This window comes from Nocardiopsis sp. N85 (assembly GCF_028882275.1).
GTDB classification, from domain to species: Bacteria; Actinomycetota; Actinomycetes; order Streptosporangiales; family Streptosporangiaceae; genus Nocardiopsis; species Nocardiopsis lambiniae.
This window is the reverse complement of sequence record NZ_JARBUT010000003.1, coordinates 287,902-344,376: the sequence shown is the minus strand read 5'-3', so window position 1 is coordinate 344,376 and position 56,475 is coordinate 287,902. Positions and strand designations below refer to the sequence as shown.

Sequence of the window (56,475 nt, the reverse complement as noted above, 5' to 3'; positions counted from 1 at the left end):
ATTCGCCATCAAGCGGATGAAAGGGCATCTCCTTCACTTCGGGACCATCCGGGCGCATCACTCCTCATCCGCCCCGTCCTCCGGTGAACGGTGGGCGCCCGGCCTCCGCGCCCGGCCCGCGTGTCCGTCCCGGGTTCGGCTTCCGTGTCCGCCCCGCGTGTCCGCCCCGGGGTTCGGTTCCCGCACCCCGGGGCGCGGTCGGCCGTTCCGGGCGGGCCTCTCACCGACGCGCGCCCGTGCCGCCCGGCGCGGATCCGGGGGCACGGGCGTGATGAGCCGGCCGAGGGGAGGGGACCGCACACTCCCCCCGGCCCGTGATCACTCCCGGGGGTGGCGGACGTTGGGGACGATCGGGGTGTCCTTCGGTCGGACGCCGATCTTGGACCCCAGCCACACCAACGGGTCGTACTTGCGGTCGGCGACGCGCTCCTTCATGGGGATGAGCGCGTTGTCGGTGATGCGGATGCCCTCCGGGCACACCTCCGTGCAGCATTTGGTGATGTTGCAGTAGCCCAGCCCGAACTCGTCCTGGGCGATCGCACGCCGGTCGGCGGTGTCCTCCGGATGCATCTCCAGTTCGGCCACCCGCATCAGGAAGCGCGGACCCGAGAAGTGCTCCTTGTTCTCTTCGTGATCACGGATCACATGGCACACGTTGTTGCACAGGAAGCATTCGATGCACTTGCGGAACTCCTGCGACCGCTCCACATCGACCTGAGCCATGCGGAAGTCGCCCGGCGACGTCGCCGGGTCCGGTGTGAACGACGGGATCTCCCGTGCCTTGTCGTAGTTGAACGACACGTCGCACACCAGGTCCCGGATCACCGGGAACGTGCGCATCGGCGTCACCGTGACGACCTCGTCCTCGGCGAACACGCTCATCCGCGTCATGCACGACAAGCGGGGCACGCCGTTGATCTCCACCGAGCACGACCCGCACTTGCCCGCCTTGCAGTTCCACCGCACCGCCAGGTCCGGGGTCTGCGTGGCCTGGAGACGGTGCAGCACGTCCAGCACCACCTCGCCCTCGTTGACCTCGACCCGGTACTCGGTCAGGTCCCCCTCGTCCGCGCCGCGCCAGACCCGGAACACCCGCTCGCTCATGCCCGCTCCTCCTCGTCCGCGTCGGCCGCCGTCTCGGGCAGCTCCTCCTTGGTCAGGTACTTCGCCAACTCGTCGGGATCGAACAGCGCCAACAGCTCCGGGGGGATGTCGGGGACCGGCCGCCGGCCCACCGTCACACCGCCGGGGCCGTCGACCCGTACCTCCAGGTTGAGCCGACGCCACCGCGCCGACATCTCGGGGAAGTCGTTGCGGGTGTGCCCGCCGCGCGACTCCTCGCGCTCCAGCGCCGCCGCCGCGATGGCCCGGGACACCACGAGCATGTTGGGCAGGGACATCGCCAGGTGCCAGCCCGGGTTGTACACCCGGTCCCCGGGCGCGCTCAGCCCGGTGGACCGCTCCTCCAGACGGGACAGCCGCTCCAGCGCCTCCGTGAGTTCCGGACCTCGCCGGATGATCCCGACCAGGTCGTTCATGGTGTCCTGGAGATCGGAGTGGAGCGTGTACGGGTTCTCGCCGGTGCCCTGTTTGAGGGAGGCCAACGCGTGCTCGGCGGCCTCGCGAGCCTTCGGCTCCACGGCCTCGTAGGGAATCCGGCGGCCGCCCGTGCCCGCCGTGTACTCCGCCGCGCCCAGTCCGGCCCGGCGGCCGAACACCAACAGGTCCGACAGCGAGTTGCCGCCCAACCGGTTGGACCCGTGCATGCCGCCCGCCACCTCGCCGGCCGCGAACAGACCGGGCACGTCGGTGGCGGCGGTCTCGGCGTCCACCCGCACCCCGCCCATCACGTAGTGGCAGGTGGGACCCACCTCCATGGCCTCGGCGGTGATGTCGACGTCCGCCAGCTCCTTGAACTGGTGGTGCATCGAGGGCAGCCGTCGGCGGATCTCCTCGGCGGGCAACCGCGTCGACACGTCCAGGAACACACCGCCGTGCGGTGACCCCCGGCCGGCCTTGACCTCGCTGTTGATCGCCCGTGCCACCTCGTCGCGGGGGAGCAGCTCGGGGGGCCTGCGGTGGTGCGCCGGGTCGTCGTACCAGCCGTCGGCCTCCGCCTCGGTCTCCGCGTACTGGGCGCGGAACACGTCCGGCACGTAGTCGAACATGAACCGCTTCCCGTCGGCGTTGCGCAGCACTCCGCCGTCGCCGCGCACCGACTCGGTGACGAGGATGCCCCGCACCGACGGCGGCCAGACCATGCCGGTGGGGTGGAACTGCACGAACTCCATGTTGATGAGCGACGCCCCCGCCCGGAGCGCCAGCGCGTGGCCGTCGCCGGTGTACTCCCAGGAGTTGGAGGTGGTGCGGAACATCTTCCCGATACCGCCGGTGGCCAGTACGACCGCGGGCGCCTCGAACACCACGAAGCCGCCGTCCTCGCGGCGGTAGCCGAACGCCCCGGTCACCGCGCCCTCGTGCACGAGCAGTTCGGTGATCGCGGTCTCGGGGAAGACCCGCAGCCTCGCGTCGGGATCGCCGAGTTCGGCGGCGTCGGCCTGCTGGAGCGCCACGATCCGCTGCTGAAGGGTCCGGATCATCTCCAGCCCGGTCCGGTCGCCCACGTGTGCGAGCCGGGGATACTCGTGCCCGCCGAAGTTGCGCTGGCTGATCCGGCCGTCGGCGGTCCGGTCGAACAGCGCGCCCCAGTACTCCAGCTCCAGGATGCGCTCGGGGGCCTCGCGCGCGTGCAGCTCGGCCATGCGGGGATCGTTGAGGAATTTTCCGCCGCGCACGGTGTCACGGAAGTGCACCCGCCACTCGTCGGCGGGGTTGGCGTTGCCGAGCGCGGCCGCGGCGCCGCCCTCGGCCATCACCGTGTGCGCCTTGCCGAACAGCGACTTGGAGATGACGGCGGTGCGCATGCCCTGTTCGCGGGCGGCGATGGCGGCGCGCAGCCCGGCGCCGCCCGCCCCGATCACCACCACGTCATAGGTGTGCCGGGTGAAGTCGGGTGCTCTCGAAGGAGCCATCGTGTGCCTTTCCGGGTCGGCCTCGTGCCCAGAGGTCAGTTGAAGAAGCGCGGATCGGTGATGACACCGCTCGACACGAGCGCGATGTAGGCGTCGGTGGCGATGAGGGTGGCGATGCTGGCCCAGCCGAAGTGCATGTGCCGGTCGTTGAGCCGGGAGACGCCGGTCCACAGCCGATAGCGGACCGGGTGGCGACCGAAGGCGCGCAGACGGCCGCCCATGATGTGCCGGCAGGAATGGCAGCTGAGCGTGTAGCCCCACAGCATGAGCACGTTGAGGAGCATGATGACGTTGCCCAGACCGACGCCGAAGCCGCCGTTCGTGCCGTGGAGGAAGGGCACGAACATGTCCCACGTGTTGATCAGGGTGATGACGAAGGCGACGTAGAAGAAGTAGCGGTGCCCGTTCTGGGGGAGCATCAGCGGCCGGGTCTCACCGGTGTACGACCGGTGCGGCTCCCGGACGGCGCACGCGGTGGGCGCCTGCCAGATCGAGCGGTAGTAGGCCTTGCGGTAGTAGTAGCAGGTCAGCCGGAACAGCAGCAGGAACGGCAGGCTGAGCAGGGCGTAGGGGACCAGCGGTGGGAACTCCACCGGCAGCCGCCCGAGCAGGGCGGCGTCGGGCGCGCACTGGGCCGCCAGACACGGTGAGTAGAACGGGGTCAGGTAGTGGTGCTCCTGGACCCAGTAATGGTCCTGTTGGAAGACGCGCAGGGTCGCGTAGACGACGAAGGTGGCCAGGCCCAATGTGGTGAACAGGGGGCCGAGCCACCAACGGTCGGTGCGCAGGGTGCGCTCTGGGATGCGTATCCGGGCGCGTGCGGGGGGCGCGCCTTCGGGCGGGGTCACCGTCGTCTCCACCTCCTGTGGAGTGCCCGGACGGGGCGCGGGTGGCCGCGTCCCACCATGGCGTTCTCCTGAGTGCCGGCCGGCCGCTGTGGCCGGAAGGGAACCGCTCTGTCACGCCACGTTAGGTGGCTGTGATGACGGTCACATCTCAGGCTCCACGAAACCCCGGGGAAATGGATGTGAAATGCGCCACTCTTTTTCTATTTTTTGTGTGCTCGTGTGGTGAGAACAAAAAGAAAAGGAGGGTATGGGATGTTTGTGACTTCCGTTAAAGAAGTGACGGAAGTGGCGGGAGTCAATCCTCGTCCTTTTCGCGGCCACCCGCGTCCGGGTCGGAGATGAGCACTTCCAGGTCCGGCCCCAGCTCCTCCGCCGACATCCCCAGCAGGTACTCGTTGAGGTGCCGCCGGAAGGCGTCCGCCGAGTGGGAGGGGTCCACGTCCTTGCGGCGCGCCAGCGCCACCGTGCGCAGCAGCCGGGGCCGGGCCAACGGTGTCCCCCGCAGGCCCGGACGGTTCTTGAGCACCATGCTCGGCACCACCGCCAGGCCCAGGCCCGCCTCCACGAAGCGCAGCACGGCGTCCATCTCTCCGCCCTCCACCGCCAGCCGAGGCTCGAACCCCGCCGCCCGGCAGGCCCGCAGCGTCGCCTCGCGCACGTCGTACCCCCGCCGGAACATCACCAGCGGCCGGTCCCGCAGCTCGGTGATCCGGATCGACGCCCGCCCGTTGGGTGAGGGCCTCGACATCGGACTGGCCACCACCAGGTTCTCCCGCAGGATCGGGGTGGTCGAGAAGTCCGGGTCGCTGCTGTGCAGCGGCAGGATGATCAGGGCCAGGTCCAGCTCACCCCGCCCCAGGTCGCGGATGAGGTCGCGCGACCCGCTCTCCTCGACGTTCAGCTCGATCCCGGGGTGACGCGCGTGGAAGTCGGCGAGCACGTCCGCCAGCAGCCCGGCGCACAGCGAGGGGGTGGCCCCCAACCGGACCCGCCCCCGGCGGATCCCCGCCAATTCGGCCACCTCGCGCCGGGCCGTCTCCAGATCCGTCAGGATGCGCTGGGCCAGCGGTAACAGCGCCTCGCCGGCCGGCGTGAGTGTGATATTTCCCCGGGCACGACTGAATAACGGCGCGCCCAACTCCTTCTCAAGGCTCCGGATCTGTTTGCTCAAGCTCGGCTGGGCGACGCGTGAAAGCTCGGCTGCGCGGGTGAAATGGCGCGTACGGGCGACGGCGACGAAGTAGGCGAGCTGTTGAAACTGCATGAGTCATAGCCTACGGCTATGGAGACCAGAGTCCCGATGCCTTAGACGTCGGACTTAACTCGAATTTAAAGTGACAGGCTGTGGCGAACAGTACCTTGACCAAGAAGCGGTCTACGGCCTACGGGTCCACGGTGGCACTCAAATCAGCGATGGCTGTCACCGGTGCGATCCTCGTGCTGTATTTGATCGCGCACATGTACGGCAACCTGAAGGTCTTCTCGGGCCAGGCCGCGTTCGACGGCTATGCGCACGGTCTCCGCGAACTCGGATACCCGATCCTTCCGGAACAGGGTTTCCTGTGGATCGCGCGCATCGTTCTGCTGACGAGCGTCCTGATCCACATCTACGCGGTGGTGATCCTGTGGAGGCGTGCCGCGCGCGCCCGACAGAACCGCTACCAGGTGAAGAAGCGCGTCCAGCGCTCCTACGCCTCCTACACCATGCGGTACGGCGGCGTTCTCATCGCGCTCTTCGTCGTCTTCCACATCCTGCACCTGACCGTCAACGCCATCGCGCCCGGAGGCAAGTCCGACAGCCCCTACGAGCGGCTCGTGAACGGGTTCCAGCCCGAATTCTGGTACGTGACCCTGTTCTACGTCGCGGCCGTGATCGCCGTGGGCTTCCACCTGCGGCACGGCATCTGGAGTGCCATGGCCACGCTCGGCGTGAACAAGGCCTCCCGCCAGGGCAAGATCAACGCGGTGGCCGTGGCCCTCGCCCTGATCGTGACCATCGGCTTCCTGCTCCCGCCTCTGGCGGTCACCTTTGGACTGGTGAGTTAATTGTCTGACACCGACTACTTCGTCGTCGGAGAGCCGATCCGGGACGAGAAGGCCCCGGAGGGGCCGATCAACGAGCGCTGGGACAAGCGCCGTTTCTCGGCCAAGCTGGTCAACCCCGCGAACCGGCGCAAGCTCTCCGTGCTCATCGTCGGCACCGGCCTGGCCGGTGCCTCCGCGGCCGCGACCCTGGGCGAGGCCGGCTACAACGTCACCTCGTTCTGTTACCAGGACAGCCCGCGCCGCGCGCACTCCATCGCCGCGCAGGGCGGCATCAACGCCGCCAAGAACTACCGCAACGACGGCGACAGCATCTACCGGCTGTTCTACGACACCGTCAAGGGCGGCGACTTCCGCTCCCGCGAGTCGAACGTCTACCGTCTGGCCCAGACCAGCGTCGAGATCATCGACCAGTGCGTGGCCCAGGGCGTCCCGTTCGCCCGCGAGTACGGCGGCCTGCTCGACAACCGCTCCTTCGGCGGTGTGCAGGTCTCCCGTACCTTCTACGCCCGCGGCCAGACGGGCCAGCAGCTGCTCATCGGCGCCTACCAGGCGCTGGAGCGGCAGATCGCGGCCGGCACCGTCAAGATGAACACCCGCCACGAGATGCTCGAACTCATCGTGGTGGACGGCAAGGCCCGCGGCATCATCGCCCGCGACATGGTCACCGGTGAGATCGAGACGCACTTCGCCGACGCCGTCGTGCTGGCCTCCGGTGGCTACGGCAACGTGTTCTTCCTGTCGACGAACGCGATGGGCTGCAACGTCACCGCCACCTGGCGGGCGCACCGCAAGGGCGCGCTCTTCGCGAACCCCTGCTACACGCAGATCCACCCCACCTGCATCCCGGTCAGCGGCGACTACCAGTCCAAGCTGACCCTGATGAGCGAGTCGCTCCGCAACGACGGCCGCATCTGGGTGCCCAAGCAGCACGGCGACACCCGCGATCCCCGCCGGATCCCCGAGGACGAGCGCGACTACTACCTGGAGCGCATCTACCCGTCCTTCGGCAACCTGGTGCCGCGTGACATCGCCTCCCGCGCCGCCAAGAACGTCTGTGACGAGGGCCGTGGCGTCGGCCCCGGCGGCCTGGGCGTGTACCTGGACTTCGCCGACGCGATCCAGCGCATGGGGCGGTCCACCGTCGAGGCCAAGTACGGCAACCTGTTCGACATGTACCAGCGCATCACCGGCGAGAACCCGTACGAGGTTCCGATGCGCATCTACCCGGCCGTCCACTACACCATGGGCGGTCTGTGGGTCGACTACGACCTCCAGAGCACCATTCCGGGCCTGTTCGTGACCGGTGAGGCCAACTTCTCCGACCACGGCGCCAACCGCCTGGGCGCCAGCGCGCTGATGCAGGGTCTGGCCGACGGTTACTTCGTCCTGCCCAACACCATCAACGACTACCTGGCGAACGGCCCGTTCGAGAAGATCGACGAGTCGCACCCCGAGGCCGTCGCGGCCAAGGAGCAGGTCACCTCCCGGATCGACACGTTCCTGTCCCTCCAGGGCTCCCGCACCGTCGACTCCTTCCACAAGGAGCTCGGCAACATCATGTGGGAGTACTGCGGCATGGAGCGCAGCGAAGAGGGCCTCACCAAGGCCATCGAGCTCATCCGCAACCTGCGCGAGGAGTTCTGGCGCGACGTCAAGGTGCTCGGCGTCAACGACGAGCTGAACCAGGCCCTGGAGAAGGCCGGCCGCGTCGCCGACTTCCTGGAGCTGGGCGAACTCATGTGCATCGACGCCCTGCACCGCCGGGAGTCCTGCGGTGGCCACTTCCGCGCCGAGAGCCAGACCGAGGACGGTGAGGCGCTGCGTCACGACGACGAGTTCGCCTACGTCGCGGCCTGGGAGTTCGGTGGCGATGGCAACAAGCCCGTGCTCCGCAAGGAAGACCTGGAGTACGAGTACGTCGAGATGAAGCAGCGGAGCTACAAGTGAACATCACTCTGCGCGTATGGCGCCAGAAGGGCCGGGACGACCAGGGCCGGTTGGTCACCTACAAGCTCACGGACGTCTCCCCGGACATGTCCTTCCTGGAGATGCTCGACGTTCTCAACGAGAAGCTCACCCTGGAGAACGAGGACCCGGTCGCGTTCGACCACGACTGCCGTGAGGGCATCTGCGGTGCCTGTGGCGTCGTGATCGACGGGGAGGCCCACGGTCCGGAGGTCACCACCACCTGCCAGCTGCACATGCGCAGCTTCAAGGACGGCGACACCATCACCGTGGAGCCGTGGCGGGCCAAGGCGTTCCCGGTCCTCAAGGACCTGGTCGTCGACCGGGGCTCCTTCGACCGGATCATTCAGGCGGGCGGCTACATCAGCGCCCCGACGGGTACCGCGCCGGACGCCCACGCCAACCCGATCCCGAAGCCGGACGCCGACCGCGCGTTCGACGCCGCGACCTGCATCGGCTGCGGCGCCTGCGTGGCGGCCTGCCCGAACGCCTCCGGCATGCTGTTCACCGCCGCCAAGGTCACCCACCTCGGCATGCTCCCGCAGGGGCAGCCGGAGCGGGCCTCGCGCGTGGTCAACATGATCAACCAGCACGACGAAGAGGACTTCGGCGGCTGCACCAACATCGGTGAGTGCGCGGCGGTCTGCCCCAAGGGCATCCCGCTGGACACCATCTCGCAGCTCAACCGCGACCTGCTGGGTTCTCTCGCCAAGGGCGTCGGCTGACCCCTCCCACGAGGTACCGGGGTCGCGTCCCTTCGGGGCGCGGCCCCTTTCCCATGCCCGCCCCGGCGACCCGCGCGACCGCCCGGCGATCTCACCGGCGTCCACCACCGCGCCGTGGAGGGCCGGGTGGTGTCGGACACCGGACGGACCCATGCCGGGAGGTCATCGTCCGCGGACGGTGATGCACGGCCGTCAGGCCGGGGCGGGCGGGCGGACCAGGAGGTGGGTGACCGGGGTGTCCGGCTCGGCCACGGTAGCGGTCACCTCGAAGCCGAACCGCGCGTAGTAGCCGAGGTCGGCCGGGTTCATCGTTTCCAGGAACACCGGCACGCGGCCGGTACCGGCCCGCTCCAGGCCCGCGCGCAGCAACAGCGTTCCGGCACCGCTGCCGGGCACCGCCGGATCGGCGCCCAACATCGACAGGTACCAGTGGGGTTCGTGGGGGACGTGCGCCTTGAGCGCGGAGAAGTAGTGCATCGTCCGGGCGAATCGGCGCGGCCCGAGGAGACCCAACCAGTGCGGCAGGGCGCGCAGGGCGTCCTTCGTCCCCTCGGCGCTCCCGTCCGGGGCCGACCACAGCGCCACGCCCCGGATCACCGGCCCGCGTGCGGCGTCCTCATGGGCCTCGACGACGGCGGAGTACCCCAGAGGGACGTACGAGAAGCCCGCCATGAGGGCGCTCGCCCGGGTCGTCCGCGCGATGCGCCGCATGTCGTCGGGGAACATCCACCGGAACAGCGGATCCTCGCGGAAGGCGCGGCCCAGGACGCGCGCCACCCCCGGCGGGTCGCCCATGGTCGCGGGCCGCACCGTACGCGTGAGTGTGGTGGTCATGGTGGCGCCCCTCTCCGTCGGCACCCCCATGCCAGGTCACGGAGAGATCACGAGCGGGGCCGCGCGCCCGGCCCCGGGTAGGCGTCAGGAGGGGTCGCGTCGCAGGAACCAGCTGGTCCCCACCTCGGGGGCGACGGCCTCGCCGGTCACCTGGAAGCCGAACCGCTCGTAGAAACCCACGCTCTTCTCGTTGAGGGTCTGGGTGAAGACCGGCTGCCCCTCGGAGTCGGCCCGGTCCAGGCCGTCGGTGAGCAGCGACCCCGCCAACCCGGTGCCCGCCATCGCCGGGTCGACGCCCAACGCGGCCAGGTACAGGTGGGGTTCCTGGGGCGCGGCCATCTTCCACTCCGCGAAGACCCGGATGAAACCGGACACCCGGGAGCGTCCGAGCAGCTGCCCCCAGTGCGGCCACATCCGCAGCGACACCAGCCGGCCCTCGGGGTTGGTCGTGTACGGGGCCCACAGGGCCGCGCCGCGGATCACCGGCGCGGTGTCGTCCTCGGCCACCTCGACGACACGGGTGTCACCGACGGGCACGTAGCCGAACCCGGCGGTCAGGGCCAGGAACCGTCTGGTCTTGGCCATCCGCTGCTCACTGTCGGGGAACAGCCACTGGAAGAGCGGGTCCTCGTGCAGGGCGCGGCTCAACACGCGCGCCACCCCGGGCACGTCGTTCACGGTCGCGGATCGGGCGGTGGTGGTCACAGTCGAAGTCATCCGTTGACTCTCCAATAGGGGGCCTTTACCGGCCATGGTAGATCACGAATTCATCACGAGAGTTTCTGGGGCATGGCCGTTTCCGGCACCCTCTGGTCGAACACGTGCGCCCGCACCCAGGCGTGCATGGCGATCGCCGCGGCCGCTCCCGCGTTGATCGACCGGGTGGACCCGAACTGGGCGATCGACAGCACCGCCCGGCACACGGAGCGGACCTCCTCCGACAGCCCCGGACCCTCCTGACCGAACACCAGTACCGCTTCGCGCGGGAGGGGATGGGTCTCCAGCGGCACCGCGCCGGGCAGGTTGTCGATGCCGATCAGCGGCAGATCGCGTTCGGCCGCCCACTCCACCAGCGACGCGGTGTCCGGGTGGTGGTGCACGTGCTGGTAGCGGTCGGTGACCATCGCCCCCCGCCGGTTCCACCGGCGCCGCCCCACGATGTGCACGGCCGCGCACCCGAAGGCGTTGGCGGTGCGCACCACCGAACCGATGTTGAAGTCGTGGGACCAGTTCTCCACCGCGACGTGGAAGGGGTGCCGGACGGTGTCGAGGTCGGCGACGATCGCCTCCCGTCGCCAGTAGCGATAGCGGTCGACGACGTTGCGCCGGTCGCCGACCGCCAGCAGTTCGGGGTCGTAGTGGTCGCCCTGGGGCCAGGGCCCCGTCCAGGGGCCGACGCCGACCTCGCGCGCCTCATCGTCCTCACCAAGGGTGCTGTCGGGGTTCTCGTTCATCGCTCCCAGCTTAGGTATCCCCTAGGGCGTGTTCGACGGATCGTTCCGCCTCGCGGCGCGAGCGCCGAACCGAACGAAGGCATCCGTCGAACACGCCCTACAAGCGGATCTCCCCCTGGACGTTCCCTCCCTGGAAGACCCGAGCGTTTCCGCTCACACCACCGGTGACCCGATTGCTCACCGACCCCTCGCTCCGCTGCGAGACCTGGGCGCGCAGTTCGCGCACGAGGGAACCGATCTCCGGGTCCTCGGCCGCGGCCCGCTCCAGGTGTTCGGCGACCGCCTCGATCGCGGCGGGGTCGTCGCTGTCGACGCGCGCCTCGTCCAGGGCCTCCTGGGCGGCGGCGTCACCGCGGAACCGTTTGAAGACGGCCCGCTGCAACCTCTTCAACCCCTCGACGACCGTTTCGCCGGCGTGCTCGGAGATCTTGGCGGCGGCGCCGGTGACGAGCGCGGTGGCCAGTGCGATGGTGACGGGATCGGCCATGGGGATGTCCCTCCGGGGGTGGGCGCGAACGTTCCCAGTGTCGCCGATCAGGAGGCGGTCTGTCGCCCCTTCGTCACGACGAGCGCGATCGCCCGCCACCCCAGCATCGTCGCGGCCAGGAACAGCGAGGTGACGATCACGAACGACAGGGGCGTCCCCTCGCCCACGATCCGCCGCGCCACCATCCCCCCGACCACGGTGATCGCCCACACCGACACGCCCGTCGGCCACAACGCGGCGGGGGAGCGCCAGGCCCGGGAGGACGCCCACCCCAGCAGGGCGCCGGCCAGGAACGGCCACGCGGTCGTCAGCACCGCCCCCACCGCGGTACCCGTACCGTGGTCGCTCTTGCCGACCACGACGAACACCAGAACGCACACCAGGTCGGCGAGCAGGGCCGACGGAACCGCATACGAACGCATGGGCCCAGGTTACGGCGGCCCCCACCGGACCCACCGACGCCCCCGGAAACCTTTTCGGGGCGATCGGTATCGTAAGTGGCGGTCACGGAAGGTGACCTCCATCCCCCACTCGAAGACGAACGAGGATCAGCGTCCCCGTGAACCTCCCCCCTCCCCGCCGGGAGAACGATTCCACGCCCGCCGGGGTCACCCCCCTCGCGGCGGGCGACCCCCGCGTCGTCGGGGCCCTGCGCATCATCGGCCGCCTCGGTACGGGCGGCATGGGCACGGTCTACGCGGCCCTGGACGACCACGACCGCCGGGTGGCGCTCAAGCGCGTCCACCCGATGTACGCCGCCGACGAGGACTTCCGGATCCGCTTCGCCCGCGAGGTGAAGCTGGTACGCCGCATCCGGGTGCCGGGGGTTCCGCGCTTCCTGGACGCCGACACCCGCGCCGACGTCCCCTGGCTGGCCACCGAGTACGTGCCGGGTCCCACCCTGGAGGCGCACGTTCGGGCGGCGGGACCCCTGACCGGGATCGCCCCGGCCGACTTCGCCCGGGTCACCGCCGAGGCGCTCGCCGCGATCCACGCGGCCGGGGTGGTGCACCGCGACCTCAAACCCGGCAACGTCATCCTGTCGCCCGACGGACCCAAGGTCCTCGACTTCGGGATCGCCCGCGCGGCGGAGGAGACCGCGCTGACCCGTACCGGCGGCCTGGTGGGCACCCCGGGGTGGATCGCGCCCGAACAGTACCGAGGACTGTCCGCCACCGATCGCTCCGACATGTTCGCCTGGGCCTGCCTGGTGGTGTTCGCCGCCACCGGCAGGGGCCCCTTCGGCGTCGGTACCGCCGACGTCGTCGCCGGCCGCATCCTCTCGGCGCCGCCGTCCCTCGAAGGGGTCCCCGACGCGCTCCGACCGCTCCTGGCCCACGCGTTGGACAAGGACCCCGGCCGGCGTCCCACGGCGGCCGAGACGGTCGGCGCCCTGCCGGTCGCCGTGACCCCCTGGGCCGGCGCGTTCCTCCCGGAGAACACGGATCCGGAGGCCTGGCTGCGGGTCGCCCCGCCCCGCCGCCCCTGGAGGCGCCGCCACGGCCGCGTCCTCACCCTGGCCGCGGTCGGCACGGCCCTGGCCGTCGCCGCGGGCGCCGGCTCGACCCTTCTGCCCTTGGACGACACCCCGCCGCCGTCCCACGGCGGAGAGGTGCCGCCGTCCGACGGCGGGGACGCGCCGGCGACGGACACCGCCGCCCTGGCGGAGGTCCCCGAGGAGTACCACGACCTCTACGAGAACGGCACCGTGGTCATCGAGCCCGCCTCGGACACCGAACCCGTCGTCGTGCGCTCCCTCGTGGCGCCCGAGGGCCGCGAGGCCGTGGAGCAGCTCCGCGTCACCTTCACCGGTTCGAGCCAGCACAGCGGCACCCTCCGGGTCGACGTCCGTGTGGAGTACCTCCCGGACTTCGGCTCCCTGCGGCTGCACAGCCAGGACTTCGCCTGGGTCCAGGCCATCGAGCCCGATCACGAGTACCTCGACCTCCGACGCTCCACCAGCCCGGGAGTCCTCGCGGAACTGGACCCGGAGGACCCCACGGAGGAGTTCTCCGTGACCTTCTTCGGTTCCCCTCCGGGTGTCGTGTACTACCTGCCCGAGGCCGCCCTCGACGAGAACCGCCGGGCCCCTCTGGACCAGCCCGGGGGGTTCTGCCACGGCTCTCCCGGACCGGGGAACCACGATCCCTACCCGGGTCACCCGGACCTCGGCCGCCACGACGCCACCCCCACCGACGGCGTGCCCGTGAACAGCTGCGCCTATGTCGTCTGACCTCCGCGCCCCGTTTCGACGAGAGAGGACCCAGGTGAACCCGACCTCCCCCCGCCCCTTCGACGCAGACCGGCTGCCGGCGGGCGTGTCCCCTCCCACGGCCACGGATCCGGACCACATCGGTCCCTACCGTGTGGTCGGCCGTATCGGCGCGGGCGGAATGGGCGCCGTCTACGCCGGGATCGACCCGTCCGGGGCCTGCGCCGCGGTCAAGGTGGTCCACCCGCACTACGCGGCCGACCCCGACTTCCGGGCGAGGTTCGCCCGTGAGGTCTCCCTGGTCTCCCGGGTCCGGGCCACCTGCACCGCGGGTTTCCTCGGCGCCGACACCGACGCCGAGGCACCGTGGATGGCCGCCGAGTACGTGCCGGGGGGCACCCTGCGCGCGCACGTCAAGAAGAACGGGCCCCTCACCGGCGGGATGGCGATCTCCCTGGCGGCGGGCCTGGCCGAGGCCCTCACGGCGATCCACGCGGCGGGCATCGTGCACCGCGACCTCAAGCCCGGCAACGTGATCCTGGCGCCCGACGGCCCCAGGGTGCTGGACTTCGGCATCGCCCGGGCGACCGACGCCACCGCGCTGACCCGCACCGGCGGCCTGTTCGGCACTCCCGGGTGGATGGCGCCCGAACAGTACGCCCGGGTGGAGGCCACCGATCGCTCCGATGTGTTCGCGTGGGGCTGCCTCGTGGCGTTCGCGGCCACCGGACGCGACCCCTTCGCGGGTGGGCCGGTGGAGGCGGTGATCCACCGGACCCGCACCGAGGAACCCGACCTCACCGGTGTGCCGGACGAGATCCTGTACACGGTGCGTCGTGCCCTGGCCAAGGACCCCGCGGTCCGCCCCACCGCGGCAGAGGCCCTCGCCGAGGTGACCGGGGCGTGGAGCGCCACCCGGGTCGGGGCTCCCCCGGAGACCGACCCCACCCGTGTGGTGCCCGCGATGCTCGCCACCGAGTGGCGGGGGATGACCGCGGCCGCCCCGCGCCGGATCCGACGCTCCCCGCGGGTACCCCTCCTCGCCGCCGGCGCGGCCGCAACGGCGGCGGCCGTCATCGGTACGTGGTTCGTGGTCGGTCCGGACGCCGGGGCGGAGGATCCCGGTACGGCTCCGGAGGCCACCGCCTCCCCGGAGGCGACCGACCCCGGAGGGCCCGCCGTGGACGGCGACCCGCAGGACGCGGCGGCCGTGATCGGCGAGGCCGTGGCCTCGGCCGAGGACGCGTCGAGTTTCATCGTCCATCACGTGCGGCGGAGCGCCGAGACGGCCTCCGACTCCTCCGACCTGACCCTGTGGTACACCGAGGAGCCCGAACCCCTGATGAAGGAGGTCGTGTACGCCGGCCCGGCCATCTTCACCGTCCTCCAGATCGGCGAGGGCCCCGATGACGTGCTGGCCCGCATCGACTCCAACCTGACCGGCCTGGTCGAGGGCGACTACTACCGACCGGTCCCGGAAGAGGACGTCCGCGATCCCCGCGCGGACTGGGCGGCCTCGCTGGAACCGCTCCGGGAACTGCTCGGCGACGCCGACGCCGTCACCTACCAGGGGATGACGCCGACCCCCTACGAGGACTACCCCCGGAGTTCCTGGACGCGTACGACCTGGCCCGTCGGACCGGTCACCACTACACGGGCACCGTCCCCGTCACAGTGAACGCCGGGGTCTTCGACGGGACCTTCGACCTGTGGGTGGACGAGACCGGGTACCCGCAGCACTTCCAGTCCTACACCCGCTTCGGTGAATGGGAGGAGGACGCCGAGTACGAGCGGATCGCGTTCATCGACTTCGACGGCCCGGTGGAGATCCCGGTGCCCGACGAGTCCGAGATCGCCGCCTCGCGCGAGGAGGGCTCGCCCTGAACCGTGTTCGGCGGATTCCTCCGGTTCGCGACCGCCGGTCCGCTTCCCGCCTCCCGCGCCCGGACGGCCGGCACCGGACCGACCCGCGCCGGTCGTCGTGCGAGAGATCCCCAGGAGACCGCTGACACCGACCGACGCGAGCGTCGAACCGGCGAGGGCGTCCACCGAACACGACCCGGTGGTGATCCCGGCGCCGCGCCCGCGGAGGGCGCGGCACCGGGCCGGTCACCCCTCGCCGCGCAGGGCGTCCTTGAGGAACTCCACCTGGAGCAGCATCAGGTTCTCCGCCACCGTCGGGTCCGACGGGGAGTGGGTCACCCCCGACAGCGGCAGCACCGTGTGACCGCGCCCCGCCGCCAGCAGCGCCGAGGACATCCGCTGGGTGTGCGCGAACACCACGTTGTCGTCGGACAGGCCGTGGATCAGCATCAGCGGCCGCTCCAGCTTGGCCGCGTCCTCCAGCAGCGAACTGCGCTCGTACACCCCCGGGTCGTCCTGCGGCAGGCCCAGGTAGCGCTCGGTGTAGTGGGTGTCGTACAACCGCCAGTCGACCACCGGCGCGCCCGCCACCGCCGCGTGGAACACGTCCGGGCGGCGCAGCACCGCCAGCGCCGACAGGTAGCCGCCGAACGACCACCCGTGGACGCCCACCCGTGAGGTGTCCAGGAAGCCGAAGCGCTCCGCCGCGTCCCGCAGCGCGGTCACCTGGTCCTCCAGCACCCCCGTGGCCAGGTCCAGGTGGATCTCCTGCTCCCACTCCACACCGATGCCCGGGGTGCCCCGGCCGTCGGCGATGAGCACCGCGAACCCCTGCTCCGCGTACCACTGGGCGCTCAGGAACGCGCCCCGCGCGTTGAGCACCCGCTGGGCGTGCGGGCCGCCGTAGGGCGCCATGAGGACCGGCAGGGGGCGCAGGTCCTCCCGGTACCAGGACGGCAGCACCAGCGCGCACGGGATGCCCCGCTCGCCCGCCCGCCAGAACTCCACGCGCGGCTCGGGCAGCTCCGGCGTCTCGGCGAAGCTCTCGATGTCCGCGTGCGTGCGCCGGGTCTCGGTGCTCGCGTTGCGCAGCAGGAGGGTGCGCACCCCGGGGAAGTCCATCGACCGGTGCTGCGCGACCAGGGTGTCGCCGCGCAGCCGACCCGACCGCAGTCCGCTGTGCGCGCCCGCGTCGGCGGACTTGGAGCAGCCGTGCCCGGGCAGTTCGATCGGGGCGGTCAGCCCGGTGCCGAGGTCGGCCAGCCACAGGGAGATGTCACCGGGATCCCCGGCGGGCGAACCGGAGTACAGGACGCGGTCGCCGTCCACGTCCACCACGCCGCGCACGTACACGTCGGCGGGGCCGATCGCGCGGTCGCCCACGAACACCCGACGCTCACCGGTGCCGCCCTCACGGCCGATCCACACGAGTTCGCCCTTGTCGGTGTGGGCGGGCACGCCCGGCATCAGCTCGACCCACACGTCGTCGGTCTCGGTCCGCGTCTCCATGGCGAGGCCGGTCACCGGGTCCGCGCCGAACAGGGTGAGGGTCCGCTGGTCACGGCTCTGGGCCGTGAAGATCACCGTCGGCGAGCCGTCCGGCCCGCCGGTCCACCCGGCCGTCGCCAGGTACGGCAGCGCCTCCCGGTCCCACTCGACCCACACCGGGTCGGGGGCGCCCGCACGCGCGAAGTCCCCCGAGGAGACGACCGTCAGGACGGCCAGCCGCACCTCGGAGTTGTCGGTGCCGGCCGCCGGGTAGCGCAGCGTCGTGGGCTCCTGTTCCGGGGCGGCCGGGTCGTCCACGTACCAACGGGTCACCGGGGACTCGTCGACCCTGGCGGCCAGCAGCGCCGAGCCGTCGGGGGCCCACCAGAAACCTCGGTAGCGGCCCATCTCCTCGGCGGCGACGAAGTCCGCCAGACCCCAGGTGACGTTCTCCCCGTCGGGGGAGACGAGCACCCGGTCGCCGTGGTCGGGCTCGGCGTCGGCGATGTCGATGACCCGCAGCGCCCCACCGCTGACGTAGGCGACCCTGTCGCCGGCCGGGCTGATCCGCGGGTCGACCACCGGCGCGGTGGCGGGCAGCTCGCGCGGCTCGGCGTGATCGCCCACCAGGTCGACGTAGAACAGCCGACCGGACAGGGTGAACACGGCCCGGGTGAACGCCCGGTCCACCGTGTAGGACACGATGCCGCCGCCGCTCTCGCGCAGCCGCTCCCGGCGCGCCCGCTCCTCGGGCGGCAGGTTCTCGTCGTCGGCGCCGAGCGCGCGCGGGTCCGCGACCACACGTTCGGCGCCCCCCTCCACCTCGTGCACCCACAGGCACGTGGCGGTGTCGATGCCGTCGCGCCCTCTCAGGAAGGCGACACGCCGACCGTCCGGGGACACCTCGAAGGAGCGCGGGACGCCGATGGTGAAGCGTTGGGTACGGGCCTGTTGGCGAGGAAAGCTCATGTGCCGATTGTGGCCCACATCCCCGTTTCCCGCTCGGCCCCTGTGGACGGTCGCCCCGGCGGCACGCCCCGGTCGGCCGTTCGGGGGGAGAAAGGGCATGTGGCCGGTATTGTTCACCACGTGGTGACCGACAGACGATTGATGATGGTGCACGCGCACCCCGACGACGAGAGCATCGTCACGGGGGCCACTCTGGCGAAGTACGCGGTCGAAGGGGCGGACGTCACCCTGGTGACCTGCACCCTCGGTGAGGAGGGCGAGGTCATTCCCGACGACCTCGCGCACCTGACCGCCGACCGCGACGACACCCTCGGCGATCACCGGATCGGCGAACTGGACAAGGCCTGCGTCGCCCTGGGCGTGCGCGACCACCGGTTCCTCGGCGGCGCCGGGCACTACCGCGACTCGGGCATGATGGGCGCTCCCTCCAACGACCACCCGAAGGCGTTCTGGGGGGCCGACCCCGAAGAGGCCGCGCGGCTGCTCGCCGAGATCGTCCGCGAGGTCCGCCCGCACGTCGTGGTGACCTACGACGAGCACGGCGGGTACGGTCACCCCGACCACGTCCAGGCCCACCGGATCACTCGGCGCGCCTGCGTGAAGGCGGGGGAGCGGACGATGCCGGGCACCCCCTGGCAGGTACGCAAGCTCTACGCGATCGCCCAGCCGGTCTCGGTCATCGAGGCGTCCATCGCCCGCCTGAACGAGGGGGCGGGCCCGTTCACCCCGCCGCGAGCGGTGTCCGACATCGCCCGGGGCACCCCGGACGAACTCGTCACCACCCGGATCGACGCCACCGACCAGTGGGCCGCCAAGACCCTGGCGATGCGCGCCCACGCCACCCAGATCACGGTGGACGGCGAACGCTTCGCCCTGTCCAACGACATCGCCCAGGAGATCGCCGCGATCGAGCACTTCACCCTGCTCATCGGACCCACGCGGCGCCGTGCCGCCGGCACGTTCGAGACCGACCTCTTCGAGGGCCTGTGAGCACCGCGAAGGGTCCGGGCCGCTTCTCGTCCCGACCGGACCCGATGCCGGTGCCGGAGATCGACGCGCCCCACGACGACGGGGACGGACCGCTGTCCTCGGTGCTCACCGTCGTCACGGCGGTGGTCCTCGGGGCGGCGGGCCTCGTCACCGGTCTGCTGTCGGTGGTCACGGTCGGATGGCTGACCCGCTACTGGGAGGCGGGGATCCTCCCGCAGGTCCTGGGCGTGGCGGGCCTGCTGGTGCTCCTGGCGGCCGTGTACACCCTGTGCCGCCTGTGCGCCTGGGGTGCCCGCCGCTTCTCCTCCGCGGTCGCCTTCGCCCTCGGCTTCGTCGCCGCGCTCCTCCTGGTCGCCTCGTACATGCCCGGCGGCGACCGCCTGCTGACCGCCCACCTCCTCCACTCCGCCTTCCTCCTCGGCTCCATGGCGGTGCTGGGTGTGGCGGTGGCCCGTGGTCTCGACGGAAGGAACCCCTTCCTGGCCGGTCTGCCCCGGGTCCCCGACACCAGGTGACGCCGCAACGCGAAGGGCCCCGCGGGGCCCTTCGCGTCGCTCTCGTCGGTTCAGCCGTTCCAGAACCGGAGCAGCAGCTCGCCGTAGAACACGATCCCCGAGAAGACCGGGTTCGGCAGGACCAGTGCGAGCAGCGAGTAGACCAGGTCCACCAGCCGTTGGTTGAGGGCCGGGAACCACAGGATCGCGAACACCAGCACCGAACCGAACAGGGCGTTCACCCGGGCGGTGGACACCCATGGCCGGGCGCCCACCCACGGGGCGAGCACCTCGAAGCCGTCCAGCCCCGGGATCGGCAGCAGGTTGATCAGCGCCGAGGTCAGGTTGAGGAAGGCCAGGAACGCCAGCGCGGAGATCGCCCAGTTCGTCGTGTCGTTGCCCACCGGGACCAGGATCGACACGGTGGCGGCCAGGGCGGCGAACAGCACCAGGTTCGCCAGCGGGCCGGCGAGCGCGACCAGGACGCGCCGACCGCGGGTGAGCCGGTCCCAGTCCACGAAGACGGGGGGCCCGTTCATGCCGAAGGCGCCGAAGCCCAGGTAGAGCACCGGAAGGACCGTCCCGGCGAAGGCGTGCCGGTAGGCGAACGGGTTCAGCCGCAGGTAGGCGCCGCCGCGCTGTGAGCGGTCCCCGGCCAGATGGGCGGCGAGCGCGTGCGCGAACTCGTGGACCGCTGTCGAGACGAGCCAGCCCAGCAGGATGAACAGCGGCGGGATCAGCGGGGTGACCGAGGTGCCCTCGGCGGCCCAGTCCAGCTCCACGGCCCGCCACGACGCCCATCCGGCGAACCCGGTGAGCCCCAGCAGCAGCACGAACAGCGGACTCGGCAGGAAGTCCAGCGGGCTCGGGGTCCGCTCGTCGTCCCCGGTCGGCTCCGAACCCGTGTCACCGACCTTCTCGACCCGTCCGCCCTTGCCGGCGGGCGCGTCGGGCACGACCGCCCCGGTGCCGGGACCGCGCCGCGCCGACTCGGGACGGTTGAGGGCGTCCTCGGGCATCCGCTCCCACGGGTCGGCGGTGATCTCCTCCGACGGGGGGCCGGAAGCGTCGGTCGTCTCCGCCTTCTGGGACGGGTCGGGCGTGGGCATGGTTCTCCTGCTGGTCGCGCGGGGTTCTCCGCGCTCCAGGTTAGGCCCTGTCGGGGGCCGCTCCGCAGCGGGTGCCGCTCAGCGGCGGGTCACACGACCGCCCGCGGCGCCACCGCCGACTTGTGCAGGCAGGCCAGCGCGAACGCCCGTCCCGCTCCGGTCAGTTCGCGGTGCCCGCCGCCGTCGTCCTCGGTGAGCAGACCCAGCGCGTCCAGCAGCCAGCTCACCGCCATCACCATCGCCCGCACCTGGTCGGAGGCGGCCTCGGCGGTGCGTCGGTGGGCGGCGGCGTGCCGCCCCGCCGGCCCCTGCGGTTCGGGCGGCGCCCACCCGGAGTCGGTGAGCAGCCGCTCGGCCGTGATCATGTCGGACTCTCCGCGCCGGGAGTGCGAACCGCTGCCCTGCGGGGTGCGCGACAACAGCATGCCCAGCAGCGTCTCGGCGGCGGCCTGCTCCAGCCCGCCGGTGCGGCACAACGTCTCGGTGGCCGCCCGCCACATCTCCTCGGGGTCCTCCCGCAGCTGCCGTCCCCGCCGGGTCAGCACCAGCCGACGGCCGGCGCGGCGCACCGCCCGCATCCCCCGCATCATCTGGTGCAGGGCGATGAGCTGGGTGGCGTCGGTCTCGCTGCGCGGCGGCTCGGGGGAGGTGTGCCACCCGAAGTCCTCGCACATCGCCCTCACCACCACGGGTGAGATGTAGCCGATCTGGGTGAGCGCGATCCCGTCCTCCGCCAGGTCCAGCAGCCGCTGCAACGGCGCCATGGCGGCGTCGGCCGTGCGCGGCACGTCGGCGCCCGCGATGATCCGCCCCACCAGCGGCAACAGGTGCCGGCGGTGCGGGTGGGCGGGTGAGGACAGCCAGGCCCGTACCCGCTCCTCGCGGATCCGGTCCAGGTGGCTCAGCCCGCGGTCGTCGGGGCGGGTGAGGAAGGACCGGGTGAACCGTTCCTGGGCGTGTCGCCAACCGTGTTTGCCCGGCCGCACGTCGCCGAGGGAGATCGCCAGCTCCAACGCGGAGGCGGTCTCCTGCCGCGCCTGGATCTCGGCGTCGCCGACCACGGTGCCCCAGGTCAGTTCGGGCAGGTCCGGCGGCTCCACCCCGGACTCCCACATGAGGCGCTCGTACATCGCCAGCCCGGCGTTGTGGTCCTTCTCGTGGACCGACAGCAGGTGCGTGGTCGCCGGAGCCGAGCAGATCTGCGCGTACCGGTACAGCTGGAGCAGCGAGAACAGGTCGCCCAGCGCGCGCAGCGCGGTCGACCGGTCGCCCTGGGAGAAGCGGGCCGGCAGCTCGAACCAGCAGAACCGCTGGACGGCGTGCTGGTTGAGGCCCTCCAGGTCGTTGCCGGGCGCCAAGGTGTCCAGGGCCTGACGGGCCATCTCCGCCGACCGTCCGTCGCGTCGGGCCAGTTCGGCCAGCGCGGACGCTACTGCTTCACCCATGGACGGCGCCGACCTCCCCGATATCCCCGTGGCTCCTGGCGCCCGCGGATCCGTACGGGGGGTGCCGTCGGGGGCGCGGTACTTCGCGGTGCTGCGTGCTCCTCGGCGGCAGGGGTCGGCCGTCGGGACTGAGCCTGTCCTACCCCGGTGGAGCGGAAGAATGCCTGCGTCACGGACGTGATGTGCACGTCCGTGCACTCGGCGCACACCGTGAACGCGCAGCGTGCGGCACGGTGTCCGCCGCGCGGTCGTCAGAGGGGCCGTGGCGGGGCCCCGCCCCGACGCGGGGGAACGTCGGGGACGACACGACTGGCGACGATGGACGACTCCGTCACCCGAGCCTCCCGCCCGTCGCGGCGACGCACGGCGAGAACGCCTTCGTCCCATGACTCCAGCACTCCGACGATATCGGTGAAACCCCCTTCGGGGAGGTGGATTCGGATGGAGACCCGGCCGCCGATGTCCTCCCGGGTGATCCGATGGACCAGACGGCCCGCCATACGTCCTGCCATGTGCAACGCGCCCCCCGATTGTGCGCGGACTTCTCTTCGCCGCCATACTAGGAGTACGACATCTGTGCCAATCGTTACAGAGGCCGGGAGCAGGGTCATCGGCGCCCGCACGCCGGACCCGGTTCGCCTCTCTGTGAGGTCCCCGCCTCCCCCGTGGGAACGCGGGGGTGAGATCAAGGAGTACGACGTGACCTACGTCATCGCGCAGCCCTGTGTTGATGTGATGGACAAGGCGTGCATCGACGAGTGCCCCGTGGACTGCATCTACGAGGGCGAGCGCAGCCTGTATATCCACCCGGACGAGTGCGTTGACTGCGGTGCGTGCGAGCCCGTCTGCCCGGTGGAGGCCATCTACTACGAGGACGACCTCCCGGAGCAGTGGTCGGACTTCTACAAGGCCAACGTCGACTTCTTCGACGACCTGGGCTCTCCCGGCGGCGCCTCCAAGGTCGGCAAGATCGACCGGGACCACCCGCTCATCGCGAAGCTGCCGCCGCAGGCGGAGTAGCGACCCCTCGCGATCGCGCACCGGCGCGCCTCCGTGGCGCAGAGGGCGCTCCGACGTGCCATCGCACACCGATCGCGCCGATCCCCCGGCCCCGGGGGGTCGGCGCGATCGTGCGCGGTCCCCTTCCCGACGACCCGATGGAGACACCATGACCCCGCGGCGGCCCGTGACGGATCGGCTCCCCACCTTCCCGTGGGATCGGCTGACCCCGTACAAGAAGATCGCCGCGGATCACCCCGGCGGCATCGTCGACCTGTCCGTCGGAACCCCCGTGGACCCGGTCCCCGCGACCCTGCGCGCCGCCCTGGCCGACGCGGCCGACAGCCCGGGTTACCCGCTGACCTGGGGAAACCCCACCCTGCGTGCCTCGATCAGGGGCTGGCTGGAGCGCCGTCACGGGGTGAGCGTCCCGGAGGAGGGCGTCCTGCCCACCGTCGGTTCCAAGGAACTCGTGGCCTGGCTGCCCACCCTGCTCGGCCTGGGGCCGGGCGACACCGTGGTCCACCCCGAACTCGCCTACCCCACCTACGACATCGGTGCCCGCGTCGCCGGGGCCGTCCCGGTGGCCTCCGACGGCCTGACCGCCCTGGGCCCCGCCCCGGTGCGGCTGCTGTGGGTGAACTCACCGAGCAACCCGACCGGCCGGGTCCTGGGCGTCCCGCACCTGCGCAAGGTCGTCGCCTGGGCCCGTGAGCGCGGCGCGATCGTCGCCTCCGACGAGTGCTACCTCGACCTGGGCTGGGAGGGGGCCGAGCCGGTGTCGATCCTGCACCCGGACGTGTGCGACGGCTCCCATGAGGGGCTGCTCGCGGTGCACTCCCTGTCCAAGCGCTCCAACCTGGCCGGCTACCGGGCCGCGTTCGTCGCCGGCGACACCGCCCTCGTCCAGGAGCTGCTCGCGGTGCGCAGGCACGCGGGCATGATCGTGCCCGCCCCGGTCCAGGCCGCCATGGGCGCCGCCCTGGACGACGACGCGCACGCCGCCGAGCAGAAGGAGCGCTACCGCGCCCGCCGGGACCGCCTGCGCGCCGCCCTCACCGACGCCGGATGGCGGATCGAGCACTCCGAGGCCGGCCTGTACCTGTGGGTCTCCCACCCCGACCACGACGCCTGGGGCGCGGTGGAGCACCTGGCCGCACGCGGCGTCCTCGTCGCCCCGGGGGAGTTCTATGGGCCGACCGGCGGCGGCAACGTGCGGGTGGCCTTCACCGCCACCGACGAACGGATCGAGGCGGCGGTCGCCCGCCTGGCCGCCTGAGCGCACCGCCCGCGCCGTGCCGCCGGCCCCCGGCGGCACGGCACGGGCCCCCGCACGATCCCGGGCTCAGCCCAGGACGAGCAGACCCCCGGTGTCGGAGTCGGCGGTCGTCCACTCCGCGCCGTCCTCGATGCCGTCCGAGGCCCGCCACGTCCGGCCCTCGTAGGAGACCGAGGTCAGCCCGTACTCCTCGGAGTGGGCGACCGCCCACAGGGCCATCGCCCACCCCAGGTCGCCGGTGCGCGGGTCCTCCGTGGTGGTCAACTCCGACGGTTCGACCCCGAACACCCGCGTCATCTCCTGCTCGGCGCCGTCCGTGTCGGGCTCACCGGCGGTGAGCGAGGCCAGGGTCTCCCGGTCGTACCAGCAGGTCAGCCCGGGACCCCGGGTCCCGGTGAAGACCTCGTTCATTCGCTGTGACAGGTTCTCGTGCTGGTCGTAGGCGTAACCGTCGGCACTGCGCTGGACCGCCTGGGCGGCCTCGAACACGGGCTTGTCCCGCCACCCCTCGACCTCCACCAGCGCCTCGTAGAAGGCGCGGCTCGCGTAGACGGGGTCGAGGATCTCCTCGGGTTCGCCCCACTCCTGCGACGGGCGCTGCTGGAACAGCCCCAGGGAGTCCCGGTCGCCGTACTCCAGGTTGTGGAACGCCGTCTCCTGCCACACCGTGGCGTAGGCCACGGTCACGGCCTCCGGCGGCAGGTCCAGGTTGAAGGCCACACCGCCGACGGTCGTCGCGCTCACCGCCTGTGCGAGCTCCATGGAGTACTTCCCGTCGGACAGGTCCAGGCGGCACTTCGTCTCGGGCTCGGGTTCGGTCTTCAGCGGCTCCACCGTGGTCAGCACGTAGTAGCCCCCGGCGACGAGGACACCGCACACGAGGAACAACGCGAAGAGGATCTTGACGAAGGCTGAGAATCTACGACGCTTTGGCAACGGACGACCATCGGTTAGGGAACGGTGGGAGGCGCCATACCGGAGAGGCATGGCCGTGCGGAGCTTCGGGCGCATTGTAGTCAACGTCGTGCCGGACGCGGACGGTCGCCGACGCGCCGGAAGGATCCGGGGTGGCCGGGTCCGGGAGATCGGCGCGGAACCATTAACGTGAAGGACATGACCAGCTCCTACTCCAGCCCGCTGCCCGACCGGATCGACGAACTCTGGGAGCGGCGCTCCGAACTCACCCCGGGTCACACCGAGGCGCGCGAGATCATCACCGGCGCCATCGACCGCATCGACGAGGGCAAGGCCCGGGTGGCCTTCGTCGACCCCGCCACCGACGAGGTCGTGGTCGACGAGCGCGCCAAGCGCTCCATCCTGCTCGGCTTCAAGGTCCTGGACATGAAGAAGTCACAGGTCGGCGACTTCTACCACCATGACCGCATGCCGCTGAAGAGCCGTTTCGAGGGTGTCCGCGTCGTCCCGGGCGCCATCGCCCGCTGGGGCTCCTTCCTGGCCCCCGGCGTCGTGCTCATGCCGTCCTTCACCAACATCGGCGCCTACGTCGACTCCGGCACCATGGTCGACACCTGGGCCACCGTCGGCTCCTGCGCGCAGATCGGCAAGAACGTCCACCTGTCCGGTGGCGTGGGCGTCGGAGGAGTGCTGGAACCGCCGCAGGCCTCCCCGGTGATCATCGAGGACGACGCGTTCCTCGGCTCCCGCAGCATGGTCGTCGAGGGCGCCCGGGTGCGCACCGGCGCCAAGCTCGGCGCGGGCACCATCCTCACGTCCTCCACGCGGGTGTTCGACGCGGAGACCGGCGAGGAGCTCGCGCGCGGCGAGGCCCCGGCGTGGTCGGTGTGCGTCACCGCCAACCGGGTCAAGAGCTTCCCCGGCGGCGACTTCGGCATGCCGGTGCTGCTCGTCCTCAAGCGGCTCGCCGAGGGCCAGGAGCACGACAAGCTCGCCCTCAACGACCTGCTCCGCGAGCACGGCGTCAACGCCTGATCCGCGGCCCGTCCGCTCCGGGGCGCCCTTCCGCGCGGGAGGGCGCCCCGTCGCGTTCGGGCCAGGGCGTGTCCGGCGGACGCCTTCGTTCGGTTCGGCGCTCGCGAGGCGGAACGATCCGTCGAACACGCCCTAGGGTGGTGTGCGGCGGTGCGCGCCCCGGTCGGTGCCGTGCGCATCTCCACACCACGCCCGACCCATGGAAGACGGGGACGCCCTCATGCTCGACCTGACCTCGGACGTCGCGGACCTCACCGCGGCCCTCGTGGACATCCGCTCGGAGAGCGGCACCGAGAAGGTCCTCGCCGACGGGATCGAACACGCGCTGTCGGCCCTGCCCCACCTCACCGTCACGCGTGACGGTGACGCGATCGTCGCCCGCACCCACCTGGGCCGCGCCCGTCGCGTCGTCATCGCCGGGCACATCGACACCGTGCCCATCGTCGACAACGTCCCCTCGTACGTGAACGGCGATCGCCTCTACGGTTGCGGCACCTCCGACATGAAGGCCGGCGTCGCCGTCCAGCTCAAGCTGGCCGCCCTGGTCCACGCCCCCGTACACGACGTCACCTACGTCTTCTACGACAACGAGGAGGTCGACGCCGAGCGCAACGGCCTGCTGCGCCTGGCCCGCGACCACCCCGAGTGGCTCACCGGAGATTTCGCCATCCTCATGGAGCCCACCGACGGCGTCATCGAGGGCGGCTGCCAGGGCACCATGCGCGTCGAGGTGGTCGCCAGGGGCGAGCGCGCCCACAGCGCCCGCTCGTGGATGGGCGTCAACGCCATCCACGGCGCCGGGGCGATCCTGGACGTCCTGCGCGCCTACACCCCGCGCGAACCGGTGGTGGAGGGGCTGCGCTTCCACGAGGGCCTGAACGCCGTGTTCATCGAGGGCGGCGTGGCCGGCAACGTGATCCCCGACGAGTGCGTCGTCAAGGTCAACTACCGGTTCGCCCCCGACCTGTCGGTCGCCGACGCGGAGGCCCACCTGCGTGAGGTCTTCGAAGGGTTCGAGGTGCGCCCGGTCGACGCCGCGGCCCCCGCCCGCCCGGGTCTGGACGACCCCTCGGCCGCCGCGTTCGTCGAGGCCGTGGGGGAGGGGAGGGCCCGGGCCAAGCTGGGGTGGACCGACGTGTCGCGCTTCTCCGAGCTGGGCGTCCCCGCCGTCAACTACGGTCCCGGCGACCCGACGCTCGCCCACACCCGCGACGAGCACGCCGAGATCCCCCGCATCCGCGAGGCGGAGGAGCGCATGATCGCCTGGCTCACCGGGGCCCGCTGACCTGCGGTGATCGGACCGGATCCGGAAATGGTCGTTCACGGCCACCGCCGGTCCACGTCGGATTCAGGTGTGAGACGGCTCCACACGGATAACTTTCTCTCATGACGGAAGAAGCACATGGGAAAGAGCAGGTGAGGAACGCCGGTCCGCTCACCTACCGGGGCGAGTCGATCCCGGGGACCACCACCGACCAGCGCCTGTTGGACCGGCGCGGCCCCACCGACTGGGTCCACACCGATCCGTGGCGGGTGCTGCGCATCCAATCGGAGTTCGTCGAGGGCTTCGGCCTCCTCTCCGAGCTGCCCTCGGCGGTGAGCGTGTTCGGGTCGGCGCGCATCAAACCCGGCACCCGTTACTACGAACTGGGCGTCGAGGTGGGCGCGAAACTGGCGGAGGCCGGTTACGCCACCATCACCGGGGGCGGCCCCGGGATGATGGAAGCCGTCAACAAGGGCGCCAAGGAGGCGGGCGGACTGTCCGTCGGGCTGGGCATCGAGCTGCCCTTCGAGCAGAGCCTCAACCCCTACATCGACATGGGGATGACGTTCCGCTACTTCTTCGTGCGCAAGACCATGTTCGTCAAGTACTCGCAGGCGTTCGTGGTGCTGCCGGGCGGGTTCGGCACCCTGGACGAGCTGTTCGAGGCGGCCACGCTCGTGCAGACCAACAAGGTGACCCGGTTCCCGGTCGTGCTGGTCGGCTCGGAGTTCTGGGCCGGGATGCAGCGGTGGGTCCGCGAGAGCCTGCTGGAGAACGAGCTGATCAAGCCGCACGACATGGACCTGGTGCGGGTGGTCGACGACCCGGCCGAGGTCGTGGAGACCATCAAGAAGGCGCACATCGACATCGCGAGGGAGCAGGAAGAGAGGGAGCGCGCCGAGTCGGCCGGTCCCGAGCAGTGACCTCGTGCCCGGCCGCCCGCGCTCTCGCAGGGCGGCCGGGTATGGCACGATCGGAGCCGTGCCTTATCTCATTCTGGTCCTGGTCGCCGCGGCCGCCCTGGCCGTGCTCGTCGGCGTCGTCTACGTCGTGCTCGGCAAGGGCGGCAGGCTCGCCCGGTTCGAGGCCGACTACCCCCCGCTGGATCTGCCCGAGGAACGCCCGGTGAAGGCGACCGAACTGGGCCGTCTGCTGCTGCCCCTGGCCATGTGGGGCTATCACGTGCGCGCCGTGGACGAGTTGCTGCTGCGGCTCACCGCCACCCTGCGCGAACGCGAGGCGCGTATCGAGGACCTGGAGTGGCGGCTGTCGCGCCTGGACCCGTCCTACGTTCCCGAGGGGACCGGGCCCACCCCTGGTTCGCACCTGCCCGGTGACGCCTACGCGCCCGAGGCGGAGTGGAACGACACCGAGGACGAGGGTGACGGCGAGGACGGTATCGACGGGACGGGCGACGAGGTCGGTGTCGCGGCCCGACCGCCCGCCTCGGGAGGATCCGCCGAGGGCGGCACCCGACCGACGGACCTCCCCTCCGAGGGCGCATCCGCGTCCTGACCCCGGGCTCCGCCCCGGTGCGTCATCGGTATGTCGTGCATCACACCGACGGCGTCCTTCTCGTGAGGATCCGCCGCGTTCGTGTGCTCTATCCTCGGTCGCTGTACTCGCGTACCCCCGCTCCACCCCTGGGGCGGGCGCATTCGTTGTGAGGATGTCGAGGATGGACGCAGCAGCCGAACTGGAGTCGGGAGCCGAGGACCGGGGCGGCGCGGCCGCCCCGGCGACCTCCGCCGTCCCCGTGCAGCAGCTGTCCCTGTGGCCGCCGCCCCGCTCCGTCCAGGGCAGTGCCCGCCGTCGCCGTCAGCTCACCGGACTGCTCGTCGGTACGGCGGCCGTCCTGCTCATCGCGGGCGGCACCGCCGCCGCGTGGGTGCTGATCGGCGACGACACGGAGAAGGCGTCGGACACCACCGTTCCGGCCGAGGCCTTCGTCGGATCGTGGGCGGGCGAGATGACCCAGGTCGACACCGATGGCGGCCACGTCGCCGACTGGCACGCCGAGGTCCGGATCGAAGAGGGCGCCGAACAGGGCAGCACCGCCTGGACGACCTTCACCTGCTCGGGGACGCTCCGGCTGACGGCGGCCGACAACGACCGCCGGGTCTACACCTACACCGAGACCGCCGATCCCGAGGAACGCTGTGTCGACGAGGCCGAGCTGATCGTGTGGCCCGACGGCGACACCGGTCTGAAGGCGGAATGGTCCTCCGTCACCCGGGAGGGCACGCGGATGACCTCCACCGGGCTGTTCGTCGACACCGGCAGGGCGTGACGCCGCAGGTGGGCATCGTCGCCGGGCCGCGGAGCGTTATCGGGAAGAGAGGAGCGTCCGGGGTTCGAGCGCCCGGAGAGGGGGAGGAGAACGTTCGGTCTCCCGTGCTCTCCACGGAGTTTCGGCCGGTACCGATATAACCTTACTGACCGACGATTCCTCGTCGGCTGGTGTGCGAGGCGACCTCGGGCGCCGTGGTACGTCGCACACACGGGGGCGAACCTCCGAGATAATGGTCTAAGCGTGATTCACGCCCCTTAAGTCACACGGGCGCGAGTCGCACGGAACCGGCCCACGGTTTCGAGGCCGAGACTGCCCCAACGGATCGGCGTCGGTGCTGTGGCCCGGCCACCCGCGAGGAACACGAGAAAGGGGAATGGCATGGCGGCAATGAAGCCGAGGACCAGTGACGGCCCGTTGGAGGTCACCAAGGAGGGTCGCGGCATCATCATGCGGGTTCCGCTCGAAGGCGGCGGACGCCTGGTCGTCGAGTTGACCCCGGCCGAGGCCACCGAGCTTCGGGAAGCGCTCCAGGGCGTCGTCGGCTGACACCGGCACCACCGTCCCCCACCCCGGGCCGGATGAGCCCCGACACCCCCGAGGTGGTCACACCTCCCAACGAGTGAACGATTGTGAGCGATCTGTGCCCTTCGCCACGGAGATCAACCCCATCACCGGGACCCTCGACGAGACCACCGCGGACCTCCTGGTCCTCCCCGTGCGGACGGGGGACGACGGGCCGGCGGTGGTCGAGGGGGTCGCGGCGAGCGGCCTGAACCGGGCCCTCCCGGCCCCGCTCACCGATCTGTTCACGCATTACTCGCTCACCGGCAAGGCCGGTGAGGCGGTCTGGTTCCCGGTGTCCCGGGAACAGGGTCTGGTCAGGCTGGCCCTTCTGGGGGTCGGTTCGGGTTCTCCCGACGACCTCCGGAAGGCCGGCGCCGCCCTGTCCCGGGCCGCTCGGGGCCGCGAGCGCGTCGCGTTCGCCTGGCCCGCGGACATCGCCGGCGACGACGCCGCCACGGCCTTCGCCGAGGGCGTCCTCCTGGCCTCCTACACCTTCACGATGAAGACCACCGAGCCGGCCGCCGACCAGCGGCCCGCCCCCGTGGTCGACGTCGTCGGCGCGGCCCCGGCCGACGCCCTCACCCGGGGCACGGTCCTGGCCGAGGCCACCGCTCTGGCCCGGGACCTCATCAACACCCCCTCGCTCACCAAGGACCCGTCCTGGATGGCCGAGCGCGCCCGCGAGGTCGCCGCCCGGTCCGGGCTCGCCGTCAAGGTCTGGGACGAGAAGGACCTGGAGAACGAGGGCTTCGGCGCCATCCTGGCCGTCGGCCAGGGCTCCTCCCGGCCCCCGCGCCTGGTGCAGGTCTCCTACACCCCCGAGAACCCGACCTCGCACATCGTGCTGGTGGGCAAGGGCATCACCTTCGACACCGGCGGCCTCTCGCTCAAGCCCACCGACAACATGGCGCTCATGAAGACCGACATGAGCGGTTCGGCGATCGTCCTGGGCGTGCTGTCCGCGCTGGCGGCCGTGTCCGCCCCGGTCCGGGTCACCGGCCTGCTCGCCCTGGCCGAGAACGCCTTCTCCGGTGACGCCACCCGGATCGGCGACGTCCTCACCACCTACTCCGGTACGACCGTCGAGGTGCTCAACACCGACGCCGAGGGCCGCCTCGTCCTGGCCGACGCCCTCGGATACGCCGTCGCCGAACTCGACGCCGACGTCCTGGTGGACGTCGCCACGCTCACCGGCGCCGCCAAGGTCGCCCTGGGCACCGGCATCGGTGCGCTGTACAGCACCGACGACGCCCTCGCCGAGGACCTCCTGGCGGCCGGTGCCGCGGCCGGCGAACCGCTGTGGCGGATGCCCCTCACCGAGGAGTACGTCGAGACCACGGGGTCCCGCGTCGCCGACCTGGCCAACATCGGCACCCGTAAGGAGTTCGGGCCGGCCGGGGCCACCGACGCCGCCCTGTTCCTGCGCGCCTTCACCGGCGACCTGCCCTGGGCCCACCTGGACATCGCCGGACCGGGCCGCTCCACGAAGGAGAGCGGCATCCTCACCAAGGGCGGGACCGCCTTCGCCACCCGGACGCTGCTGCGCTGGCTCGCCGACGCCTGACCCCGGCCCCGCGCACGACGAAGGGCCCACCGCCGAAGGCTCGGGTTCCAGTGGTGGTCGCGACACCCTTACCTTGGGGAGGTCGCGACCACCATGTCGTTCACCAAGCGGGAACCGGCCCGTCTGCGAGCACGGTTCCTGGAGCCGATGGCCGAGATCGGTAGTGTCACCGTGGCCGAGGGGCGCCCTCGCCCGGGTCAGGGACGGATGGCGGTCAGCAGGCCCTCGCCGATCGGCAGCAGCAGCGGGATGAACCCCTCGTCCTCGCGGATGCCCTGGATGACCTCGCGGACCGCGGTCTCGGCCGGGTCCGGGGCGCGCAGCGGGCCGTCGGGTCCGCTAGGACCGGTCAGGACACCGTGCAGCACGACCATCCCGCCCGGCCGCAACAGGCGCAGCGCCTCGTCGAGGAACGCCGGGTACGAACGCGGCTCGGCGTCGACGAACACCAGGTCGTAACCCCCGTCGGTGAGCCGGGGCAGCACCTCCGCCGCCGTGCCGCGGATCAGTCGGGCCCGCCCCGCGCCGAAGCCCGCGCGGGAGAACACCGCGCGGGCGTGGTCCAGGTGGACCGCGTCGGAGTCCATCGTGGTGAGGATCCCGTCGCGGGCCATGCCGCGCAACAGCCACAACCCCGAGGCGCCGTACCCGGTGCCGATCTCCACCACCGACCGGGCGCCGATCGAGGCGGCCAGGAACCGCAGCGCCGCGCCCGCCGCCGGGTCCACCGGCGGGGCCATGGAGCCCGTCGCCGCGTCGTAGGCGTCGGCGAGCGCGTCGTCCCGGAGGGCCTCCTGCTCGAATCGCACCTGTTCCGCGCGGACCCAGGTGAGCCGGGCCGCTGTCTCTTCCACACCGGTGATGACGGCCTCCCGCTGCCGTGGTCTGTCCTGACACTGGGCCGGAGCGCCCGACCGGCGGATCGTCACCCACCGTGGAAAGATGATCGCGATCGGGTCACCGGCCCGGGGAAAGCCTAACGCGATCCGGTGGCGACTCCGAGCGTGACGGCGGGAACTTAATCGGCGTCCGCCGGCGTTGAACCGGGAGGAACGTACGTTGATCGCCACGAAGCAGAACTCCCCCCGAGAGCGGTGCGGCGAATCGACGGGATGAAGGGAGAAGCGGTGTCGGAATCCGGCCCTGCCGCGGAGTTCGAGGCATGGGAACCGCCGAGCTGGGACGAGGTCGTGCGCACCCATTCCCCCCGGGTGTACCGATTGGCCTATCGCCTGACCGGTAACAAACACGACGCCGAGGACCTCACCCAGGAGGTCTTCATCCGGGTGTTCCGCTCCCTGGCCAACTACACCCCCGGCACCTTCGAGGGTTGGCTGCACCGCATCACCACCAATCTCTTCCTCGACATGGCCCGGCGCAAGGCCCGCATCCGCTTCGAGGGCCTGGCCGAGAACGCCGACGAACGTCTGGAGGGCCGTGAGCCCTCCCCCGCCCAGCGCTACGACGATCGACACTTCGACGCCGACGTCCAGTCCGCGCTGGACGCGCTGCCCGCCGAGTTCCGAGCCCCCGTCGTCCTGTGCGACATCGAGGGGCTCTCCTACGAGGAGATCGCCGCGACGCTCGGCGTCAAACTCGGCACCGTGCGCAGCCGCATCCACCGGGGTCGCGCCCAACTGCGCCGAGCCCTGGAACACCGACGGTCCCTGGCCGCCGCGGAGAACAACGGGGAGGCGGAGTGAACAGAGAACACCTGGGAGAACGACTCTCCGCGCTCATCGACGGGGAACTGGGACCCGCCGAGCACGAGAGCGCCCTCATCCATCTGGCCAAATGTGAGAGCTGCCGGTTCGAGGCCGACATGATGCGCCGGCTCAAGCGTCGGCTGCACGGTCTGGGCGAACCCGAACCCGACCTGGACTTCATGGGCCGGCTCGTGGGTCTGTCCCGGGCCGACGGTCCCGGAGGCGGTGCCCCCCGGGGCCCTTCTGAGCCGCCGCCCGGAGGCGCGGGCTTCGGAGCCCGCCCGCCTCTGGGCTCCTCCCGCCCCCTCGGCGGCTTTCCCGGGGAGGGCCCGGCCGGGTCGCCGGTCCCGATGATGACCGAGGAGACCGTGGTCGCCCCGGAGCGGTCCGCCCGCCGCCGCGGCGACCGGTTCTCCCACCTGCTCCCCACGCTCCCCGGCGGCCGGTACGCCGTCGCGGGGTTCGCGGTGGCCACGGTCCTGCTGGGCGGCGCCTTCGTCGCCGGCGGTGAGCCCGGTGACGCCCCCGTGGTGGAGCCGCGCCTGTCCGACTTCGCGGTGGAGCACGCGGTGACCAGCCGGGTCATCCCGGTCGTGGACACACCCGCCGACCCGGCGGCGGCCCCGTCCGGGTCCGGGCCGGACCTTCCGACACGGTGAGCGCGGAGGAACCCTCCGCGCACCCGTTCCCGACCGCCGTCGCGGCCTTGGCCCTCCTGTGCCTGTTGTTGACCGGGTCCGCGCACCCGGGCGCCGACGAGACGCCCGCGGTGGGGTCCGATGACGGCATGCCGGTGCTGCGCCGCTCGGCCGAGGCGGCGGGGACCGTGGCCTACACGGCCGTCCGGGAGATGACCGGGGAGTCGGGGCGGGGCACGGAGCCCACCCGGCTGGTCAACCGTCCCGGGGACGGTGTCGCCCTCGTTCCGATGGGGGAGGGCGGACGCCCCTTCATCGTGCGCGACAGCCCGTTCAAGGAACTCGACGAGCGCCTGCTCTCCACCCTGGAGCGGGTCTACGCGGTCGGCGACGCCGGGATCACCGACCTGGACGGCCGGCCGACCCACACGGTGGAGGCGGCCCGGGCCAACGGCACCGTCGCCGGACGCTTCTGGGTGGACGTCGACACCGGGATCCTGGTGGGCGGCTCGGTGTACGAGGAGACCGGCCGGGCCGTGTTCGGGTTCCGGCTGACCGACCTCGAACCCGGCGACGACGGGCACTGGCCGGAGGAGGCCGTCACGGACTCCCCGTGGGGCGATGTCCTCAGCCCGACCGAGCGCGAGGAACTGCGCGAGGAGGGGTGGGAGCTGCCCGAGCACCTCACCTGGAACCTGAGCCTGGTCGACGCCCGGGGCACCGTCCACGCCGGTCACAAGGTCGTGCACGCGGTGTATTCGGATGGCATGTCCCAGGTGTCGGTCTTCTCCCAGCGTGGGAAGCTGGAGGAGGGGCACCCGTTCGCGTTCCGGAACGGATCGGTCGGAACCGGAACGGGGGGAACGGGCGTCACACCACAACATGACACGATCTTCGACGGCGGTCGGTACCACGCCCTGTGGCAGGCGGACGGGTTCGTCTACACGGTGCTGGCCGATGCCCCCGCGGACCTCACCTCCTCGGCGGTGACCGCACTGCCGGGACCGGAGGACTCCGGCTTCTGGTCCAGGGTGCAGCGCGGCATGTCCCGGTTGGGGTTCCTGTAGATCCCCTTCGGGTGTCGACCGAAAGCCACAGCGATATACGGAGCAGGTCTTGACTGAGGAAAACGGCCGTTCGGAACAGGGGAGCGGACCCGGGTGGCCGGCCCCCCCGGGTGGCACGCCGCCCCCCGGCTTCGGCGCGCCCGATCCGACCTCCGGCCGGCCCCTCCCCGTTCACCGCCCCCACGCCTCGCCTCCCGGCAGTGGAGATTCCATGCACCCCGACCCCGCCTTCCCCGGCACCAACCCTCCGACCGGTCGACAGCCGTCCGCCGACCCCGGCGCTCCCACCGGCCACAACGCTCCCGGTGGCCCCTCCGGCCCCGTGGGCCCCCATGTCCCCACTGGCCACGGCAACCTTGGCGACCCCACCGTGCACGGCGGCTCCACGGGCCGGTCGGCCCCCACCGGTCCCGGTGGCCCCGGCGACCCCACGGGGCAGGCCGGACGCGCGGCCGCCGGTGGGCTCGGCGGTCACGCGGCTCCCGCCGGGCAGCAGAACACCTTCGGCTCCGCTGGTCCCGCGGGTCCCCATGACCCCGTCGGACACCCCGGACGGCCCGCCTACGCGGCCCCCACCGGCCGGCAGCCTCTCGGCGCTCCGGGGGACCCCGCGGCCCCGATGCCCCCCGGAGACCCCGGCGTCGGCGGCTTCGGGGGCACCTCCGCCCACACCTCCGCGGGTGCCGCCCCCCCGAGGAACAAACGCGGGATCCCCGCGTGGATGGCGCTCACCGGCATGCTGGTCGTCGCCCTCATCGCGGGTGGGGCCGGCGGTCTGGCCGGTGGGCTCATCGCCGGTTCCAGCGCTCAGGAGGCGGTGCCCGAACCCCAGGGCCCGACCATGAACGAGCCACCGCCGGAGGCCCCCCAGCGCGACCCCGACACCATCGCGGGCGTCGCGCAGCGGGTCAGCCCGAGCGTGGTGTCCATCCGCAGCGCCGACCGGCGCGTCATGGGAGGCGGCTCCGGGTTCGTCATCGATGGGAACTACGTCGTCACCAACGACCACGTCTCCACCGAACTGGAGCAGGACGGCATCCTCGTCGAGTACAGCGACGGCAGCCTCTCGGAGGCCACCGTCGTCGGCGCCGATCCCAGCTCCGACCTCTCGGTGCTCACCCTGGCCGACCCCATCGACGTCGAGCCGTTGCAGTTCGGCGACTCCGAGCAGGTCATCGTGGGTGACGAGGTCATCGCGATCGGTGCCCCCCTGGGGTACTCGGGCACGGTCACCCAGGGCATCATCAGCGCCGTCAACCGGCCGGTGAGCTCCGGCGACGGGCCCGAGGCCAGTCGTTTCTACGCCCTCCAGACCGACGCCGCCATCAACCCCGGCAACTCGGGCGGCCCGCTCGTCGACACCCAGGGCAGGGTCATCGGCGTCAACTCGATGATCGTGACCATGGGGTACGCGGGCGAGACCGCGGGCAACATCGGCTTGGGCTTCGCCATCCCCTCCCTGGAGGTCGAGCGCGTGGTGCAGCGGCTCATCGAGAACGGCGAGGCCACCTACGCCGACATCGGCGCCGAGATCGACATCGACAGCCCCGTCGCGGGCGCGGTCATCGCGGACGGCCCGGGCGCGGTCGAGCGCGGCGGCGCCGCCGAAGGGGCGGGTCTGCGTTCGGGGGACGTCATCATCGTCTTCGACGGTCGCCCGGTCAACTCGGGCCAGGAACTCCTGGCGATGCTCCGGGACCGTTCCCCCGGCGACGAGGTCGAGATCGACTACGAACGCGACGGCGAGCGCGAGACCACCACCATGACCCTCGACTCCACCGATTGACGAACGGGGAACGGCCCCCGAGCGCCGGAGCGCTCGGGGGCCGTTCGCCGTCCTCCGTGAGGAACGGTGTCTAACGGCGGGCCGGGGAGATCCCCAGCTGCATCCCGGCCAGGCCGCGCGGGCGACCCACCAGGGACTCCGCGATCGACTCGATGACCTTGGAGGCCTCGGCGTCGGGGTCGGTCAGCACCAGGGGCTTGCCCTCGTCGGCCCCCTCGCGCAGGCGGGTGTCCAGCGGAATCCGCCCCAGCAGCGGGATGTCCGTGCCCAGGGTCCGCCCCAGGGCGTCGGCGACGGTCTGCCCGCCGCCCTCGCCGAAGAGGTGGATCTTCTCGTCGCCGTGCACGTAGTACGACATGTTCTCGATCACGCCCGCCACCCGCTGGTGGGTCTGGGCGGTGATGGAGCCGGCGCGCTCGGCGACCTCGGCCGCGGCCTGCTGTGGGGTGGTCACCACCAGCAGCTCGGCGGTCGGCAGCAGCTGCGCCACCGAGATGGCGATGTCACCGGTGCCCGGGGGCAGGTCCATGAGCAGGACGTCCAGGTCGCCCCAGTACACGTCCGACAGGAACTGCTGGAGCGCGCGGTGCAGCATCGGCCCGCGCCACACCACGGGGGTGTTGCCCTGGGTGAACATGCCGACCGAGATGACCTTGATGTCGTGCGCGGTCGGCGGGATGATCATGTCCTCGACCTTGGTCGGGAAGTCCGACGCGCCGAGCATGCGGGGCACCGAGTGCCCGTAGATGTCGGCGTCGACGACACCGACCTTGTGCCCTTGGGCGGCCAGGGCGGCGGCGAGGTTCACGGTGACCGACGACTTGCCGACACCGCCCTTGCCCGACGCGACGGCGAAGACCTTGGTGAGCGAGTTCGGCTTGGCGAAGGGGATCTCCTTGTCCGCCTGACCTCCACGCAGCTTGGTCTGGAGTTCCTTGCGCTGTTCGTCGCTCATCACATCGAGTTCGACGCGCACGGACGTGACACCGGCGACCTTGGTCACCGCCTCGGTCACGTCCTTCTCGATACGGCCACGCATGGGGCAGCCGGCCACCGTCAGGTAGACACCGACGTGCACGGAACCGTCGTCGCCGATGTCGACGCTCTTGACCATTCCGAGGTCGGTGATGGGACGGCGGATCTCCGGGTCTTGCACCGTGGCCAGGGCCTTGTGCACCTGATCGGTGGTTGGTGTGGAGGACATGTGCCCAATCGTAGGTCAGCGGGACGGGGTACTCGGTCCGCGGTCCGGGACAACGGGCCTCTCATTCCAACGAGGCGCGCTCACCCCGCTATTCCATGCCGTGTCCGTACGCGATCCCACGACGACCCGCCCGAATCCGCACGGTGATCGTCCGATAACGGCGCGGACTTAACGCAGGCGATACATGCCCGGATAGTAACCTCAGCGCACGATGGGAAATGTGCCGCCACCGCCGGGTTCGTCCTGGCCCGCCGCGCCGGAAGGCCCGGAGGGACAGGCGTCACGTTCCCATGCCCAGGAACAGACCTGGGCGGGTCCGCCGGGGGGAGGGCGGTTGACCCCGCCGGGAGGGCACCCCGCGGTGAACGCCGATCCCGGCGTGTGGGCATGGCCACCCCCGCGTCCGGTCAGGACCGACCTCTTCGCCCCCGCAGGGACGCCGAAGGGTGAGTCCTATCACAGGCTCGGCCGGACCTCGCGGTACGGCTGGTGGACCCCGCCGGCCACCCTGGTGGTGCTCGGGGTGCTGATGTTCTTCCTCTGGGTCGCGATGGCGCTCGCGGTCACCCTGGTCGCGGTGATCGGCGGCAGCGGACTGGCCCCGGAGTCCATGCGGGTCGGCGAGGTCGCGCGACTCGCCTTCGGCCTGCTCTGGGGCGCCCTGTTCATCCCCATCGTCGTCTTCCTCGTCCGGGTGGTGCAGTGGCGCCGCACCGGATCGCTGATGTCGGTCGAGGGGCGTACCCGGTCGCACTGGCTGATGCGCTGCGTCATCCTGGCGATCGTCCCGGTGGGCCTGTGCACGGTGGCCTACGTCCTCCTGGCCGACCGGTTCGGACTCGCCCCGGTCTCCTCCGAGGCCACCGGCGACGGTCGGCTCCTGCTCGCCGCCATGGTCGTCATCGTGCTCCTGGTGCCGTTCCAGTCGGTCGCCGAGGAACTCACCCTGCGCGGGCTGGTCATGCAGTTGGTGGGCGCGCTCGGCGCTCGCGCCACCGAACCCGGGGGATCGGGTTCGGTCGCCCGCGTCCTGCGCTCGCCCTGGCCGGCCGTCCTGGCCGGCGGGACCCTGTTCCCCGCGATCTACGCCGCCACCCACCCCGGCGAACCGTGGACCGTCGCCGCCCTGACCGTCCTGGGACTGGCCCTGTCCTGGCTGACCTGGCGCACCGGCGGCCTGGAGGCGGCGATCGGTCTGCACGTGGTCAGCGCGCTGACACAGTTCACCCTCTGCGTCCTCCAAGGGGGCATCGCCGCCATCGGCACCGGCGTCGTCCTCGGCGCGGGACTGTCGCCGGGCACCGGGACCCCGCTGGTCCTGGCGCTCACCCTCCTCCAGACCGGGATGTACGTGCTCCTGGTCCGACGTGCGTCGCGCCGCGACGGCATCCGCGCCGTCTCCGCGGCCTGACCGGGGATCAGACGGCGGTCGGATCCTCGTGCGGGGCGTCCGCTCCCGAGCCCTCGCCCGTCCTCTCCACCGTCACTGCGGCGGGCGGTTCGGGGAACACCCAGGTCCGGTAGGAGAAGAACCGGAACAGCGTGCCCAGCCCCACGCCCACCACGTTGCCCGCGATGTTCTGCGCCACCGGGCCGTCCAGTCCCAGCACGTACACCGAGAACCACTGACAGCCCAACTGGATGAGCAGACCCACCCCGTTCATCAGCAGGAACAGGGACGTCTCCCGCCCGAACCCGGTCCGCGCGCGGTCGGCGAACGTCCAGAACCGGTTGCCGACGAACGCCACGGCGATCGCCAGCAGCGTGCCCAGTACCTGACCCATCAACGGCCCCAGCCCCACCACGCCCCACAACAGGTTGGTCGCGACGAGTTGCACCGCGTAGGCCACGGCGCCGACGGAACCGAACTTGCCCAACTGGGTGATCAGCTCGGCGAGCCGAGGGCGTCGGGTCAGGAACGTGCGCACGGATGCCTCCGGGTCGGGGATCACCTGCGCGAACGGGGTGGCCCGGGGCGGATCCGCCGGCACGCCCTAGACTCTGACCGGGGGTAGGAGCAACCCCGGCCGCGGGTTCCGAGCCGGTCCGGCCAGGCTTCGTCGCGCGCGGAGCCGTCCCGTCACCGCGGTTCGAGCAGATGAGTTGAGGAACTGTGAGCGAGCGTAACCGCACCGTCCCCCGAGTGGGAATGGTGGGAGGGGGACAACTCTCCCGCATGACCCACCAGGCCGCGATCGCCCTGGGTGTCGATTTCGGGGTTCTGGCCGTCGGCCCCACCGACAGCGCCGCCCTGGTCTGTGGGAACGTCACCCTGGGGGACGACCGGGGACTGGAGGACGTCCTGGCGTTCGCCAAGGCCAACGACGTGGTGACCTTCGATCACGAGCACGTCCCCGAGCCGGTGCTGCGCGCGGTGGAGGAGGCCGGCGGCCTGCTGCGTCCGGGCCGCGACCCGCTGCGCTTCGCCCAGGACAAGCTCCGCATGCGCACCCGCCTCACCGAACTGGGCGCCCCCGCCCCCCGCTGGCGCGCCGTCACCGCCCCGGAGCACGTCACCGCCTTCGCTCGGGAGACCGGGTGGCCGGTCGTCCTCAAGGCCGCCCGTGGCGGCTACGACGGCAAGGGCGTGTGGGTGGTGGACGACGCCGCCGAGGCCGCCGCGGTGGTCGGGCGCGCCGCCGCCGAGGACGTTCCGCTGCTGGTGGAGGAGAAGGTCGCCTTCGAGCGCGAACTCGCCGTCCAGGTGGCCCGGTCCCCGCACGGCCAGGTCGCCGTCTACCCGGTCGTCGAGACGGTGCAGCGCGGCGGGATCTGCCACGAGGTCATCGCTCCGGCCCCCGGCCTGTCGGAGGAGAAGGCGACCCGCGCCCAGCAGTTGGCCATCGAGATCGCGCACGCCTTGGACGTCACCGGCGTGCTGGCGGTGGAGCTGTTCGAGACCGCCGACGGGGTGGTCGTGAACGAGTTGGCGATGCGTCCCCACAACTCCGGCCACTGGACCATCGAGGGCGCCCGCACCTCCCAGTTCGAGCAGCACCTGCGGGCCGTGCTGGATCTGCCCCTGGGGTCGCCCCGCACCAACGCCCCCTACACCGTCATGGCCAACCTGCTGGGCGGCGAGGACCCCGAGGTCTACCGCCGCTATCTGCACGTGATGGCGGTCGATCCCGAGATCAAGATCCACTTCTATGGCAAGGACGTGCGTCCGGGCCGCAAGATCGGGCATGTCACCGTGACGGGCGACGACCATCGGGACCTGCTGGCGCGGGCCCGCGACGCCGCCGACTACCTCCGAGGAGACGACCAGTGAGCAAGGACCCCGTGGTGGGCATCGTGATGGGCTCGGACTCCGATTGGCCGGTGATGCGAGAGGCGGCCGAGGCCCTGCGCGAGTTCGACGTTCCGTTCGAGGCGGATGTGGTGTCGGCGCACCGCATGCCGCACGAGATGATCTCCTACGGCGCCGAGGCCGCCGGCCGAGGGCTGAAGGCGATCATCGCCGGCGCGGGCGGCGCCGCCCACCTGCCGGGCATGCTGGCCTCGGTGACGACGCTGCCGGTCATCGGGGTCCCGGTGCCGCTCAAGTACCTGGACGGGATGGACTCGCTGCTGTCCATCGTGCAGATGCCCGCCGGGGTGCCGGTGGCCACCGTGGCCGTGGGCGCGGCCCGCAACGCGGGCCTGCTGGCGGTGCGGATGCTGGCGGCGCACGACGCCGGCCTGGCCGCGAAGATGGCGGAGTTCCAGGTGGAGCTGCGCGAACAGGCGCACGCCAAGGGCGAGCGGCTGCGCCGTGAGGTCGCCGAGGGCTCCCGCCCCACCGGGTTCGGCCTGTAGGACCGTGTCCCGGTGCCCCCGACGTCGAGGCGTCGGGGGCACCGGCGTGTTCGGGGTTCGGGGTGAGGGCGCCTCGTCCGCCCCCGGGGCCGCCGGGGGCGGACCGGACTCAGGAGAGCGCGTAACCCGGGAAGGCGACGCACTCCTCCGTCGGGCGCGCCTCCAGGTGGCCCAGTTCCAGCAGCTCGTTGACCCGCGCGTACTCGCCGTCCACCGGTTCGGACAGACCCTCGGCCGGGACCAGCACCTGCTCGCCTCCTCCCGGTTGTTCGAAGTGCGGGGCGATCGGGCCGGTCAGGGCCGCGAACGCGGTCGTCACCTCATAGCAGGAGTAGTTGTGCTCGGGCCCGTCCGGCCAGGTGTTCAACGAGTCCGGCGGCAACGCCCGTTGCGCGTACCGGGCGCCGGCGGGTGCCAGGAAGGTGCCCCACGGCGATCCGAACCGGTCCAGCATCCACCCCTCGGGCAGGGTCGTGACCTCGGTGACCGGCTCACCGTCCACCACCTCGAACCCCATGTGGTCGGGGTACTCCCAGCCGTCGGGTCCCCACCAGCGGTCCAGGAACGCCTCAGGGGTCAGGTCGCCGAGGCGGTCGTACCCGTCGAGCAGCCCTCCGACCGGACCGTCGTCGGGGAGTTCGGCCGGCCCCAACCGGCGGTCGCCGCACAGGTACCGCTCCAGGTCCTCGGTGGTGGGCGGCGGGGTGAGCACCGGGCAGCCCGCCGGCGCCTCGGAGGGGACGGGCGGGGGAGCGGCGTGGGCGGGGGCGGCCACCGACAACAGGGTCAGGGCGACCCCGACCACGAGGGAGGACTTCACCGAGCGGACTCCGTTCGTTCTCGACGCACGATCCAACGACCATGCGCGATTGAATGACTACGGAGTGAAGTCAAGCATGCCGTGCGCCCCCGTGTGGGCGACGCGCTCGATCCGAGACCCCGAGGGGTGGGGCACGGGCCGACCCCCTTCCCCCGCGTGACACGGGCGGTGCGCCCGTGTCCCCCACCGAAGCGGCCGGCCCGGGGTCATCCCCGTTCGCGATGGCCGGACCTCCCGCTCGCCGCCCCCGCGCTCACCGGTCTCCCGCCCCTCGCCACGTGGTCCCGGGCCGCCGGTCGGCCCCCGCCGCGGAAGCCGGCCCCGGACACGTCGTGTTCGGAGCGCCGCCACATCTCCGGGAACGCCGACGGCCGGGACCCCGTGAGGGGGTCCCGGCCGTCGGTGCGGCGGAGGGCTACTGGCGGCCCAGCGCCCGGTAGGTCCAGCCCGAGGCCCGCCAGAAGATCGGGTCCAGGGCGTTGCGCCCGTCCACGATCCGTTTGCGCGCCACCAGTTCGCCCAGCTCGTCGGGGTCGGCCTCGCGGAACTCCGCCCACTCGGTGAGCAGCAGGACCACGTCGGCGTCGGTGACCGCGTCCCGCATGGACTCGGCGTAGTTCAGCTCCGGGTGCGCCTCCCTGGCCCGCTCCAGCGCGGCCGGGTCGTACACGGTCACCTGGGCGCCCAACGAGGCGATCGTGGCGGCCACGTCCAACGCGGGCGAGTCGCGGATGTCATCGGAGTTGGGCTTGAACGCGGCGCCCAGCACCGCCACCCGGCTGCCGGCGAACCCGCCGCCGATGAGCTGGCGGGCGATGTCGATGGTGCGCGCCCGGCGGCGCTGGTTGATGGCGTCGACCTCGCGCAGGAACGACAGGGCCGGTTCCACGCCCAGTTCGTCGGCGCGGGCCATGAAGGCGCGGATGTCCTTGGGCAGACAGCCGCCTCCGAAGCCCAGTCCGGGCCCCAGGAACTTGCCGCCGATGCGGTCGTCGTAGGACAGCGCCTGCGCCAGCTGGATGACGTCGGCACCGGCCACCTCCGACACCTCCGCCATGGCGTTGATGAAGGAGATCTTGGTCGCGAGGAAGGCGTTGGCCGCCACCTTGACCAACTCGGCGGTCTGGAGGTCGGTCAGCAGGAAGGGGACGCCCTCGTCGATCTGCCGCTGCCACAGCGAGCGCACGGCCTTCTCGACCCGGGGGGAGTCGGTGCCCAGGACGATCCGGTCGGGGCGCAGGGTGTCCTTCACCCCGAAGCCCTCGCGCAGGAACTCCGGGCTCCACCCCAGTTCGGCCTCCTCGCCGACGGGCGCCAGGGCGGCCAGCCGGGCGGCCAGGGTCGCGGCCGTGCCCACCGGCACGGTCGAGCGGCCCACCACCACCGCGGGGCGCTTCAGGTGCGGGGCCAACCGGTCGACGGCGGAGTTGACATAGCTCAGGTCGGCGGCGCCGGACTCGTCCTTCTGCGGTGTGCCCACGCAGATCAGGTGCAGGTCGGCGAACTCGGCCACCTCGGCGAAGGAGGTCGTGAAACGCAGCAGGCCGGCCTTCAGACCGGAGGCGACCAGCGCTTCGAGGCCGGGTTCGAAGAAGGGCACCCGACCGGAGCGGAGCATGTCGATCTTGGCCTCGTCGACGTCGAGGCCGATGACCTCGAACCCCATCTCGGCCAGGCAGGCCGCCGTGGTGGCGCCCAGGTAACCCGTACCGATGACGGAGACGCGCATACGGTCCGCTTCGATCACTGGTTGAGTCCTTCCTCGCTTTCGTCCGCGCCCATATCCCATGGTTGTTCCCGCTCACGGCGGTGGACACCCGGATGAGGGCGGAAAGACGGACATGTTCGGCGCTGGGGGAGTCCCGCACGCGGAGCATCACCCTACGCTCCGAGACGTGGCGCACGACCGAACAGGGCATGAACACATCAGGCGCTCAGGTTACCGGTGCGCGCGCCGTAATGGACACAAGCCCTGAGAGCGCCTCAATCCCGGCGTGCGGACTCGTCGTCCAGAGGGGTCCACACGGCTCCGGTCTCCCCCCTGCGGAACGGGGTGGTGGTCTTGTCCGGGTCGTCCTCCGCCCCCCACACCGCTGTCGGGGCGGGGGTGGCGATCGACGGAGGCGCCTCGGGGACCTCGGGCACGGTGTCCCCCACCCGTCCGTCCCACGGCTTCTCCACGGGCTCCCCGCCTCGGAACCCCTCACGGCTCGCCGAGGCGACCACCCTGGCGCCCCCGGGGCCCGGGAGCGGTTCGCGCCACCGCCCCGGCATGCCCGCCGAGAACAGCAGGAGCGCGCCGACCGGCAGCGCCACGGTGACACCGGGCCCGCCCGGGTACACGAAACTCTCCGGATTGAGCCAGGACATGGCGGTCCCCAACGACGCCGGGTGGACCGCCGGCCACAGCGCCAGCGCGGCCAGCAGCAGGCCGGCCGCGCCCGCGGTGAGCGGGGAGAGCCGGGCCGCCGCCAGGTAGGCGCCGACGAAGCCCAGCAGGATCAGCAGGACCGCCGCCGCGACGGTCGCGAACGTCACCTCACCGTCGAGGAGGCCGGGCATCCCGCCGGCGGCCCAGGACACGGCGATCCACAACGGGGGGACCAGGACGATGCCGACCAGGAGGCCGAGCAGGTGGCGGAGCACGGGAACACCTTTCTTCGCGGGGTCACCCGCAGATGTTGTCCCGGGCGGTCGAGGTGGTCAGCGGGGCGTCCCCGGCCGAGGGCGCCTCCTCCGGCTCGGGGGCCTCGACCTCCGGGGCCTGGAACGTCGTGTAGTCGAATCCGATCACGACCTGGAGTTCACCGTCCAGGGTGGTGTCCTCCACGACCTCGGAGTTCGGGATAAGCCCGGCGAGGTACCCGGCGGCCGCGGCGTCGTCGGCCCCGTGCCGCACCTGGGTGGAGGACACGTCGCGGCTGCTCCAGTCGGACGCCGGGTCGGGCACCTGGAAACCGGAGCCGGTCAGCGCCGTGTCCAGGGTGGCGCCCAGGCCGGGGGTGCCGGTGCCGTTGAAGACCCGCACCCGGATGTCCTCGGGGCGCGGTTCCTCGTCCTTCTCCTCCTCGGAGGCCGCGTCGGACGGGTCGGTGATCGGCCTGTCGGCGTTGATGTCGGCGAACAGCTCCCGGGCGGCGGGTTCGTCCCACAGCAGGGCGACGTCGCCGCGCGGGGTCCAGAAGTCCATGTCGGCGATGGGCACCTGGGTGAAGGTCACCTCGGTCAGGTCCACATCGCGCATCTGGTAGGCGAGCTGGTTGATGGTCGCGGTGTCGAGTCCCTCGTCGACGGTCACCGACGACAGGGCGCTCTCCAGGAACGCGGTCAGCTTGGCCGGGTCGGCCAGGGTCTCGCTGCTGAGCGCCTGGTCCAGCATCGCCGACAGCACCTGCTGCTGACGGTCGATCCGGTCCAGGTCGCCGCGGGGGGTGGCCCGGGTGCGCGCGAAGGCCAGGGCCTCGGCGCCGTCCACCCGGTGGGTGCCGGCCGCCATGTCCAGCTTCGCCTTGGGGTCCCGGATCGCCTCGGGCAGACACACGTCGATGCCGCCCAGGGCGTCGACCACGTCGACGAAGCCGGAGAAGTCGACCTCCACGTAGTGGTCGATCCGCACGTCGGTGACCGATTCCACGGTGCGTACGGCCAACTGCGGGCCGCCGTAGGCGTAGGCGGCGTTGATCTTGTCGTCGCCTTCGCCGGGGATCTCCACCCACAGGTCACGGGGGAGGCCGACGACGGTGACCCGGTCGCGTTCGTGGTTGACCCGGACCAGCATCATCGTGTCGGAGCGGCGTCCGGGGGTGGAGCCCACGCTCAGCGCGGTGCGGTCCTCCTCCGTGATGCTCTCGCGGCTGTCGGAGCCGATCACCAGGAACGTCAGCCCACCGGTCTCCTCGGGGCGGTCGCCGTCGGCGAGATCGCCGAACACGTCGAACCGGTTGAGGGTGCCCGACATCCAGCCGGTGATCGCCCACGAGGTGCCCGAGGCGAGCAGGACCAGGACGGACAGGCAGGCCATCAGGATCAGACCGGATCGGCGTCGGCGAACGGTGCGCGAGGGCACGGTGATCCGTCCCGACCTCGGAGAACGTCGTCCGTCGGGCGGGACCGGCTGGGAGCGTTCGCGGTGGAACCCCCCGTGCGGACCGTCCGGTCGATTCCGTCCCCCGTTGTCGTCGTTCATCGGCGTCCCCGTCCCACCCCGGTCAACGGTGTCCTTATCTCTAAGGTTGTCACCCGATCCCCCGCCCGGTGTGAGATGTCGATCCTCGGCGTGTTGTTCTCGGCTTGGGCCCTCCCCTGAGGGATCGGGGAGAAAAGCCGATGAGGTCACGGCAGGGGCTTACGCGCTGGACGTGGTACTTTCACATCCTCTTTCCGGTTCCTCGCGCCGTACACACGACGTCGGGACCCCCCCGCCACCGGATCTCTTCCCGCGCCCGGACGTCTTCATGTCCGGTGCCCGCATGATCTCTGGAGACCCCTATGACGCATCCCCCTGCCTCGGCGCCGTCCCCCAAGAACTGGCTCACCACCGTTCTGCTGTCCTTCTTCCTCGGCGGCTTCGGCGTCCACCGCTTCTACGTGGGCAAGACCGGCACGGGCATCCTGATGCTCATCACCTGCGGCGGTGTGGGCGTGTGGGCCCTCATCGACTTCATCATGGTGCTCGTCGGCGCCTTCAAGGACTCCGACGGCCTCGTGGTGAGCCGACAGGCCTGACGCCCGGTCGGTGCCGCTCCGTCGGGGCGGCACCGCGACTTCACGGCGTGCAGTACCGTGGACGCGCGTGAAGCGCAATCCAGCTCATTGATCTTGGGAAGTGCCCGTGTCCTGGCCGCCGGTCTCCGTCGTCATGCCCGTCCTCAACGAAGAGCGCCACCTCGCCGCGGCGGTGGAGCACGTCCTCGCCCAGGAGTACCCGGGTGAGCTGGAGGTCGTACTCGGCGTGGGTCCCTCCACGGACCGCACCCGCGAGGTCGCCGACGCCCTGGCCGCCGCCGACCCCCGTGTGAAGGTCGTGGACAACCCGACCGGCAAGACCCCCTCCGGCCTCAACGCGGCCATCGGCGCCTCCTCACACGACATCGTCGCCCGCATCGACGGACACGCGATGATGCCCTCCGACTACCTGCGCGTGGCCGTGGAGACCCTCCAGGAGACCGGTGCCGACAACGTGGGCGGCATCATGGCCGCCGAGGGCACCACCCCCTGGGAGCGGGCCGTCGCCGCCGCCATGACCTCCAAGATCGGGGTGGGCAACGCCCGCTTCCACACCGGCGGCGAGGGCGGCCCCGCCGACACCGTCTACCTGGGCGTCTTCCGGCGTTCGGCACTGGAACGGGTGGGCGGCTACGACGAGGCGTTCCTGCGCGCCCAGGACTGGGAGATGAACCACCGCATCCGCCGGAGCGGCGGTGTCGTGTGGTTCCAGCCGCGCATGCGCGTCTCCTACCGACCCCGGCGCAACGTGCGGCTGCTCGCCAAGCAGTACTTCCACTACGGTCGCTGGCGGCACGTGGTCGCCCGCCAGCACAAGGGCACCATCAACCTGCGCTACCTGGCCCCGCCGATCGCCCTGACGGGCGTGGTCCTGGGCCTGATCGGCGGGTTCCTGTGGTGGCCGCTGTGGCTGGTGCCCGCCGCCTACCTGGCGCTCGTGACGGCCGCGTCGCTCCCGTTGGGCCGCGGCCTGCCCGCCGCCGCGCTGCCGCTCATCCCCGTCGCCCTCGTCACCATGCACATGTCGTGGGGCGCCGGCTTCATCACCAGCCCGCCCGGGCTCGGCGCCGACTCGCGCACCGCGCGGTCCGCCCAGAGCTCCGAGACCGCCTGAATCCCCATCCCCTCCGCGAATCCGGCATGATGTCCCCATGGACGGGTTGCGTGGAGATCAGGCCTCCTGGGACTTCGACGGCGAGACGATCGAGATCGTCTACAAGAAGGGCTGGACGCACAGCCCCCTCCTCCAAGAGCTCGGCCGGCTGAGCGTGCCGGTCGGCGCGATCGCGTCCGTCGAGTTCACGCCGGGCGGCGGTCGCAGGAAGGGATGGCTGCTCCGGCTCGTCATGCGCGATCGCATGGACCCCTACGCGGCCGTCGGCGCCATGCTCGACGAACGCGTCCAGCCCTTCCGCCTCACCGGTCCGGCCAAGACCGAACTGATCGCCGAGTACCTGGCCGACCAGATCCGGTTCGCCGCCGAACAGCGCGAGGACGCCCCCGAGCCGGAGACCGTGACCCGGCTCGTCCCCCCGACACCCCTGCACATCAAGACCCGCGAGGGCACCGCCACCCTGGACGGATCCACCCTGCGCCTGGTCTGGTCCGGCGATCACGCGAGCGCGGCCAAGCGCCGCGCGGGGCGCCGCGAGTACGACCTGTCCGAGATCATCGGCGTCGACTGGGGAGCCCCTGACGGCTGGGGCTGGGGTTTCCTGCGCGTGGTCACCGTCGGCGGGGGCGGCGGTGACGCCCGGCCCAAGCAGGACCTCGGCATCCTGCGCTCGGCCGAGGACGGTGGGGAGGTCTTCAAGGTCTTCCTCATGGCCGCCACCGTCACCGCGCACGTGTGGGCCCGGGGCGGCCCCCCGCCCGAGGACGAGGCCACCGGTCGGTGGCGGAACCTCGCCCGCACCACGGTGCGGGCCCTGACCGACTCCCTCGCTCCCGGACGGGACACGACGGAGGAGGCGGAGTCGGAGCGGGCCCGGGAGCCCGAGGCCATCGCGGCCGGTCCCGACCTCGAATGGGTCTTCGCCCAGATCGAACGCCTGGGGGAGCTGCACGCCAAGGGCCTGCTCACGGACGAGGAGTTCAGCGCGAAGAAGGCCGAGCTCCTCGCCCGGATCTGACGCGGCTCAGGCGACGCCGTGCAGTTCCGCCTCCCGCAGCGCGGCCACCGCGCCCGGGACGTCGTCCACCACGACCGCGTCCATGCCGGCGGCCGCGAACATCGCGGCGTCGCCCGGTTCGGGACACCAGGAGGCCACCTCCAGGCCCGCCTGGTGGGCCAGGTCCACCGTGTACTCCACCGAACGGCGTCCGGGCAGCGGACCGTCGTCGGTCAACCCGAACGACCGCACGTCCACGGCCACGATCGGGCATCCCAGCCCCACGGCCCCCGCGACCGCCTGGTCCAGCGGGTTGCGCACGAACGGCATCCAGGCCGTGGGAACCTCCGGGGCGCCCTCGTGGACGGCCAACAGCACACCGGGGTCGAAGGAGCAGACGAACACCCGGCGCCGCTCCGCCTCCCGGCGCAGGTAGGGCATCAGCAGGGACGTGGTCCGTCGGGAGGGGACGTCGATCGCGTCCTCCATCACCGTCTTCACGTCCACGTCCAGCCCCACCCGCTCGGGGATGGCGGCCAGCCCCTCCTCCAGGCCCACCAGCCCGGCCTCGGCGCACTCGGCCGCCGTCAGGTCCACGATGGCCCGCCCGTCGTCCAACGCGGCGTTGTGGTAGAGCACCAGTTCGTCGTCGGCGGTGCGGCGCACGTCGATCTCGATCCAGTCCGCCCCGGCGGCCACGGCGGCGGCGAAGGACGCCGGTGTGTTCTCGCGGGCCTGGTCCACCACACCACGGCCCACGCCCCGGTGCCCGATGATCTCGGTCCCGCTGAAGACCCCGCTCATAGCGCCGCCTCGTGCAGGGGGGCGGGTCCCCGCGACCGGCGCAACAGCGTCTCGGCCACCTCCACGTCCCCCGGATTGGTCACCTTGATGTTGGTCTCCTCGCCCGGCACGATCCGAACCTCCTTCTCGGGTAGGTAGCGGAGCACCACCCCGCAGTCGTCGGTGGCGACCAGGTCCGGATCGGCCGTCGCCAGAGCGTAGGCGCGGCGCACAGTGCCCATGCGAAAGCCCTGGGGGGTCTGCATACGGCGCAGTCCCGCGCGTGGGGGGACCTCGGCGATCGCCTCGCCGTCGGGACCGGCGACCACGCGCACCACCGTGTCCGCGCTGGGCACCGCCACCCCCACCGCGTCCACCCGCGCCAACGCGGCCACGCAGGTGGCGATCGTCGCGGGGGAGACCAGGGGGCGGGCCGCGTCGTGCAGGAGCACGATGTCGTCGTCGGCGGCCCCGGCCAGGGCGGTCAGTGCCGCGACGGAGGTGTCGGTGCGCGTGGCCCCGCCCGGCAGGACCCGACTCACCTTGGCGAATCCGGCCTCGGCGACGAGCTCCTCCACCCGGGGGACGTACTCGGCCACCATGAGCACGATGATCTCGTCCACCTCGGGGCAGGCCTCGAAGGCGGAGATCGTGTGCTCGATGATGGTCCGTCCGGCCAGGGGCAGGAGCTGTTTGGGCGCCGCAGCGCCCATGCGCGCGCCGACCCCACCGGCCAGGACGGCGGCGAACACCCGGGGGCGGGTGGTTCCGCTCACTTCGCTCATCGGTCCCCTCCTCATCGTCAGTTTCCCAATCGAAGGGAAATCGATACCGCAAGCGCGCGGAACAGAAGGTGACGGGCCGTCGGCGATAAGGCTCTCGGTACCGGCGACAACGCCCGTGGTCGAGGGCGTGTGTGTTTCCTTCGTGTTTCCGGATGCTTCGAGCCGAGGCTAGCCGACGGGGTTCGACGACGCGTGGTCACGGTCCGGACACGGATGTGCGGCAGGTTGGTGGGCGCGCCCCGTCCGTCGCAGCGGTAACCTATGGACGCCTGTTCAACGTGCCCGGTCCGACCTCCTTCCGAAGCGGTCGTGAGAGCCGGGCGCGGTCCGTGACATCCCCCGGTCGCCCGGACACGCTCCCCCGTATCCCGGTCGTGATCGATCCGGGCCTGGACCGCGCGTGTCGACCGGTGCGCGCAGGCGCGAGCTCACCGTCCGGCCCCGAGCCTGTGCCGGGCGACAATTCTTCGATCCTTGGAGGTGGCGGTGGCGTCAAGGGCGCTGGCCGTCTGGGAGCACCGGAAGGTCGTCGGCCTCCTGGTCCGACGCGACCTGAAGGTCAAGTACCAGCAGTCCATTCTGGGTTACGCGTGGACGATGTTGGAGCCGCTGGCTCTGACCCTGGTCTACTTCTTCGTCTTCGGGGTCATTCTCCAAGCCGACCGGGGCATGCCGGCCGACGCGCCGGCGTACGGAGGTTTCCTCCTCTTCCTGGTGGCCGGGATCCTGCCGTGGACGACCTTCGGGGCGATCCTCAATGAGGCGCCCCGGGCGATGATCACGCACTCCAAGCTGATCACCACCATGAAGGTGCCCCGGGAGATCTTCCCCATGGCCACCGTGGGGACCAAGTTCGTCGAGTACCTGCTGACCTGGCCGGTGCTCATCCTCTTCGTGATCTTCCTGGGCGGCCGCCCCTCCTGGGAGGGCGTGCTGGTCTGGCTGCCGCTGGCCATCCTGCTCCAGTTCACGATGGGCCTGGGCCTGACGCTGCTGCTCTCCTCGGTCAACGTCCTGGTGCGCGACGTCGAGCGGCTCGTGCGGATCGCCTCCCGCATCCTGTTCTACGGTTCGGCGATCCTGTACCCGGCCTCCCTGGTGCTGGACTCGCCGAAGGTGCCCGAGTGGCTCATGATCGCCTACCAGATGAACCCGTTGCTGGGTATCTTCGAGATGCACCGCGCGGTGTGGTTCGCCGGGTTCGAGGAACTGACCCCGGGGCCGATCGCGATCACTTCCGCGGTGGTCGGTTCCCTGCTGATGGTGATCATCGGATACTGGACGTTCCGCCGCTTGGAGATGTCCGTCCTGAAGGAGTTGTGATGGCGCAGACCGATTACGGCGCCGACCTGGCGACCGGCCCGGTCATCGAGGCCAAGGGGCTCGGTGTCAAGTTCGCCGTCAACCGCCGTCGCAAGCGCAGCCTGCGTGAGATGTTCATCCACGGCACCAAACGCGACCCCAACGCCGAGGGTGACGAGTTCTGGCCGCTGCGCGACGTGTCCTTCGAGGTCGCCCGCGGCGACTGCGTGGGCATCGTCGGCAAGAACGGCACCGGTAAGTCCACCCTGCTCAAGATGATCGCCGGTGTGCTCATCCCCGATGAGGGCGAGGTGCACGTCCGGGGCAAGGTCGCGCCGCTGCTGGAGCTGCGCGCCGGCTTCAACGACAACCTCACCGGCCGCGAGAACGTGTACCTGGTGGGTTCCCTGCACGGGATGAGCGAGAAGCAGATCGACGAGCGCTTCGAGGAGATCGTCGACTTCGCCGAGATCAAGTCGAAGTTCGTGGACACCCCGGTCCGCCACTACTCCAGCGGCATGAAGGTGCGGCTGGGCTTCGCCCTGATCTCTCAGCTGGAGCACCCGATCATGCTGGTCGACGAGGTGCTCGCGGTGGGCGACAAGGCCTTCAAGCGCAAGTGCTACGAGGCCATCGAGCGGATGCTGGCCAACCACCGGACCATGGTCCTGGTCTCCCACAACGAGGGGGACCTGCGCCGGTTCTGCAACCGGGGCCTGTACATCAAGGGCGGCTCCCTGGCGGTGGACACCGATATCGAGGCCGCGCTGGCCGCGTACAACGAGGACACCAAGGCCGAGATCGCCAAGCGCAAGAAGGCCGACGAGGCCAAGAAGAAGCGTGCGGAAGAGGCCGAGAAGAAGGCCGAGGAGGGCAAGGACGGCGGCCAGGCCGCCTGACCCGTCCCCCTTTCGCGAGGGCGCCCCGGGGTTCCGGAGGCCGCCGGTCGAGGGTGGTGGGTCAGGGCGTGCCGGAGCCGAGGCCCGAGAAGATCACGGTGCGCATCGCCGGAGCATTCCGGCGGTGCGCACTTTGGCATCTGACCTGGCCGAAAAACCCGTATGCCGCGCCGACCAGGCCAAACGGACACCATTGGCGTGTCAGTGATTGAATGACTACAGAGCGTAAGCGACGGTTGCCCTCACTGTGCGATTCGAGAGGGACACGTCCATGGCCAACGGCACGGCGGCGCGGTCGACCGCGCGGCTCCTGGAACGCAGGCACGTCACCCGGGCGGGAATGAGCCGGATCGCCGTGATGGCCGCGGTCGGGGCCGCCATCTGGTTCACCCGACCCGACACCATCGGCGGCCTGGCCGGTTCCGCCTTCCTCGTGGCCGTGCTGTTCTGCGACTCCGTCCGCGAACGCATGCGCGTCGGTCGGCGCGACGCCCTCACCCTGTGGCTCGCGGCGATGCTCGCGCAGTTGCGCGAGTACGTCGTCTACCTGGGGCTGGCGATCGGCGCGGTCCTGGCGGGGATCGGCGGCGCCTGGGGGTGGGCGGCCGGAGCCCTGGTGGCCCTGGCGCTGCGCGACTGCTTCCTGGTGGCGCGCGAGGCCCCGCCCGCGCCCCCGGCGCGCCCGTGTCCGCCGGGCGACGCCGAACCCTCCGATGATCCGCGCCACCCGGGGCCGGGGCGGCGGAGCGCGCCCCTGGCCGACCTCGCCCGTCGGGTCCTGATCTTCCCCCAGCCCGTCCGTTTCCTGGCGATCGCGGTCACGGCCACGCTCTGGGACGCCCGGGTCTCCTTCATCACGCTCATCGTCGGCTGCGTCGTCGCCGTCACCGCGGCCCTCGTCGACCCCTCCTCCGCCCGCGGGAGGCGATGATGAGCCGTCCGCAGACACCGGACCCCACCGGGGAAGACGCCGTCCGCGAGCGTGCTCCGAGGCCCCGGGCACGGCTCGGAGTCATGCCCGACCTGCGATATCTTCGTGATGATGGTCATATTTGCCGGCTTCTCGGGCGGATCTCCCCCGGAGCCGCCCCGCCGCTTCCGACGGCTTTGGCGGCGGCCCTGATCGTCCTCACGCTCCTCGCGGCGGATCGTGGACATCCGGCAGGCATTACCCTGTTCGCACCGGTGGCTGCCCTACTCCTGTCCGGACCGGCCTCGGGCCACCCCCACAACGGACGGTTCGACCGGTTCGTGCCACCCGTACTGCGCGTCATGGAGTACGCGTACCTGACGGTCGTGGGGCTCGCCTCCGGTGTACCCGGTCCTCTGGTGTTCGTACTCTTGGTGGCGGTCGCCTCGCATCACCGTGATGACGCCGCCCGTCCCCCGGTCGGCGTGGCGAGATCGGCGAAGGTGCGCTCGGCGACCCTCGGTTGGGACGGGCGCGTGCTCGTCGTCGCGGCGGGGAGTGCGCTGCACGTGCTCACCCCGGTCTACGGCATACTCGCTGGATACCTGGCGGTACTGCTCACGATCGAGGCGGTGCGCACCTGGAGTGCGACACCGGTGACCGACGTGCGTCCGGAGGGCCCCGTCCCCCGGGACGGCGCCGATCCCGGACACCCCCGGACCGGGTACGGCCAGGAAGGCGACCCTTCATCGGTCGCCGGAACGAACGGGGAGGCGTGAGAGCCTCCCCGCTAAGGAGGAACACGCCCGCATGCTCGGAATGGTTCTCGCCGCAGGCGCGGGTCGACGTCTGCGCCCCTACACCGACACCCTCCCGAAGGCCCTGGTGCCCGTCGACGGTGAGACGACCATCATGGACATCTCACTGGGCAACCTGGCCGCGGCCGGGCTGACCGACGTCGTCGTCGTGGTCGGTTACCGCGCGGAGGCCGTCGAGGCCCGCAAGGAGGCGCTGGAAGAGCGCCACGGTGTGAAGATCACCCTCAGCTACAACGACAAGGCCGAGGAGTGGAACAACGCCTACTCCCTGTGGACCGCGCGCGAGTTCTTCTCCGAGGGCGTCCTCCTCGTCAACGGTGACACCGTGCACCCGGTGAGTGTCGAGGAAACGCTACTCGCCGCTCGGGGACCGGAACTCCTCCTCGCGGTGGACAACGTGAAAAGCCTTGCCGACGAGGAGATGAAGGTGACCCTCGACGAGGACGGTCACCTCGCCACCATCACCAAGCTCATGGACCCGGCCACCGCCGCCGGCGAGTACATCGGCGCCACCCTCATCGAGGGCTCCCTCGACGCCCGCCTCGCCGACGCCCTCCAGGCCACCTGGGAGCGCGACCCGCAGCTCTACTACGAGGACGGCTACCAGGAGCTCGTCCGACGCGGCGAGAAGATCGCCATCGCCCCCATCGGCCAGGTCGCGTGGGTCGAGGTCGACAACCACGACGACCTCGCCAAGGCTCGGGAGATCGCGTGCCGCTACTAGCCCGAATGCTGCCCTCGCCGTTGTCCATCGACGTCCGGCGCGGGGCCATCGCCTCGCTCGGATCGGTGCTCGTCGACCGGCGCATCGCCACCGAGGGACGGATCGCCGTCGCCGTCGGCCCGGGGCAGGGTGAACAGATCGCCGCCGATCTCGACCTGCCGCACTGCGAGGTGTTCCGGGTCGAGGAGGGCACCGTCGACGCCGCCACCGAACTGGGCAAGAAGCTACGCTCGGGCGCCTACGAGGCCGTGGCCGGCATCGGTGGCGGCAAGACCATCGACGTCACCAAGTTCGCCGCGACGATGGCGGGCATCCCCATGGTGGCGGTCGCCACCAACCTCGCCCACGACGGCGTCGCCTCCCCGGTCAGCTCCCTGGAGCACGAGGGCGGCAAGCCCTCGATCGGGGTCACCATGCCCATCGCCGTGGTCATCGACCTCGACTACGTCCGGGCCGCGCCCTCCCGTCTGGTCCGCTCCGGCATCGGGGACGTGGTCAGCAACATCTCCGCCATCGAGGACTGGG

56 protein-coding genes (1 of these 56 only partly in view) are annotated in these 56,475 nt (G+C 71.3%); 33 read left to right on the top strand and 23 right to left on the bottom strand.

Annotated features, from left to right (window positions below):
* Window positions 1–318: 318 nt before the first annotated feature.
* The 4 genes from PWG71_RS07305 to PWG71_RS07290 form a co-directional block, all read right to left on the bottom strand.
* Complete coding sequence (locus PWG71_RS07305) at window positions 319–1,104, bottom strand: succinate dehydrogenase/fumarate reductase iron-sulfur subunit (RefSeq protein WP_274808765.1); 786 nt, start codon at window positions 1,102–1,104, stop codon at window positions 319–321.
* Window positions 1,101–3,032 carry a fumarate reductase/succinate dehydrogenase flavoprotein subunit gene (locus tag PWG71_RS07300; RefSeq protein WP_274808764.1) on the bottom strand — a complete coding sequence of 644 codons (1,932 nt, stop codon included), beginning with the start codon at window positions 3,030–3,032 and terminating at the stop codon, window positions 1,101–1,103. Before PWG71_RS07300 ends, PWG71_RS07305 begins: the two co-directional genes overlap by 4 nt.
* A 35-nt stretch (window positions 3,033–3,067) precedes the next feature.
* The gene (locus PWG71_RS07295; RefSeq protein WP_274808763.1) at window positions 3,068–3,892 is read right to left on the bottom strand and encodes a hypothetical protein; all 825 of its coding nucleotides are present in this window, start codon (window positions 3,890–3,892) and stop codon (window positions 3,068–3,070) included.
* A 283-nt stretch (window positions 3,893–4,175) separates the two neighbouring features.
* Window positions 4,176–5,144, bottom strand: coding sequence for a LysR family transcriptional regulator (locus tag PWG71_RS07290; RefSeq protein ID WP_274808762.1), 969 nt, complete (start codon window positions 5,142–5,144; stop codon window positions 4,176–4,178).
* A 131-nt stretch (window positions 5,145–5,275) separates the two neighbouring features.
* On the opposite strand from PWG71_RS07290, the gene PWG71_RS07285 reads away from it, so the two are divergent.
* From PWG71_RS07285 to PWG71_RS07275, 3 genes are read left to right on the top strand one after another with little or no spacing between them, the layout of a single operon-like run.
* On the top strand, window positions 5,276–5,926 hold the full coding sequence (locus PWG71_RS07285) for a succinate dehydrogenase cytochrome b subunit (RefSeq protein ID WP_274808761.1): 651 nt from the start codon (window positions 5,276–5,278) through the stop codon (window positions 5,924–5,926).
* Window positions 5,927–7,873, top strand: coding sequence for a fumarate reductase/succinate dehydrogenase flavoprotein subunit (locus PWG71_RS07280; protein WP_274808760.1), 1,947 nt, complete (start codon window positions 5,927–5,929; stop codon window positions 7,871–7,873).
* Complete coding sequence (locus PWG71_RS07275) at window positions 7,870–8,616, top strand: succinate dehydrogenase/fumarate reductase iron-sulfur subunit (RefSeq protein WP_274808759.1); 747 nt, start codon at window positions 7,870–7,872, stop codon at window positions 8,614–8,616. Before PWG71_RS07280 ends, PWG71_RS07275 begins: the two co-directional genes overlap by 4 nt.
* 192 nt (window positions 8,617–8,808) lie before the next feature.
* Here PWG71_RS07275 and PWG71_RS07270 read toward each other — a convergent pair whose 3' ends face one another.
* From PWG71_RS07270 to PWG71_RS07250, 5 genes are all read right to left on the bottom strand, one after another.
* Window positions 8,809–9,450, bottom strand: a complete 642-nt coding sequence (locus PWG71_RS07270; protein WP_274808758.1) for a GNAT family N-acetyltransferase — start codon at window positions 9,448–9,450, stop codon at window positions 8,809–8,811.
* Window positions 9,451–9,534: 84 nt separating this feature from the next.
* Window positions 9,535–10,167 (bottom strand): GNAT family N-acetyltransferase, encoded by a 633-nt coding sequence (locus tag PWG71_RS07265; RefSeq protein ID WP_274808757.1) that lies wholly within the window; start codon window positions 10,165–10,167, stop codon window positions 9,535–9,537.
* 53 nt (window positions 10,168–10,220) lie between these two features.
* Window positions 10,221–10,904 (bottom strand): TrmH family RNA methyltransferase, encoded by a 684-nt coding sequence (locus PWG71_RS07260; RefSeq protein WP_274808756.1) that lies wholly within the window; start codon window positions 10,902–10,904, stop codon window positions 10,221–10,223.
* A gap of 97 nt (window positions 10,905–11,001) precedes the next feature.
* Entirely contained in the window at window positions 11,002–11,391 is a 390-nt protein-coding gene (locus PWG71_RS07255) for a hypothetical protein (RefSeq protein ID WP_274808755.1), read from the bottom strand.
* 47 nt (window positions 11,392–11,438) lie between these two features.
* A complete protein-coding gene (locus PWG71_RS07250) occupies window positions 11,439–11,813 on the bottom strand; it encodes a DUF3054 domain-containing protein (RefSeq protein WP_274808754.1) in 375 nt (124 codons plus the stop codon).
* A 137-nt stretch (window positions 11,814–11,950) separates the two neighbouring features.
* Here PWG71_RS07250 and PWG71_RS07245 point away from each other — a divergent pair, with 137 nt between their 5' ends.
* The 3 genes from PWG71_RS07245 to PWG71_RS07235 are packed head-to-tail and all read left to right on the top strand — an operon-like array spanning window position 11,951 to window position 15,487.
* Window positions 11,951–13,624, top strand: coding sequence for a serine/threonine-protein kinase (locus PWG71_RS07245; RefSeq protein ID WP_274808753.1), 1,674 nt, complete (start codon window positions 11,951–11,953; stop codon window positions 13,622–13,624).
* 34 nt (window positions 13,625–13,658) lie between these two features.
* Complete coding sequence (locus PWG71_RS07240) at window positions 13,659–15,281, top strand: serine/threonine-protein kinase (protein WP_274808751.1); 1,623 nt, start codon at window positions 13,659–13,661, stop codon at window positions 15,279–15,281.
* Complete coding sequence (locus tag PWG71_RS07235) at window positions 15,278–15,487, top strand: hypothetical protein (RefSeq protein WP_274808750.1); 210 nt, start codon at window positions 15,278–15,280, stop codon at window positions 15,485–15,487. The genes PWG71_RS07240 and PWG71_RS07235 overlap by 4 nt, the downstream gene beginning before the upstream one ends.
* Before the next feature lie 225 nt (window positions 15,488–15,712).
* On the opposite strand, the gene PWG71_RS07230 is transcribed toward PWG71_RS07235, so the two are convergent.
* Window positions 15,713–17,923 (bottom strand): S9 family peptidase, encoded by a 2,211-nt coding sequence (locus tag PWG71_RS07230; protein ID WP_274808749.1) that lies wholly within the window; start codon window positions 17,921–17,923, stop codon window positions 15,713–15,715.
* Window positions 17,924–18,046: 123 nt separating this feature from the next.
* On the opposite strand from PWG71_RS07230, the gene mshB reads away from it, so the two are divergent.
* A complete protein-coding gene (mshB, locus tag PWG71_RS07225; RefSeq protein ID WP_274808803.1) occupies window positions 18,047–18,913 on the top strand; it encodes an N-acetyl-1-D-myo-inositol-2-amino-2-deoxy-alpha-D-glucopyranoside deacetylase in 867 nt (288 codons plus the stop codon).
* On the top strand, window positions 18,910–19,428 hold the full coding sequence (locus PWG71_RS07220) for a hypothetical protein (RefSeq protein ID WP_274808748.1): 519 nt from the start codon (window positions 18,910–18,912) through the stop codon (window positions 19,426–19,428). Before mshB ends, PWG71_RS07220 begins: the two co-directional genes overlap by 4 nt.
* A 50-nt stretch (window positions 19,429–19,478) precedes the next feature.
* Here the strand turns inward: PWG71_RS07220 and PWG71_RS07215 are convergent, their stop codons facing one another.
* The 3 genes from PWG71_RS07215 to PWG71_RS07205 form a co-directional block, all read right to left on the bottom strand.
* Entirely contained in the window at window positions 19,479–20,516 is a 1,038-nt protein-coding gene (locus tag PWG71_RS07215) for a site-2 protease family protein (protein WP_274808747.1), read from the bottom strand.
* Between the two features lie 89 nt (window positions 20,517–20,605).
* Window positions 20,606–21,961 (bottom strand): hypothetical protein, encoded by a 1,356-nt coding sequence (locus PWG71_RS07210; RefSeq protein ID WP_274808746.1) that lies wholly within the window; start codon window positions 21,959–21,961, stop codon window positions 20,606–20,608.
* 251 nt (window positions 21,962–22,212) lie between these two features.
* Entirely contained in the window at window positions 22,213–22,461 is a 249-nt protein-coding gene (locus tag PWG71_RS07205) for a putative acetyltransferase (RefSeq protein ID WP_274808802.1), read from the bottom strand.
* A gap of 199 nt (window positions 22,462–22,660) precedes the next feature.
* Here PWG71_RS07205 and fdxA point away from each other — a divergent pair, with 199 nt between their 5' ends.
* Complete coding sequence (gene fdxA / locus PWG71_RS07200; RefSeq protein ID WP_274808745.1) at window positions 22,661–22,981, top strand: ferredoxin; 321 nt, start codon at window positions 22,661–22,663, stop codon at window positions 22,979–22,981.
* A 148-nt stretch (window positions 22,982–23,129) separates the two neighbouring features.
* Window positions 23,130–24,239, top strand: coding sequence for a succinyldiaminopimelate transaminase (gene dapC / locus PWG71_RS07195; protein ID WP_274808744.1), 1,110 nt, complete (start codon window positions 23,130–23,132; stop codon window positions 24,237–24,239).
* Between the two features lie 66 nt (window positions 24,240–24,305).
* On the opposite strand, the gene PWG71_RS07190 is transcribed toward dapC, so the two are convergent.
* Complete coding sequence (locus PWG71_RS07190) at window positions 24,306–25,226, bottom strand: hypothetical protein (RefSeq protein WP_446724985.1); 921 nt, start codon at window positions 25,224–25,226, stop codon at window positions 24,306–24,308.
* 126 nt (window positions 25,227–25,352) lie between these two features.
* Here PWG71_RS07190 and PWG71_RS07185 point away from each other — a divergent pair, with 126 nt between their 5' ends.
* The 7 genes from PWG71_RS07185 (at window position 25,353) to PWG71_RS07155 (ending at window position 31,874) form a co-directional block, all read left to right on the top strand.
* Window positions 25,353–26,189, top strand: a complete 837-nt coding sequence (locus PWG71_RS07185; RefSeq protein ID WP_274808742.1) for a 2,3,4,5-tetrahydropyridine-2,6-dicarboxylate N-succinyltransferase — start codon at window positions 25,353–25,355, stop codon at window positions 26,187–26,189.
* Between the two features lie 220 nt (window positions 26,190–26,409).
* Window positions 26,410–27,474 carry a succinyl-diaminopimelate desuccinylase gene (gene dapE / locus PWG71_RS07180; RefSeq protein WP_274808801.1) on the top strand — a complete coding sequence of 355 codons (1,065 nt, stop codon included), beginning with the start codon at window positions 26,410–26,412 and terminating at the stop codon, window positions 27,472–27,474.
* A gap of 101 nt (window positions 27,475–27,575) precedes the next feature.
* Entirely contained in the window at window positions 27,576–28,376 is an 801-nt protein-coding gene (locus tag PWG71_RS07175; RefSeq protein ID WP_274808741.1) for an LOG family protein, read from the top strand.
* A gap of 58 nt (window positions 28,377–28,434) precedes the next feature.
* On the top strand, window positions 28,435–28,968 hold the full coding sequence (locus tag PWG71_RS07170; protein WP_274808740.1) for a hypothetical protein: 534 nt from the start codon (window positions 28,435–28,437) through the stop codon (window positions 28,966–28,968).
* Between the two features lie 163 nt (window positions 28,969–29,131).
* Window positions 29,132–29,743: a hypothetical protein gene (locus tag PWG71_RS07165; RefSeq protein ID WP_274808739.1), complete on the top strand. Its 612-nt coding sequence runs from the start codon at window positions 29,132–29,134 to the stop codon at window positions 29,741–29,743.
* A 381-nt stretch (window positions 29,744–30,124) separates the two neighbouring features.
* Window positions 30,125–30,292, top strand: coding sequence for a DUF3117 domain-containing protein (locus PWG71_RS07160; RefSeq protein ID WP_274808738.1), 168 nt, complete (start codon window positions 30,125–30,127; stop codon window positions 30,290–30,292).
* Window positions 30,293–30,386: 94 nt separating this feature from the next.
* Complete coding sequence (locus PWG71_RS07155) at window positions 30,387–31,874, top strand: leucyl aminopeptidase (RefSeq protein ID WP_274808737.1); 1,488 nt, start codon at window positions 30,387–30,389, stop codon at window positions 31,872–31,874.
* Window positions 31,875–32,071: 197 nt separating this feature from the next.
* Here PWG71_RS07155 and PWG71_RS07150 read toward each other — a convergent pair whose 3' ends face one another.
* Window positions 32,072–32,614: an O-methyltransferase gene (locus PWG71_RS07150; RefSeq protein WP_274808800.1), complete on the bottom strand. Its 543-nt coding sequence runs from the start codon at window positions 32,612–32,614 to the stop codon at window positions 32,072–32,074.
* 372 nt (window positions 32,615–32,986) lie between these two features.
* Here PWG71_RS07150 and sigE point away from each other — a divergent pair, with 372 nt between their 5' ends.
* The 4 genes from sigE to PWG71_RS07130 all read left to right on the top strand — a co-directional run bounded on the left by sigE (window position 32,987) and on the right by PWG71_RS07130 (window position 37,071).
* Window positions 32,987–33,577, top strand: coding sequence for an RNA polymerase sigma factor SigE (gene sigE / locus PWG71_RS07145; RefSeq protein WP_274808736.1), 591 nt, complete (start codon window positions 32,987–32,989; stop codon window positions 33,575–33,577).
* Entirely contained in the window at window positions 33,574–34,239 is a 666-nt protein-coding gene (locus PWG71_RS07140) for an anti-sigma factor family protein (protein ID WP_274808735.1), read from the top strand. The genes sigE and PWG71_RS07140 overlap by 4 nt, the downstream gene beginning before the upstream one ends.
* A complete protein-coding gene (locus tag PWG71_RS07135; RefSeq protein ID WP_274808734.1) occupies window positions 34,236–35,285 on the top strand; it encodes a transcriptional regulator in 1,050 nt (349 codons plus the stop codon). Before PWG71_RS07140 ends, PWG71_RS07135 begins: the two co-directional genes overlap by 4 nt.
* 721 nt (window positions 35,286–36,006) lie before the next feature.
* Window positions 36,007–37,071 carry a S1C family serine protease gene (locus PWG71_RS07130; RefSeq protein ID WP_274808733.1) on the top strand — a complete coding sequence of 355 codons (1,065 nt, stop codon included), beginning with the start codon at window positions 36,007–36,009 and terminating at the stop codon, window positions 37,069–37,071.
* 70 nt (window positions 37,072–37,141) lie between these two features.
* Here PWG71_RS07130 and PWG71_RS07125 read toward each other — a convergent pair whose 3' ends face one another.
* On the bottom strand, window positions 37,142–38,275 hold the full coding sequence (locus PWG71_RS07125) for an Mrp/NBP35 family ATP-binding protein (protein WP_274808732.1): 1,134 nt from the start codon (window positions 38,273–38,275) through the stop codon (window positions 37,142–37,144).
* A 361-nt stretch (window positions 38,276–38,636) separates the two neighbouring features.
* Between PWG71_RS07125 and PWG71_RS07120 the strand changes: the two genes are divergently transcribed.
* A complete protein-coding gene (locus PWG71_RS07120) occupies window positions 38,637–39,686 on the top strand; it encodes a CPBP family intramembrane glutamic endopeptidase (protein ID WP_274808731.1) in 1,050 nt (349 codons plus the stop codon).
* Window positions 39,687–39,693: 7 nt separating this feature from the next.
* Here PWG71_RS07120 and PWG71_RS07115 read toward each other — a convergent pair whose 3' ends face one another.
* Window positions 39,694–40,203: a GtrA family protein gene (locus PWG71_RS07115; RefSeq protein WP_274808799.1), complete on the bottom strand. Its 510-nt coding sequence runs from the start codon at window positions 40,201–40,203 to the stop codon at window positions 39,694–39,696.
* 185 nt (window positions 40,204–40,388) lie between these two features.
* Between PWG71_RS07115 and PWG71_RS07110 the strand changes: the two genes are divergently transcribed.
* Together PWG71_RS07110 and purE are read left to right on the top strand one after the other, a co-directional pair.
* On the top strand, window positions 40,389–41,546 hold the full coding sequence (locus PWG71_RS07110; protein ID WP_274808730.1) for a 5-(carboxyamino)imidazole ribonucleotide synthase: 1,158 nt from the start codon (window positions 40,389–40,391) through the stop codon (window positions 41,544–41,546).
* Window positions 41,547–41,572: 26 nt separating this feature from the next.
* Window positions 41,573–42,073 (top strand): 5-(carboxyamino)imidazole ribonucleotide mutase, encoded by a 501-nt coding sequence (gene purE / locus PWG71_RS07105; RefSeq protein ID WP_274808798.1) that lies wholly within the window; start codon window positions 41,573–41,575, stop codon window positions 42,071–42,073.
* Between the two features lie 109 nt (window positions 42,074–42,182).
* Here purE and PWG71_RS07100 read toward each other — a convergent pair whose 3' ends face one another.
* From PWG71_RS07100 to PWG71_RS07085, 4 genes are all read right to left on the bottom strand, one after another.
* Entirely contained in the window at window positions 42,183–42,893 is a 711-nt protein-coding gene (locus tag PWG71_RS07100) for a TNT domain-containing protein (RefSeq protein ID WP_274808729.1), read from the bottom strand.
* A 415-nt stretch (window positions 42,894–43,308) separates the two neighbouring features.
* Complete coding sequence (locus PWG71_RS07095) at window positions 43,309–44,640, bottom strand: UDP-glucose dehydrogenase family protein (protein WP_274808728.1); 1,332 nt, start codon at window positions 44,638–44,640, stop codon at window positions 43,309–43,311.
* 236 nt (window positions 44,641–44,876) lie between these two features.
* Window positions 44,877–45,539, bottom strand: a complete 663-nt coding sequence (locus PWG71_RS07090) for a YIP1 family protein (RefSeq protein ID WP_274808727.1) — start codon at window positions 45,537–45,539, stop codon at window positions 44,877–44,879.
* A 22-nt stretch (window positions 45,540–45,561) separates the two neighbouring features.
* Window positions 45,562–47,079: an LCP family protein gene (locus tag PWG71_RS07085; RefSeq protein ID WP_274808726.1), complete on the bottom strand. Its 1,518-nt coding sequence runs from the start codon at window positions 47,077–47,079 to the stop codon at window positions 45,562–45,564.
* Between the two features lie 302 nt (window positions 47,080–47,381).
* Here PWG71_RS07085 and PWG71_RS07080 point away from each other — a divergent pair, with 302 nt between their 5' ends.
* From PWG71_RS07080 to PWG71_RS07070, 3 genes are all read left to right on the top strand, one after another.
* Window positions 47,382–47,618: a TM2 domain-containing protein gene (locus PWG71_RS07080; protein WP_274808725.1), complete on the top strand. Its 237-nt coding sequence runs from the start codon at window positions 47,382–47,384 to the stop codon at window positions 47,616–47,618.
* A gap of 106 nt (window positions 47,619–47,724) precedes the next feature.
* Window positions 47,725–48,732: a glycosyltransferase family 2 protein gene (locus tag PWG71_RS07075; protein ID WP_274808724.1), complete on the top strand. Its 1,008-nt coding sequence runs from the start codon at window positions 47,725–47,727 to the stop codon at window positions 48,730–48,732.
* A 37-nt stretch (window positions 48,733–48,769) separates the two neighbouring features.
* Window positions 48,770–49,750, top strand: coding sequence for a DUF4429 domain-containing protein (locus tag PWG71_RS07070; RefSeq protein ID WP_274808723.1), 981 nt, complete (start codon window positions 48,770–48,772; stop codon window positions 49,748–49,750).
* A 6-nt stretch (window positions 49,751–49,756) separates the two neighbouring features.
* On the opposite strand, the gene PWG71_RS07065 is transcribed toward PWG71_RS07070, so the two are convergent.
* Window positions 49,757–50,533 (bottom strand): glycerophosphodiester phosphodiesterase, encoded by a 777-nt coding sequence (locus PWG71_RS07065; RefSeq protein WP_274808722.1) that lies wholly within the window; start codon window positions 50,531–50,533, stop codon window positions 49,757–49,759.
* Window positions 50,530–51,297: an IspD/TarI family cytidylyltransferase gene (locus tag PWG71_RS07060; protein WP_274808721.1), complete on the bottom strand. Its 768-nt coding sequence runs from the start codon at window positions 51,295–51,297 to the stop codon at window positions 50,530–50,532. Before PWG71_RS07060 ends, PWG71_RS07065 begins: the two co-directional genes overlap by 4 nt.
* Window positions 51,298–51,771: 474 nt before the next feature.
* Between PWG71_RS07060 and PWG71_RS07055 the strand changes: the two genes are divergently transcribed.
* The 6 genes from PWG71_RS07055 to PWG71_RS07030 form a co-directional block, all read left to right on the top strand.
* Entirely contained in the window at window positions 51,772–52,620 is an 849-nt protein-coding gene (locus PWG71_RS07055; RefSeq protein ID WP_274808720.1) for an ABC transporter permease, read from the top strand.
* Window positions 52,620–53,498, top strand: coding sequence for an ABC transporter ATP-binding protein (locus PWG71_RS07050; protein WP_274808719.1), 879 nt, complete (start codon window positions 52,620–52,622; stop codon window positions 53,496–53,498). Before PWG71_RS07055 ends, PWG71_RS07050 begins: the two co-directional genes overlap by 1 nt.
* Window positions 53,499–53,769: 271 nt before the next feature.
* Window positions 53,770–54,429, top strand: coding sequence for a hypothetical protein (locus PWG71_RS07045; protein WP_274808718.1), 660 nt, complete (start codon window positions 53,770–53,772; stop codon window positions 54,427–54,429).
* A gap of 83 nt (window positions 54,430–54,512) precedes the next feature.
* A complete protein-coding gene (locus PWG71_RS07040) occupies window positions 54,513–55,187 on the top strand; it encodes a DUF5941 domain-containing protein (protein WP_274808717.1) in 675 nt (224 codons plus the stop codon).
* 31 nt (window positions 55,188–55,218) lie between these two features.
* Window positions 55,219–55,950 (top strand): phosphocholine cytidylyltransferase family protein, encoded by a 732-nt coding sequence (locus PWG71_RS07035; RefSeq protein ID WP_274808716.1) that lies wholly within the window; start codon window positions 55,219–55,221, stop codon window positions 55,948–55,950.
* 5 nt (window positions 55,951–55,955) lie between these two features.
* Window positions 55,956–56,475, top strand: the 5' portion of a protein-coding gene (locus tag PWG71_RS07030) for an iron-containing alcohol dehydrogenase family protein (RefSeq protein ID WP_274808797.1). 530 nt of this gene lie beyond the right edge of the window; the window shows 520 of its 1,050 coding nt (coding positions 1–520); its start codon is at window positions 55,956–55,958; the stop codon falls past the right edge of the window.

What these genes read in the sequence shown, in the direction of transcription:
- PWG71_RS07305 (WP_274808765.1), bottom strand. Translation starts at nt 1,104, where the DNA reads ATGAGCGAGCGGGTGTTCCGGGTCTGGCGCGGCGCGGACGAGGGGGAC.
- PWG71_RS07300 (WP_274808764.1), bottom strand. Translation starts at nt 3,032, where the DNA reads ATGGCTCCTTCGAGAGCACCCGACTTCACCCGGCACACCTATGACGTG.
- PWG71_RS07290 (WP_274808762.1), bottom strand. Translation starts at nt 5,144, where the DNA reads ATGCAGTTTCAACAGCTCGCCTACTTCGTCGCCGTCGCCCGTACGCGC.
- PWG71_RS07270 (WP_274808758.1), bottom strand. Translation starts at nt 9,450, where the DNA reads ATGACCACCACACTCACGCGTACGGTGCGGCCCGCGACCATGGGCGAC.
- PWG71_RS07265 (WP_274808757.1), bottom strand. Translation starts at nt 10,167, where the DNA reads ATGACTTCGACTGTGACCACCACCGCCCGATCCGCGACCGTGAACGAC.
- PWG71_RS07260 (WP_274808756.1), bottom strand. Translation starts at nt 10,904, where the DNA reads ATGAACGAGAACCCCGACAGCACCCTTGGTGAGGACGATGAGGCGCGC.
- PWG71_RS07255 (WP_274808755.1), bottom strand. Translation starts at nt 11,391, where the DNA reads ATGGCCGATCCCGTCACCATCGCACTGGCCACCGCGCTCGTCACCGGC.
- PWG71_RS07250 (WP_274808754.1), bottom strand. Translation starts at nt 11,813, where the DNA reads ATGCGTTCGTATGCGGTTCCGTCGGCCCTGCTCGCCGACCTGGTGTGC.
- PWG71_RS07230 (WP_274808749.1), bottom strand. Translation starts at nt 17,923, where the DNA reads ATGAGCTTTCCTCGCCAACAGGCCCGTACCCAACGCTTCACCATCGGC.
- PWG71_RS07215 (WP_274808747.1), bottom strand. Translation starts at nt 20,516, where the DNA reads ATGCCCACGCCCGACCCGTCCCAGAAGGCGGAGACGACCGACGCTTCC.
- PWG71_RS07210 (WP_274808746.1), bottom strand. Translation starts at nt 21,961, where the DNA reads ATGGGTGAAGCAGTAGCGTCCGCGCTGGCCGAACTGGCCCGACGCGAC.
- PWG71_RS07205 (WP_274808802.1), bottom strand. Translation starts at nt 22,461, where the DNA reads ATGGCGGGCCGTCTGGTCCATCGGATCACCCGGGAGGACATCGGCGGC.
- dapC (WP_274808744.1), top strand. Translation starts at nt 23,130, where the DNA reads ATGACCCCGCGGCGGCCCGTGACGGATCGGCTCCCCACCTTCCCGTGG.
- PWG71_RS07190 (WP_446724985.1), bottom strand. Translation starts at nt 25,226, where the DNA reads ATGCCTCTCCGGTATGGCGCCTCCCACCGTTCCCTAACCGATGGTCGT.
- PWG71_RS07185 (WP_274808742.1), top strand. Translation starts at nt 25,353, where the DNA reads ATGACCAGCTCCTACTCCAGCCCGCTGCCCGACCGGATCGACGAACTC.
- dapE (WP_274808801.1), top strand. Translation starts at nt 26,410, where the DNA reads ATGCTCGACCTGACCTCGGACGTCGCGGACCTCACCGCGGCCCTCGTG.
- PWG71_RS07175 (WP_274808741.1), top strand. Translation starts at nt 27,576, where the DNA reads ATGACGGAAGAAGCACATGGGAAAGAGCAGGTGAGGAACGCCGGTCCG.
- PWG71_RS07165 (WP_274808739.1), top strand. Translation starts at nt 29,132, where the DNA reads ATGGACGCAGCAGCCGAACTGGAGTCGGGAGCCGAGGACCGGGGCGGC.
- PWG71_RS07160 (WP_274808738.1), top strand. Translation starts at nt 30,125, where the DNA reads ATGGCGGCAATGAAGCCGAGGACCAGTGACGGCCCGTTGGAGGTCACC.
- PWG71_RS07150 (WP_274808800.1), bottom strand. Translation starts at nt 32,614, where the DNA reads ATGGCCCCGCCGGTGGACCCGGCGGCGGGCGCGGCGCTGCGGTTCCTG.
- sigE (WP_274808736.1), top strand. Translation starts at nt 32,987, where the DNA reads ATGAAGGGAGAAGCGGTGTCGGAATCCGGCCCTGCCGCGGAGTTCGAG.
- PWG71_RS07130 (WP_274808733.1), top strand. Translation starts at nt 36,007, where the DNA reads ATGGCGCTCACCGGCATGCTGGTCGTCGCCCTCATCGCGGGTGGGGCC.
- PWG71_RS07125 (WP_274808732.1), bottom strand. Translation starts at nt 38,275, where the DNA reads ATGTCCTCCACACCAACCACCGATCAGGTGCACAAGGCCCTGGCCACG.
- purE (WP_274808798.1), top strand. Translation starts at nt 41,573, where the DNA reads ATGGGCTCGGACTCCGATTGGCCGGTGATGCGAGAGGCGGCCGAGGCC.
- PWG71_RS07085 (WP_274808726.1), bottom strand. Translation starts at nt 47,079, where the DNA reads ATGAACGACGACAACGGGGGACGGAATCGACCGGACGGTCCGCACGGG.
- PWG71_RS07080 (WP_274808725.1), top strand. Translation starts at nt 47,382, where the DNA reads ATGACGCATCCCCCTGCCTCGGCGCCGTCCCCCAAGAACTGGCTCACC.
- PWG71_RS07070 (WP_274808723.1), top strand. Translation starts at nt 48,770, where the DNA reads ATGGACGGGTTGCGTGGAGATCAGGCCTCCTGGGACTTCGACGGCGAG.
- PWG71_RS07065 (WP_274808722.1), bottom strand. Translation starts at nt 50,533, where the DNA reads ATGAGCGGGGTCTTCAGCGGGACCGAGATCATCGGGCACCGGGGCGTG.
- PWG71_RS07060 (WP_274808721.1), bottom strand. Translation starts at nt 51,297, where the DNA reads ATGAGCGAAGTGAGCGGAACCACCCGCCCCCGGGTGTTCGCCGCCGTC.
- PWG71_RS07050 (WP_274808719.1), top strand. Translation starts at nt 52,620, where the DNA reads ATGGCGCAGACCGATTACGGCGCCGACCTGGCGACCGGCCCGGTCATC.
- PWG71_RS07045 (WP_274808718.1), top strand. Translation starts at nt 53,770, where the DNA reads ATGGCCAACGGCACGGCGGCGCGGTCGACCGCGCGGCTCCTGGAACGC.
- PWG71_RS07040 (WP_274808717.1), top strand. Translation starts at nt 54,513, where the DNA reads ATGCCCGACCTGCGATATCTTCGTGATGATGGTCATATTTGCCGGCTT.
- PWG71_RS07035 (WP_274808716.1), top strand. Translation starts at nt 55,219, where the DNA reads ATGCTCGGAATGGTTCTCGCCGCAGGCGCGGGTCGACGTCTGCGCCCC.